Raw genomic sequence first — 48,180 nt, 5'->3', positions numbered from 1 at the left:
CCTGGACGCTCAAAAAGGGTCGACAGCCCCTCCATGGCCACCTTCTTCCACTGGCTGATCTGCGCCGGGTGGATTTGGTGTTCACTGGCCAACTCGCTTGTGGTTTTGACCCCCTTCAGGGCCTCCAGCGCCACCTTCGCCTTGAACTGCGCACTGTGTCGTTTGTGTTTTCCGGGCATCGCTTGGCTCCTCGCTCTCGCCAATCATGCCCCCTCGGTCTTAACAAAACCTACTGTCCAGTTTTTGGGGTCCACTTCACCCTTCACATTCACCCCCGCCCGCCACCGCAGCGCCTGCTGCAAGAAGGGGTTGCTGCGCCGTTCGTCGGCCAGAGTGGTGTTGGGGCCGTGGCCGGGGATGAGGATTTCGTCTTCATTCAGCCATGCGTCAAGGCGACGCAAGGAGTCCTGCATGGCGGCGGGGTCGGAGGCGGGGAAGTCGGTGCGGCCCACCGAACCCTTAAAAAGGGTGTCGCCGGTGGCGACCACACCGCTGGGCAGGCGGATCAGCAGTGAACCGGGGGTGTGGCCTGGGGTGTGGAGGATGTCGACGTCGAGTTCGGCGAAGGTTTCTTCCCCCTCGCTCCAGGCATGATCGATCTCGAAGGGATCGACCGGGGGCAAGCCATAGCTCTGCGCCTGGGCGCTGGCCCGTTCGACCATGAAATGGTCGCCCCCATGCAGCGCCACCGGGGCTCCCCAGCGCTTTTTCAGCTCGGCGACCGCGCCGATGTGATCGAAGTGGCCATGGGTGAGCAGGATACCAGCGGGGGTCACCCCTTGGGCGGTCATCCACTCATCGATGCGGTCGGGGTCGCCGCCGGGATCGATCACCCAGCCCCGCTTGGCGCGGGGATCGGCAATCAGGGTGGTGTTGACCTGAAGGGGTCCCGTGGGCAGGACCGCCAAAATTAGTTCACGGCTCTGCGCCACGGGAGTCTCCTTCAATCCAGATCAGTGCTTGGTCACAGGCTCGGCTTCGGCGGCAGCCGCCTGCTCGCGGGCGAGGTTTTGCTGGTAGATCGCCTCGAAGTTGACCGGGGCGAGCAGCAGGGGCTGAAAACCGCCGCGGATGATCGCGCTGGAGATCGATTCGCGCAGGTAGGGAAAGAGGATGGTGGGGCTGTTGACGTTGAGCACCACGTTGCCCGCCTCGGGGGGGATGTTCTTGAGCATGAAGGCGCCCCCCTGATGAACCTCGACGATGTAGAGGGTCTTGTCGTCGGCCTTGGCGGTCACGGTGGCGATCAGGGTGACCTCGTGGTGATCGGCGTCGAGCTGGCGCATCTCGTTGCGCAGGTTGACCTCGATCTTGGGCTCGGCCTGGTTGAAAAAAATCTCGGGGGTGTTGGGGGCCTCGAACGACAGATCCTTCACGTAAACGCTCTTGAGCTGAAAAATCGGAGCGTTCTCGGGGGTAGCCGGTGCGGCGTTATTGTCTTGGCTCATTGCTTCCTCAAAAGGTGGTTCGACCCCAAGGCCGAAAAGGTATGGGTGGGTATTTCGGTTGGTGAATTAAAGAAACGCTGAAAAAACGCAGCCTGCCTATGAATCGGCCCGCTACGAAAAAAACGTGGTTTTTTCTTCGCTTGCAAAATCAGCAGAGTTTCGGCGACTTAGGTCGCCTCCTACGACAGCGCTATTTTGGCAGCCCATCCCTGGGCTGCTCGGAATCGCTGAATAAATCGGCGCTTCCTTAAGGCTTCCGGATGACGGTGCCCACCCCGGAGCGGGTGAAAATCTCAAGCAGTAGGGCGTGGGGCACCCGGCCGTCGATGATGTGGGCCTTGGCAACCCCCGCCTCGATGGCGCGCACGCAGCAGGTCACCTTGGGAATCATCCCCCCGGCGATCACCCCCTCTTGAATCAAGGGTTCAACATCGACGGTGGGCAGGGTGGCAATCAGTTTTTTATCGCCGTCGAGCACACCCACCACATCGGTCAGCAGAATCAGCTTTTCGGCTTTCAGCTCAGAGGCGAGCGCACCGGCCACCAAGTCGGCGTTGATGTTGAACGCCTCCCCGTCTGCCCCCACCCCGACCGGGGCGACCACCGGGATGAAATCGTCGCGGTCGAGCACCTCAAGCACCCGGGGGTTGATCGTCTCGACCTCCCCCACCCGACCTAGATCGATGATCTCGGGCACCTGGTTTTCGGGCACGTCGCGGCGCACCTTGTGCAGCTTGCGCGCCTTAATGAGCCCACCATCCTTGCCGGAGAGTCCCACCGCCTTGCCGCCGTGGTGGTTGATCCGCCCGACGATCTCTTTGTTGACCTTGCCGACCAGCACCATCTCGACGATGTCCATCGTCTCGGCGTCGGTCACCCGCATGCCGTCGATAAAATTGGTCTGTTTACCCATGCGGGCCAGGATTTTGCCGATCTGGGGGCCACCACCATGGACAACGATCACATTAAAACCGATCAGCTTGAGCAGGATGATGTCTTGGGCAAAGGAGTGTTTGAGCTCCTCCTCCACCATGGCGTTGCCGCCATACTTAATGACGATGGTTTTACCTGAAAACTGCTGGATGTAGGGCAGCGCCTCGATCAGAGTCGAGGCAATTTGGGAGGCGTCTCGGGCCTGCATGGCATCCCTCGGAGCGGGTGAGGAGGGGTCGACGGCGAATTGGGGTGAAAAATGCTGTTTTTTCTTGCAGGGAATCTGCAATTCGGTGTTTACATTAGCATCCGACCTTGGGGTTGGCATCCTTCCTCCGGGAGGATGGCTTGGGTCGTTGTCTATCAAATCACAAAGGGGGTCACATGCCGGGGATCAAAGGGGGAAGCCACGGCTTAGAGCGGATCAGCGATCCGGTCGTCAGTCTCGACCGCGATTTTCGTATTCAATGGATCAACGCCGCCGCCGGTCGCCTGCTGGGGCTCGATCCCCGCAGCGTCGCCCAAACGCCCCTGACCTCCTCGGCGCCCAAGCTGTTTCAAGAGGTGCTTGGCCCCCTGCTGCTGCAAGCCCTACAAGAAAACCGCCCCGTCCGCGAAAGCACGACCCATCCCGAAGACCACCAACCTCTCGATGTTTGCCTCTACCCCGACGCCACCGGGGTCACCCTGATTCTACACCGGGAAGACAACCTTTCGGATCAAGAGCGGGACGAGGCTGAGATCGTGCGCATGGTGGCGCCGCAGTCGGGCGATTTGCTGGCGGTGGTCGACGCCCAGGGGGCGATCGTGCACCAGTCGGCCCCGTTCTCCACCCGTTTGGGATTCCCCCCCACCGCCCTCAAGGGGCAGAGGCTGGCCGATCTGGTGGTGCCCGAAGATCGGGACGGTTTTGCCCTGCGTTTGAAGGAGACCCTCGCGGAGGGCAACGGTCACCTGATCGAATTTAGAATGCGCCGCAAAGACGGCACCCGGCGGATGTTCGAAGGGACGTTGGACCTGGTGCACGGCAGCCGTTCGGGGCGGGGTTTTGTGGTGCTGGTGGCCCGCGACATCACCGAGCAAAAAGAGATGGAGCAGACCCTGCGGCGCAACCGGGAGCTTCTGGCCCAACACAGCGCCATGCTGGAGCGGCTGTCGTTCCTCGATGCTGAAACCGGAATCGCCAACCGGCGCGGTTTCGATGAGGCCTTTGAAAAAGAATGGGCCCGTGCCCGGCGCAATCAAGACCACGTTTCGCTGATCCTGGCCGAGATCGATTATTTCGACGCCTATCGCCAAAGCCAGGGGCTGCCGACCGCCGAGCTGACCCTGCGCAAGCTGACCCGCATCCTGCAAGAGAGCATCAACCGCCCCTGCGATCTGGTCGCCCGTTTCAGCGCCAATACCTTCGTCCTCATTCTGCCCGACACCAAACTTGAGGGGGCCAAAGAGGTCGCCACCCGCATCGAAAGGGGGTTGGCCGACCAGGCGATCCATCACCCCTCCCGCCCCGGTACCGCCAAGGTCATCACCCTGAGTCTGGGGGTCGCCTCAATGACCGCCAAGCCGGGCATTCGCACCGAATCACTGCTTGGCGGCGTTGACCGCGCCCTCTATCTGGCCAAGAGCCAGGGGGGGCATCAGATCGTGGCGTTAATGGGTTAGGCCTACTCCACCCCCAGCAACCGCAGCCGCATCCCTACCTCGCTGCTGTACCCCACCGAGCGAAACACCACCCGCCCCTGAGCATCGAGCAGGTAGTAGGTCGGGAAGGCCTCGATTTTGAGCGCCCGAGCCGTTGCCGGGTCGCCCAGCGCCACCGGCACGGTCAATTTTTGGTCACGGATAAACCGCGCCACCTCATCCCCGGTTTGATACGCCAGCCCCACCATCAGCAGGTTGAGCCTCCCCGACGTGACCTCCCCCTTGAGCGATTCCAAATTACCCGCCGACAGGCGACAGATGGAGCACCAGGGGGCAAAGGCGTAAATCAGGGTGGGACGACCGCGCAGATCGGCGGTGCGCAGGATCTGACCGTCGAGGGTGGTGAGGGTGAGATGGGGAAGGGGTTCGCCGGTTGAGACGAGATTGCGGGTTTGCCACCAGGTGACGGCGGCGAACACGGCGAGGAAGAGCAGCAGGTTGGTAAGCCAGGAGCGCCGGCTGGGGGGAGGATGGGGCATAGCTCGGACCTTGGGGGGGTGGGAGAGGGTGGGGGGAGTGGGAAATCCCCCCACCACCCCCCGCTCAGTCCTCAGCCCGCTCCGGCACCGGCTTGCCCTCCAGCTGCGCCTTGGCGATCAAAACATCCTCGGCATTGAGGGCAAAGGGGAAGGAGGCGATGTCGGAGACCGGGGAATCGCCGTAGGGGCGGTTGCAGGCCGAAACGTCGTGGGACTTGCCGGGGCAGCCCGAGGTCTGGAAGGCGCGCCCCTGGTTGACGAAGTAGTCGTAATCTTCGGCCGACAGGCCGTAGTCGGTGACCACACCGTCCGCGTCGAAGCTGAATTGCTCGATACGGGCGTGATCGAAGTCGATCAGGTAGCGGCCCAATTGCACCCGACGGTACTGGGCGCGGTCGACGGCGGGACGGTCGTCCATCAGGGAGCCCTCTTCGGGGAAGAAGGCGAACAGGTGGCTGTGCCCCCCCATGTCACGCACCTTCTGGATGGTCTCAAGCGCCTCCTGCTCACTTTCCCCCATGCCGATGATGATGTGGGCGCCGATGCGCTCGCGGCCGAAGATCTCGCGGGCCATCCCCAGCACCTCCCAGTATTTGCTCCAGGTATGCGGCCCCTGCACCCCCTTGCCCCGGGTCGCCTCGAAGACCGCCTCGCTGGCTCCGTCGAGCGCCACGGTGAAGATGTCGGCCCCCGCCTCCTTGAGTGCCACCAAGTCGGCACGGTTCATGGTGGTAGGGTTGGAGAGGATCGAGGTGGGGATCTCGGGCAGCTCGGCCCGCCACTTTTTGAGGATCGCCAAGGTATCTTCTTCGGAGCGGGGGTGGGTAATCATCGAGATGCACATCCGCTCGACTTTGCCGCCGTCTTTCCCCTCTTTAATCGTCTGGATCACGTCGTCGAGCGGGGCCGAGGGCCAATCGACCCGGATGAAATTGCGGTCGGCGTAGTTGCGCTCCTCGTCGCGGTGGCGAGCCAGGCCGCAATAGGCGCAGTTGGCGCGGCACCCCTCGGGGTAGGTGAGCAGCAGGTTCAGGCAGTGGGTGCAATCGGTACGGTGCATCCAGCCCGGCATGATCCCCAAGGTGATCGCCGCTGCGGTGCTCATCTGCACCCACTGGGGGGAGCGCATCTCGGGGGTGAGCACATTGTTGTTGGGGCGATAGAAGTTCAACGGCGCGGCTTCGGCTTTGGGGGCGGTCGCGGTCATGGGCAGGCTCCTCTTGGTGACTCGTTATGTCGTGGCCCAAATGCGGGGCCGTGTTGTTGAATGGAACAAAGCAAAAGCCATCGCCCGCAGGCCAGGCTCCTACCCTCGGATCAGCCGTTCGTCTTCGCGGTAGGAGCGCCGCCCCGGCGCGATGCCTTTCGGTTGTTGCAAAGGTCGTTACAGGCCATCGCGCCGAGGCGGCGCTCTTACAATTTTCGGGATGCGCGGATGCAGGGTGGGTCAGCGCAGCGCCTCCACCATTCACGCCGTCATGTATTGCGGGTAAGCAATCCAACTACGCCGCAGCGCGTCGGCCCAATCGACCTCAGGGTTGGCCATCTCTTGCTCAATGACGCGGCGGCGGCGGACCGCCCGTTCCAGGGCGGGACCGAAGTGGTCCTGCATCTCTTGCGCGTACTCGGTGAAGGCTTCGCCGTCACCCGATAGCCAAGCGGCGGCCGCCTCCCCCGCCGCCTGCCCCGAAATCAACGCCGCCGGAATCCCCCCCCCGGTGATCGGATGGGTGAAACCCCCCGCGTCGCCCGCCAGCAGCACATGGCCGTGCACCAAAGGACGCACCCCCCCCACCGGGATGTCGCCGCCGGTGGTGCTGAGAATTTCGGGGGCGATCAGACCCCGCGCCACGTTGCGTTCGATCAAACGGCTCAGCTTGGCTTTGAAGTCGCTGCCGACCCGAAAGCCGCCGAACCCGAGGTTGGCGATGGTTCCACGTGGAAAGAGCCAGCCGTACCCCCCGGCAAATTCGGGATCGAGGAAGATGTCGGTGGAGCCGTACTCCTTGAGCAGCCTGACGGTCACCTGCCGGGTCGGGATGGTCGGTTGCAGCGGCAGCCCCAGCGCCTTGGCAACCGCCGACTTGGGGCCGTCGGCGGCGATCACCACCTTGGCCCGCACCGTCCGGCGGATGCCCCTTTGCTCCAACACCACCCCCTCCTCGTCGAACCCCTCGAACCGGGTGTGGACGACAAGCTGCGCCCCGGCGGCAACCGCCGCCGCGACCCGCCCGGCATCGAGGGCGTGGCGGTCGATCATCAGGCCAGGGAAGGGATCCCAGCGGTCCTCTTGTCCGAAGAGAAAGGTGCGCATTCCCTCGATTTCTTGGACCAAGACCCCCTCGGGGGCGTAGCGGCGCATCATCAGCGGGATGAATTCGGCGCACTGAATCGGCAGACCGGGCTCGGCCCGCTTGTCGACCAACAGCACCGTGAGCCCCCGGCACGCCGCCGCTTGGGCGGCGTTGCCCCCGGCGGGACCGGCGCCGATCACCACCACATCGACCTGAGCGGGTAAGTCCGTACTCACCCAGAAACCTTTTTCTGCTTTAAAAAACTGCGGCGTGGGAAGGCGTCGCTCTGTTCCTCGACCGGCAAGCCGAGGGGGGGCACAAAGGCCATCACCTTTTCGACGATGGGCAATTTCAAACCCGCAAAGGCCTCGAAGGTTCCGGCGTAGGCCTTGTCCTCCTCGCGCAGCTCGTAGCAGGTCGCCCCCTCGATATCGAGCAGCACGGCGGGCAGGTCGGCATCGCGGAACGCCTTCTGACGCTTAATGAAGAAGGCCTCGCAGCACATCCCTACATAACCCGGCACCTGCTCTTGCTTCATGCGATCCAGAGTGTCGCCCAGCTGCTCGTAATTGATGACGGTGATGACCTTCATCCCCCGTTCGCGCCCCATCCGGTAGGCGTCGCCGACCGCGCAGCGACCGCATTCGTCGCAACCATCCTTGTGGCGCCACTCGCAATCGGTCGGCTTGGCGCAGTAGGGGACCAGCATGACGGTCGCCTCGCGCAGGGTCTGCTCCATCGGCTGGTTGCCCCAGAGCATGACATCACGGGTCTCCTCGACGCTCAGGCCGAATCGGTCGGCGATCTTGAGTTTATCGAGCGCCTTGAGGATCACCTCGCGGAATTCCCGGTGGGAGAGCAGCAGCATCTCCACCTTCTGCCCAGCGAAGAAGAGGTCGAGCCTCACCTCGACCTGGTCGAGAGGGCAGTCGCGCAGCGCCGCCTCTAGGTCGAAAACAAACCGTTTGGGGTGGATGAAGAAATCGCCCGAGATCATGGCGCTGCGCACGGTGCGCCGCTTGAGATCGAGCGCCAGGCGCGCCCGCAGCAAACCGCCCCGCACCTTGTGCACCCCGTAGACGACCGGGATGTCGGCTTGCTCCTCGGGGGTGGTGACCAGCTCGACCCACTCGGTCTCTTCGATTTCAGGCAGCACCTCTTTGAACCGCTCCCGCTCGGCGGCGGTGAGCTCGCCGGGGGTAAAATCGATCCCAAAGTGGCGGCGAAAACCGTCGCGCATCACCTCCTTCACCGTTTCGAAGTCGGGGATGTGGCCGAGCAGATCCTTGACCGAGACGACCCGCTCCCGGGCCGAGGTGATCTCCCGCTTGTTGAGCTTTTCGGTGGGAACCCGCAACGCCTTGAGCAGCGCCTCGACGTCGAAATCGATCAGGAGTGTGCCCTGAAAAAGGACCGCGTCGCCGTCGAAGGCGCCGCCGGTGCCGGAGATCTTGCGTCCCTCCACCTCGATGTCGTTGCGGGGGCGGAAGGCCGCCTCGATCCCCAAACCGCGCAGTCCCTCGGCCGCCGCCTCGCAAATGCGCTGCGAGATCGTCGCCATGTCGGTGGTGGCGCCGAAAAGGCGACGGTCGAAGATCAGCTCCCAACCGAGCTGCGGTTCGTCGAAGTAGATGGCGCCGCCGCCGGTCACCCGGCGGTTGATCTCGATTCCCTGCTTGCGGCAGTAGTCGAGCCGCAGCTCCTCGTTGAGCGATTGGTGGTAGCCGACCAGCGCGGTGGGGGTGTACCGCAGGAAACGCAGCGTGTTGGGGATGACCCCCTCGGAGCGCAGTTCGAGCAGGGTCCGATCCCAGGCGATGTTGGTCGCGGCGGACTGGAGTCCGGTGTCGATCTCTCTCCAGGGTTGGTGCCCACTCACGCCGCCACCTCCTCCTTGCCCTCAAAAAGCTGGGGATCGACCGCCATCGAGCAGCAGGAGGGGTGCACCCCGACCTGGCGCCCCAGTTGTTCTGCAATCCCGACCAGCCCCTCGCTGGGGAAGGCAATGCCGTTCAGCCCCGAGAGCATGGCGTAGGCGTCGGTCATCAAGCGGTGCTCGCCGGGGGGGCGGGCGCAGCCGAGCAGAATCGGGATGTCGGGCAGCGCCTTGCGGCACGCCATGAAGAAGCGGCCGATTTGATGCACGTTGGGGGTCATGAAGATCTTGTTGGCCGGGGCGTAGAAGGGCATGACCACCACCAGCACCAGCGCCGAGGGTTTCTGCCGGGCGATCATCTCCAGCGCCTTGTATTCCCCCAGGAACTTGCCGTAGTGCAGCCCGATGACGATGTGAGGGACCGTCTTGAGCCCCGCCTCGTTGAGCCGCTTGAGGCTGAGCTCGAACTCCTCGACCGGACGCTTGAGGTGGTAGACCTCGGTGATGGTCTCTTGCGCCCCGATGATGTCGAGCATCGCCACGTCGACCTTGGCCTGGGCGAACCCGGCCGCCTGCTCCTCGTCGACCAATCCGGTGTGGACCGCGAGCTTCAAGCCCAGCTCTTCGCGGATTCGGCTCATGGTGGGGAAGAAGGGGGCGAAGGGAACCTCGTTGCGCACGTTCGAACCGCCCGAGATCAGCAATCCGTTGGCCCCCTGACCTGCCGCCTTGGTCGCCTCGTGCCACAGCGCCTCGGGGGTCCGGGCCGGGATCATCGGGGCGAGAATCTTGGCTTTGCAGTGGTCGCATTGCAGATCGCAATCGCCGCCGGTGATCGAGATGCCGGGAAAGTCGTTCTTGCCGCAGGAGGAGACCTCGCTGGTCTCGAACTGCTTGAAGGTCGGAACGTAAAAATTGATGCGGTTGCCCGCCCCGGCGGTCACGGTCGGCTGCAACGCCTCAAGCTGGGCCATCAGGTCGGCGTCGAAGGGGAGATCTTCGTACATCTCGTGTTGCAACAGGGGTTGGGGCCAGATGCTCATGCCGCCTCCGGGGAGGGATAAACAAACGAAAAACCAAGGCATCGCGGCGGGGCGCCGCTCCTACAAAAGCTTAAGGAAGCGCCGATTGATTCGCGCTTCCGAGCGGGGCCCACGGATGGGCCGCCCAAATAGCGCGGTCGTAGGAGGCGATCTAAGTCGCCGAAGCCCTGCTGAAAAAGGCAGGAGCCTTTAATCAGCGTTTCTTTAAGAAACAGACAAAAAAGGGGGAGGCCAACCGCGCCTCCCCCCTTGATTGATCCGTTGAAACCACCGCCTTGGGTTGCTTACTTGCAGCCGCCGAAGCCGTCGGCCGCCAGTTTGGTCTCGTAGGCGGAGGCGACGTCGCCGCCGGTGAGCAGGGCGCCCTTGGCGGCGGCCCAATCGGCGGGTTGCACCTTCACCAGCCAGCCCGCGCCGTAGGGGTCTTCGTTGATGATGCCGGGGTTGCCCTTGGCATCTTCGTTGATGGCAATCACTTCGCCGCCGACCGGGTTCTTCACAGGTCCCACCCACTTGCCCGACTCGACGGTGGCAATCGATTTACCGGCCTCGACCCCTTTACCCGCCTTCTTGGGGGTGAAGGCGACGATGGCGCCGGCCAGAGTGGTGGCCACAGCGGTCATGCCGACGGTGATGGTGCCGTCACCCTCTTCGCGGGCCCAGACGTTGTCACCTACGTTGTAGAACAGATCCTCGGGAACGTTGCAGCCCATCACGGTTGCCATGAAACACCTCCAGGTTGTTGTTGCGCGGGGATGAGTCCCCATCAAGGTTTGGTAGGACAGCAGATGAATTCGTCGTTGCCGGATCGGGGGGATTCACAGACGCTCGCCAAGCGACCTGTCGCACCACCCGTCAAGCCATCAAAAAGAGATGACCTTGTCGTAGCTCAAGATCAAATCGGCCAATGTCCCCCCCGAGGCGATCTCGTCGATCTCCTCGATCAGATTGTCGGCATCCATCTCGTACCCCGGCAGGGCGGGGCGGCAGCAGTAGAGCTTGATCCCCGCCTGTTTGGCCTCGCGGATGAACTGAAGGATCGGCTTGCCCCCCTCCAGCGCCGCCATGTTTTCAGCCACTCCGGGCTGAGCCAACTTGACCCCCTCCATGGTCAAAAAGACCGCCACCTCGTTGTCCATCGCCGCCAGGATCGAGGCGATGAAGAAGGGGGTGGCGCAGCGGTGAGGGGTGGAGGGACCGCTGGTGACGATCACCACCACCTTCTGTTCTTCGGGAAAATCGTCGGTCATTTGCGCAGCTCCCTGAGATTGGGGTCACGGGTCGATGAGCAGACGATCTTCTCTCTTTCCATCCGGGCCTTGTAGCCCTCCGCCGCCGTCTCACCGGTCACGAGGTTCAGGATCTCCTCCTCCAGGCGTTCGGGCTGCATCCGCACGATCCACCCCTCCCCCACTGGGTCGCGGTTGAGAAGCCCAGGATCGTTCAACACCACCTCGTTGCGGGCGACGATGGTGCCGGTGAGCGGGTTGGGAACGGGACCGGCCCACTTACCCGATTCAAGGGTCGCGGCCGGACGCCCCAGCTCGCGCAGGGTGCCAACCTTGCGGATGCGGCAGTGAAGGATCCGCCCGGCGATGGCTTGGGAAAGATCGGTCATGCCGATCGTCACCGTACCATCACCCTCACGCCGGACCCAGACCTGATACTGGTCGTCGTAGTAGAGGCTGGGGTCGAAGCAGCAATCACCAATCATCGTTTGGGCGCAGTCCCGTGGGGTTGAAGAACGAAGGCATTGCGGCCTGCCATTCTGCCCCCCCGACCCTCGGGGTCAAATCAGACCCTTGGCCTTCAAGAGGGGAATCGCATCCGAGATGTTGTCGTGGATGTGCAGCTTGCGGGCCGGAATCCCCAAAGCCAAACCCAGAAGCTGGGTGAAGTAGACGATCCGCGCCTCGGTTTTACGGCCCAGAACATCCTCACCCCGAATCTGGTGCAGCTCCAACCCCGAATGGCAGGTGGGGCACTCGGTGGCAATGATGTCGGCCCCGATCTCGTCGGCGGCGTCGATCAGCTTGAGCACCAACTGGGTCGAGGTGTCGCTGTCCGACAAGGTGTGGGCGCCGCCGCAGCAATGGGTCTTCAGGGGGTAGTCGACGATCTGCGCCCCCGCCGCCCGCAGCAGCTCGTCCATGTAGTAGGGCTTGTAGGTCGATTCCGAGCCGGGCCCCTTGTCTTTCTCGGGGTAGATCTGCCGAGGACGGGTGTACATGCAGCCGTAGTAGCAGGCGATCTTCAGCCCGGCCAGCTTGTTCTTGACCCGCGCTTTGATCCCCTCGGGACCGATCTCTTGCATCAGCCATTCGAGCAGGTGCAGGGTGGTGACGTTGCCCTTGTATTCGGGATCGCCCGCCTCGGCCGCCAGCTCGTTGACCGTCTTGAGGGAGCTCGGCTCATGGGAGAGCTCGTACTCCGCCTTTTTCAGGTTGTGGTAGCAACCGTTGCAGGGGGCCATGACGGTATCGAAACCCATTTTCTCGCCCGCGATGGCAAGGTTTCGGGCCGACATATAGGTTTGCAGCATGGGATGGATGTTCTTGGCCTCCATCGCCCCGCAGCAGTTGTAGTCCTTGATGTTGACCATCTCTAGGCCGAGGTGACCGACCAGCTCCTTAGTGGAGTGATCGTAGGGGGAACCGCTCCCCTCCAGGGCACAACCGGGGTAGTAGGCAACCTTCTTAGCCATGGGACACCGCCCCTTTCTGCTTTTCGACATAACGGCGCAACACCGCGCCGGTCTTCTTCCACTGGCGGGTTTTGGGCGGTATCAGGAAGTGGAGCCCCATGTGGACCAGATGCCCGACGGGCAGGTGGCGCATGGTCGCTTTCATCAACTTCACCAGCCACGTTTGGTTGAGCGACTGACCACTCTTTTGCATGTACTGCACCAGCACCTGCCCGTCCTCGATGCGGCCCCGTTGCAGAATCTGCTCGGTGAACTCCTCGTCGAAGATGGTCGATTGGGTGGTCGGGGTGAGTCCGACATGCTCCATATGGTGCGACAACGCTTTCATCACCGCCTCGGGGCGGACATCTTTGGGGCAGATGTGGGTGCACTTGTTGCACGACACGCACTGCCAAATGATCTCTTTGTTCTTAGCGATCTCGTCCATCAAACCCAGCCGGATCAGGTAGATCCAGTAGCGAGGATTGAAGTCGGGATTCAGGGCGTTCATGGTGCAGGCGTTGGTGCACGAACCGCACTGCCAGCAGCGATGCAGCCGCTCCCCACCGGGGATCGCCTCGATGGTTTTTTCGAGTTCGGGGTCGTAAGCCTTGATCGTCCGGGGCTGGATCATGGTGTTCCAGTGGCCGGAGACATCGACCCCGTCGACGATCAGGTTGTCGTTTTCGAGCAGACGTTCGGGCTCGATGAGATGTTTTTCATGAATGGGCATGGGTCCTCCTCAAGGGACCGGGTTCAATGAACCTGGTCGCGTACCAGCCTGCTTTTATCCTGACGTCGGGACTCGTCGATCCCCAGGAGCTTCTTGGTGTGCTCCATCGGGTCGTGTTTGCCGCCGAAATCGCTCTTCAGATACCCCTCGGCCAGAGACCGTAGGTAGTCGGCGTACACATGGGCGATCAAGAGATCGGCGGTGAGCGTCAGATCTTTCAACACCCCCTGCTCGCCCAAAAACCGCTGCAACCGCTCGAACGTTTCTTGAAAGACCGGCAGATCGTCCCCCACCGCCATCGGCTCACCCCGGGGACCCTCTGCGGTCAGCTCCCGCAACGCCCCGGTGTTGACCTTGGCATCCCAGACCCAGCGGGCCATCAGGGGGTAGCGCTCGGGCTGGCGAAAGTGCAACAGCTCGGCGGCCAGATCGCGGGCGCCCCGGGCCCTTTTGTCGCTGGGGAAGGCTGCCACAAAGGTGGTGATCCGCTCCTCCACCGGCTTGCCCTCGGCGAAGAGCTCGCCAATCAACTCCCTCACCCGGGGCCAACCCAGGTTTTCGAGGTAGCACCACAGGCGACGGCGGGCCGGGAAGACCGACTCGACAATCAAAGCCAGGTTTTCGGGGTCGAGCTGGGGCAGCGCCTCATCGGCCAACACGTTGACGAAGAGCTGCTGCTTGGCCTTTAACCCCGCCACGAAGAACTCCAGCCCCCCTTGGGTCTCGGCGGCATTGCCCAGGGACTTCCAGTGGGCGAGCAGCCGCACCTCGTCGAAGCGAGGCAGGGGGGGGGCGCTCATCAGGCGTTGTTGATCAGTTGCAGCGCCCGCAGAGCCGCCGCCTGCCCCTCGTTGATCGACGAATCGATATCGAGAGGGCCGGTGGCCGAACCGGCCACGAAGACGCCGGGACGGGTGGTGCCGCAGGAATCGGAATAAGAATCGGACTTATCGAGGTAGCCGTGGCTCTCCAGCCCCACCCCGAAGGTCTTGGCGACCTGGGGGTTGAGTTCGTTGGGATCCATGCCGATGGCCTGGATGACCAGGTCGAATGGGATCTCGATGGGGCGCTTGACCAGGGTGTCTTCGCCCTTGACCACCATCTGACCGGCCCGCTTGGTGATCTCGGCGATCCGGGCCTTCACGAACTTGACGTGGTAGTCCTCCTGGCTTTTCCAGTAGAACTTGTCCTCGTAGAGCCCGAAGGTACGGATGTCCATGTAGTAGATGTACACCTCGGTCTCGGGGTGCAGCTCTTTGATCTCCATCGCCAGATTGGTGGAGACGGTGCAACAGATGCGCGAGCAGTACTCGCGGCCAATCTGGCGATCACGCGAACCGACGCAAAGCAGGATGCAAACCCGCTTGGGGATCGCGCCGTCGGAAGGACGGGTCACCTTGTGGCTGGAGGAGATCATCGCCTCCACCTCGGTGGTGGTGACCACGTCGGGGAAGGTGCCGTAACCCCACTCCGGCTTGTTGATCGGGTCGAAGTGGGTGAAGCCGGTGGCCAGCACCGTCGCCCCCACTTTGAGCTCTTCGCCGGAGCTGGTCTTCGCTGTGAAGGCGCCGGGGGTGCCGTCGAATTCGGTGATCGTGGTGCCGGTCAGAACCCGAATCTTCTCGTTGTCTTGAACCCGCTCCACCATTCCGCCGATGGCATCCTTGGCCCATTGACCACTCGGGACCAGCTTGGCGTATTTGTCGCGCACAGGGGCGCCGCCGAGCACTTCGTCTTTTTCAACCAGGATCGCCTGAACCCCAACGCTGGCCAGGGCGTGCGCCGCCGAAAGGCCCGCAGGCCCGCCACCTACCACCAATACCGATTGACTCATGCCTTTAGGCCTCCGTAGGCAAGCTGCGGGTTGTAGAGATATTCGATGTTGCCCTTCTTAACCTCGGTCAGATACGCCTCGAACTCCGCCTTGGAGCGGGCCCAGTTCAGCCCCATCTTGTCGACCAGCTCCTCCACCGGAGAGGCGTGCCATTGCAGCTGAACCACCTTGAGGGGGTGGGCGCCGCAGGCCAGGGCGGCAAACTGAATGTCGGCGATGACCGGCACCGGGTAGTGCATGTCGTGGGCTTTGCCGACCCACTGGTTCTTGTCCATGGTGGTGATGCAGCCGGTATCGAAGCCGATCATCACGTCGGACTGCGCCTCTTCGGTCACCACCTTGAGCTTCTTGTTGATGGTGAAAGAGCGGGTGAACTCACGCTCGGAGATGATGTGGCGAAAGCCGAAGCCGCAGCAGTCGTACCAGGTGGAGTAATCGCGCACGTCGGCGCCCAGCGCCTGCAGGATGCCGGTCCCGACCGCAACCCGGTTGCCGCCCAGGACCTCGGGGTCGTAGATCGCATCCTCGTGCACCATCTTGTAGACGTGGCAGGAGGGGTGAACGGTGGCGCGGATGTTCGAGACGTCGACGGTTTGCAGGTCGCTCGCGATCCGTTTACGCATGACGTGCAGCCACTCGGAGTAATGGACGACCTCCTCGGGGATGAGGAGCTTGCCATCGACCAGACGACCGAGCTTGCCCAGGATCTTCTTAACCTTCTCGCGCAGTTCGGGCGACTCGATGAGGTACTTGCGCACCTCTTTGTAGTTGCCAAACGAGGTGCCGCAGTGAACCAAGGGGTAGTAATACCCCTCGGGCAGGCCGTGGGCCTTGGCCGAAACGTAGGCTTGATGGAAGTTGCGCAGGAACACCGCAGCCAGCGATTCGACGTTGCCAATTCCGGAGCCGTGGTAGTTCCAGGCGGTGCAGGAGGTCTGGTCGGTTTCGTCCAGGTACTCCATGCCGAACTTGTTCATGAACCACAGCAAGGATGCGGGGTAGCCGGGGATGTTGCCGCACTGGCCGCAACTCTTGTGGTGCCAGAGACGGTTGGTGGGGATCTTCTTCTTCCAGCCGAAGATGGTCTCGACCTCGACCGGCTCATGCTGCTCGGTGATGCGGTGGACGAGAATCTCCCCCTCTTTTTCGAGATGCCACATGTGGTCGCGGACATCGTCGATCCGCTCCCCGGTCAGGTGGCGCTTGTCGATCTTGGCCCCGACCCAGCGCGACGCCTCGACGGCATCCTCTTTCGAAAGGTTGGTGGGTTGCCAGGCGGTACCGTGACCGGCCTGACCTTGCCCTTGTTGTTCGCTCATTTGTTTCTGACCTCCTCAAAGCCTCGTACCGACAGCGTTAACCCCAGACCGACCGCAACGACCCAAGAATCAGTCGTCATCGTCCTCTTCTTGCTCCTCCAGCCAGTCCTCGTAGTCCTCTTTCTTCTCGTCGATGAAGTCGACGATCACGTCGTAGAGGTTCTCGTCCATGGTCTCCAGGGAGCTGAGCACCCCGGTCATCTCCCAGATGGTGTACATCTCGACCGAGGTCTTCAGGGCGACCTCCCAGGCGGTGCTGGTGGTCTGCAAGGTTTTCATCGGAATCGCCTTGCGCAGCACCGTCAGGTCGCCGTGGACCTTTTGGATGTTCGGACCCCAGTCGGGGAAGTGGTCGGGCTGGATCATGTCGGGGGAAAGCTGGTTGCCGGTGGTAATCAGCTTGAGCATCACCCGCCCGAAGGGGCGCAGCACACTCTTGGCCGACTCCATCCCGTGCTTGATCGATACCTCGCGCATGATCATCACCAGGCCGCCGGGGGAGTTGCGGAAGGGGCAACGGGCGGCGCAGGTGTAGCACTGGGCGCAGGCCCACATCTTCTCTTGCATGGCGTCGTAGATTTGCTCGACGTTCTCGGTCCAGAGCAGCTGCACCATCTCGCGGGGCGAGTAGTCGTAGAAGTGGGCCGACGGGCAGGTCGCCGTGCAGACGCCGCAATTCAGGCAGCCGTTGAGCTCGTGGTGAAAGCGAAAGTCGCTTTTGATGTCCGAGAAGATCTGCTGCATTTCCTGGTGGGTGGCCATCGAAAGACCTCCTCTGGTATCGCGCGGGGCGAAAGCCGCCCCTCAAACTGCCCTGTCCCCCCGCCTGTGATGGCAAAAGAACCGGGGCAGCCTCCCCCTAACGAAGCGTGGGTCCTAGGACAAGCACCCCCGGACCCCCCCCGAAATTTGATTTAGAAGGTCAACACCATGTCGGACTCGTAACCCTCTTCAATGACCCAGGCACCGCCAACCACTTCGTCGACTTCGTCGATTAGATCGGCCTTGGTCATGTGGTAGAGGTCGAGGGCGGGGGCACAGGCGTAGATCGAAACGCCCGCCTCTTTGGCTTGGCGCAAAAACTCCAGCGCACTCATGCCACCCTCAAGGGCGTAGACGTTCTCGGCCACACCCTTTTTCAGCAGGGAGATCCCGTCCATGTTGAAGACCATGGCGACTTCGGAGTCCATCACCGCCGCCACGGTGGCCATGGCGAAGGGGGCGGCGCAGCGGGTCGGGGTGTTGGCGCCGGAGGTCATAATCATCAACAGCTTTTGCTCATCCATCGAAACGTACCTCTTGGAAGTGAGCCTGGAGCTGCCGCCCCATGGGGGGCGCCCCAGGGATAGGATCAGATGAAGAGGTTGATGTCGGCCTCGCCGCCGACCTCAAAATAGGTCGCCGCGCCGGCGTATTCCAGACCGTCGATCAGATCGCTGGTCTTGAAGCCGAACAGGTCGACCGTCATTTGGCAGGCGATCATGCGCACGTCGGCCTCGATGCACAGATCACGCAGCTCCTCGATGGAGGCGACCCCGTGTTGTTTGGTCAGACCCTTCATCATGCCGGTGGCGAATTTGGTCATGCCGGGCAGCGAACGAACCATGTCGGGCATCCAACCGAAATCCATCCCCCCCATGTTCATGGGCATGGCGGGGTTGGCGGTGGGGCTGACCTCAAGGTTGAGGTTCTTCTTGAGGATTTGCAGGCCGTAGAAGGTGAAGAAGATGGTAACTTCGTAACCCAGGGCGGCGGCGGTGGAGGCGAGGATCAGTGGCGGGTAGGCCATGTCCAGCGTCCCCTTGGTGGCGATGATGGCCAGCCGCTTTTCGTCGCGGAAAACCCGGCCTTCAAGAGCCTCGACTCGGGCGATGAGACCTTGCAGATCGACCTCGGACATGACTTCCCCCTCTTTGAGTATGTATGTCGCGTGGGTAATTCGCCCCGAAGGCCGCTCCCCATGCGGCTCTTCGGGGCGATGTTGATTACTTGAGCTTCTTCATGAAGAAGGTGTAGACACCACCGCCCTCTTCGGCCGAGAGCAGCTCGTTGCCGGTCTGCTTGGCAAACGCCTCGAAGTCCTTCACCGCACCGGGATCGGTGGCGATGATCTTCAGAACGTCGCCCACCGCCATATCCTTCAGCGCCTTCTTGGTGCGCAGGATCGGCAGGGGGCAGTTCAAACCTTTGGCGTCGAGTTCTTGTTGGGCGGTAATGCTCATCGGTCTTCTCCTCTTAGTATCGATTCGTTGGCGAGTTCGAGGATAAGGCCCCGAATCTAGCGCGGTCGCATTCTGTCCCCCCAATAAACCAAGGGACAAACAAGTAATCATGAAACTCTAATAAAGAAATTTTTCCCGGTCTTGCTGCTGAAAACCCGATTTACGCGCTCAGGGAAACCGAATTTTCGCCCCGCTCGATCTCGAAGGGCCAGGCCATGATCCCCCCCGCCAGATTCGAAACGTTGTCGAACCCCTGGGCATTGAGCCATGCGGTGGCCTGGGCGCTGCGAGCGCCGCTGCGGCAATAGAGCACCACCTCTTTATCGCGGGGGATCTCTTGAAAACGCATCGGCAACAGATGCATGGGGATCAAGGCGGTATTGGGGATGTGGGCCTGGCGGTGCTCGCCAACCTCACGGACATCGATCACCACCAGATTGGCATCGCCCTGCTGCAAACGGGGGGCGATCTGCTGAGCCGTTACATTTTGAATGGAGGGGGTGAAGAACATGTTGGGACTCCTTATGGGGGCATCACGGGCCGGTAGGATGGTTAATCTAGAACATCCGAATATTAGTAAATACTAAACTAGATGTCTTTTCAAGCCCCTGAGTGTGTCGGCTCACCTTGGCGCCGCAGCCCCCTTCGCCGACCCATCACCATGGTTACGGTTTCGTCCCCTGAGCCCCCTTACCCCAGTGGGCCCGCACCAGGGAAAGCCAGCGATCTTCGTAAAGATTGTCCTGTGGCACGGGGCGATCGCTGGCGTCGACCTGATGGCAGCCGCCGCACCTGGGTCCCTGTTGATCCTTTTCATGACCCACCAGTTGGGGATTGGGCTGGCCATGACCGCCGTGAACCCCGCCGTGACAATCGAGGCATTGCAGACCCCCGTGCCCCTGGCGGTGCATTCCTGTGAAGGGATCCGGGTGGCACTGGGCGCAGTTTTTGGCCCCGGTCTCTTGAAGGGTCCGCCCCTTTTCGGGGATCTGGTGGCAAAACAGGCACCCCTGCTGCTTGCCAAGGGCGACGGGCTCATCACCCCCCTCATGACACGAGGCGCACCCTCCCATCTGCCGTCCCATGTCGTGGCTGCGGTGAATCAAAGGGGCCAACGCATCGTGGCACGAAGCGCAGCGGACCGGGGCTTTGAGGGTGACCGGTTCCCCCTTGGGGTAGCGCAGCCCCAGGGTTAACTGAGTGCGATGGCGATCATCGTGGATTTCGAGCATCGAGAGCACCGCCGCGGTTTGCGGGGTTGCCCCCAGCTTGTACAAAGGGTAGCGCCCCCCGTTGGCCGATTCCTGGTGGCAGGCGACGCACCCTTGTACCCGTGATTCTGCGTTCGCATACGGCACGGGGCTGTTGCCGGGGGTCCAAGCGACCTGCTCTAGCTGCTCCTGCCCCCGGTGGGGCGCCCCATGCTCATCGATGTCGACCCGCCACAGGATTCGCTCCCAGTGGACCTCGGGCAGCAACACCCACCCCCCCAAGTCGCCCCAAGCGGTAGCGGGTGGCAGCCACTGCCGCACCCCCTCGACCTGCCGCGACAGCGGCATCCACCACTCGGGGGTCACGATGATGGGAGCGGGAGGCGGAGAGGGGAGATCGATGGTCACCTCGACACTTGCCTGTTGCTGCGAGGTGGTGCAACCCAGCAGAGCCAACGTCAGCAGCGCAAGCAGGGAGGCCCGCACTGTCGCGCCTAAATTGAGTTGGATTCTCATGTCGATAAGGATATTTTTGGTCGGGCAAGGAGGATTTCGGACAAAAACAACAAGGAATTGCCTCCACTGGCTGGATTTTTAGGGAAGCGCTGATTTATTAGCGCTTCCGAGCGGCCCATGGATGGGCCGCCAAAATCAGGAACGTAAGTGACTGATTTTGCAAGCGAAGCAAAAACGGCGCTTTTTGCGTAGCGTGCTGATTCAAGGCAGGATGCCTTGAATCAGCGTTTCCTTAGAGGAGTACATGCGATGTCCGACACCCGACTGAGGGTCTTCTTCGCGGTCGCCAAACATCTGAGCTTCACCCGCGCCGCCGAAGAACTCAACCTCACCCAGCCGGCGATCACCTTCCAGATCAAGCAACTCGAAGAGCAATTCAACACCCGCCTCTTCGATCGCCACCACAATCGCATCACCTTGACCGAAGCGGGCAAGGTGGTGCTCGATCATGTCGAACAGATCCTGCTGCTCTACCAACGTATGGAAAAAGCGGTCGACGAGATGACCGGCAAAATCGCCGGTAGCCTGCTGCTCGGGGCCTCGACCACCATCGGCCACTACCTACTGCCCCAGATGTTGGGCCGTTTCACCCGCAATTTTGGGGACGTACGCCCCCAGGTCACGGTCGGCAACACCGAGCGGATCGTCCACCTGGTCGAGGACAACACCATCGACCTCGGGATCGTCGAAGGGCCTGTGCAGAATCGCAACCTGCTGATCGAACCCTGTATGACCGACGAGATGGTGGTGATCTTCCCCCCCGACTACCCTTGGGCAGGGCTCCACGAGATTCCGGTCGAGGAGCTGACCCGCCACCCCTTTGTCAGCCGCGAAGAGGGATCGGGCAGCCGCCGGGTGATCGAAAATTACCTGGCGACCATCGGCATCCAATACAAGAAGGATCTCGATGTGGTGCTGGAGTTGGGATCGAGCGAGGCGATCAAAAGCGCGGTGGAGGGGGGGCTTGGGTTCTCGATTGTGTCGCGAGCGACAATTCTCAAAGAGATTGACCTGGGGACCCTGCTCGAAGGGCGGATCGAGGGCTGCCGCTTGCTGCGCAAATTCAGCTTCGTCTACCAAAAGCAAAAATTCAAAAGCCGGGCCGCCGAGCTCTTTTTAACCTTCTGCAAAAAGCAGTGCGGCGAGCAGGACAACCCGGACGGTATCCCGGCCCAGATGATGGGGTGAGAGGCTTACCCTTTCACCCGCACCAGCAGGCGGTGCACCCCTTCCCCTTCAGCCACCTCTTCGTTGATTAATACCGTATGCCCCTCGTCGGTCAGGGAGCGGGGGACGTTTTCAAGCGGCTCTTTGCCCTTGAGTCGGACCTCCAGCACCTGACCCTGCCCCATCCGCTCGATTTTGAGCTTGGTGCGCACGAAGGTCATGGGGCAGATCTCGCGGGTGATGTCGATGGTGTCGTCGGGCACGATGTGATCGTTGGGTTGTTGCACGCTGGGAATCCTCGCGTCGAAAGCCGCTGATGCGGCGCTTTTGAGCATTGGGTTGTAGGAAGAGTATCCTGTGGGGGGGCGCGAACCAATGTTTCGCAGTATTCGGGCCCCCATTGGACCATCCCTTGAATACCCGTTCCCTCGTCCTGCAAAGGTCGGCATGAATCGTCACCTCCCCTCCCCCGCCGAGGTGGTCGCCCACTGCGACACCCTGCTGCAAGCCGCCCGCTTTCGGGATTACACCCCCAACGGCCTACAGGTCGAGGGGGTACGCTCGGTGCGCCGTTTGGTCACCGGGGTGAGCGCCAACCTGACATTGATCGAGGCAGCCATCACCCTCCAGGCCGATTTGATCCTCGTCCACCATGGCCTGTTCTGGGGGGGGGATCCCCGCCCCCTGACCGGCGTTCTGGGCCGCCGGGTGCGTGCCTTGATGCAAAGCGGCACGGCTCTGGCCGCCTATCACCTCCCCCTCGATGCCCACCCCACCCTGGGCAACAACGCCGCCCTGGCCGACCTGCTTCAATTGAACGAACGCACCCCTTTTGGTCGGGTTGGCGATCTGTTTTTGGGGGTTGGCGGTCTGCTCCCCATTGCATTGGGGCCCCAAGCACTTGGGGAGGCTCTCGGTGAGCGGCTCGATACCCAAACCCAGGTTTTTGCCCCCATTCCCGAACGCCCCATCCATCGCGTCGCCCTGATGTCGGGGGGGGGAGGCAAGGCGGCCCATGAGGCCATCGCCCAAGGGTACGACGCCTTTGTGACCGGCGAGGGTGAGGAGTGGGCCCAGGCGCTGGCTCTTGAGAGTGGCGTCGCCTGGATCGCGGCGGGCCATCACGCCACCGAGCGCGGTGGGGTTGCCCGTCTGGGCGACCAGCTGGCCGGTCACTTCGGCCTGACCCACGACTTTATCGATATTCCCAACCCCCTATGAGCCTGCGCCCCCCCTTCACCACCCCGGCAGGCCAAGATCCCTGGCCCGAAATCCTTTGGACCCTACCGCTGGCCGAACGGCCGATTCCCTCCGGGATGGCGGGGGTATGGCTGACCGACGAGGGGGTGCTGACCCACCGTTTGGCCGACCGCTTTGGCGCCCGCGCCCGCCTTGAGGTGCTTTGGCAGGGGGAGGCCGAGGGGGATCCGGTGCGACTGGCGCTGCTCGGGGTGAGCGAGGGCTCACGTTTGTTCGGTCGCACCGGTTTGTTGGTGGTTCAAGGGCGCCCCAAGGTGCTCACCCGGATGGGGCTGCCCCGGGACGGTTGGCGTCCCGAGGTCTGGGCCGGCATCGTCGCTGGGGATCAACCCATCGGGGAGTGGCTCTCAAGTCTGGGGCTTCCCCCCCACCGCCGTTCGCTGGCGATTGGTGAAGCCGAGGTTCCTGGCATCGACACCCCCTGCCCGGGGCGACGCCATATTCTCGAAACCGGCCGTCCCGGTTTAAACATCGTGGTCGAAGAGATCTTCTTGCCCGGCACCATCCCCGAAAGCCTTGAACTGCCATGAGTATTGAACACCGTCTCTCCGTTCCGCTGCTCAGCCACCCGATTGCCCGGTTGATGCGACTCGACCGCCCGGTCGGCACTTGGTTGGTCCTCTGGCCCGCCATGTGGGCCTTGATCTGGGCCACTGAGGGTTTGCCCCCCTGGTGGGCGGTGGTGGTGGTAGCGCTGGGGAGTTTTCTGATGCGCTCGGCAGGCTGTGTGGTCAATGATCTAGCCGACCGCGACTTCGATGCACAGGTGGAGCGCACCCGCGCGCGCCCTCTGGCGGCGGGTGAGCTGAGTCCCAAGCAGGGACTGGCGGTGTTCTTGATCCTCCTTGCCGCAGCCGCCTCTCTGTTGTTTTTGCTCCCCAGCCGGGTGTGGTTGTGGGCGCTGGGGGGGGCTGCCATCGCCATCCTCTACCCCTTCAGCAAAAGGATCACCCACCTGCCCCAACTGGTGATGGGGCTGGCCTTTTCATGGGGGGTGGTGGTGGCTTGGTTGATTGGGGCCGAGTCGCTTTCGCCGGTCCCCTGGCTGCTGCTGCTGACCACCCTACTGTGGTCGGCGGGTTACGACACCCTTTATGCCATTGTCGACCGCGACGATGATCGGCAGGCAGGGGTACGCTCCACCGCCCTCTATTTTGATCAACACGATTTGTTGGCAGTGGGGCTGCTCTACGGGGGGGCGCTGCTGGCGTGGATGGGAGCCGGTTGGATCGATGGTCGCATCTCCATCGCCCTGGTCGGCGCGGTAGGAGCCGGGGCCATGCTGGGGCGCCAACTATGGATGAGCCGCGCCCGCGACCGGGGTGCCTGTTTTGCCGCCTTTCGCGAAAACCGCTGGGTCGGCGCCTACCTGGCTGCCGTGGTCTGGTTGGGAATGCTGCTAAACCTACCTTAAGGAGACGCTGATTAAAGGCATCCTGTCTTGGATCAGCACAAAAAAAGCGGGGCTTCGGCGACGGGGTCGCCTCCTACGACGGCACCCATCCCTAAGTCGCTCGGAAGCGCTATTCAATCAGCGCTTCCTTAAGGGGCCGCCTCCTGCGGCTCCATCTGCAAAGTTCCCACCGGTCGGGGGGTCAGATTTTTGAAGCGGAAGATCTGATAGGGCAACCGCACCCCACCGCCGCTGATTTCGATCTTGCCCTGGCCGGGGACCTCCCACTCTTGCCAACCCGCCTCCTCCGGTTGCCACCCCTGAATCAAGGCCCCCACCACCGCCCGGCGCACCACCTGGGCCACCGACCCGCTGAGCGCCTCTTGGGGATCGCGGCCCGGCAGCAAAAAGGCGACCCCCTCGAAGGCGTCACGGTCGCTGGGATCGAGCACGAGCTGGTCCCAATCGCCGATCCCCAGCACCGGCAAATCGATGCTCGAAAACCGCAATTTCGGCACCAGCAACTTGGCCACCTCGCTGGAGGCCATCAAGACGATGCCGGCCCCCTCGACCAGGGGATAGCGGGTACGAAAGCGCTCCTCGACCTCACGATCCGGAAAACGGGGCACCGCGATGGGGATGTCGTCAACCACCTTGCCCGGATCCTGATCCTTGCCTTCGAAGCGGTACCATCCCTCGACCGGAATATGGGCCTCACGCAGTTCCGCCAGCAGGGGCACTAAACCCTCAACCCCCTCTTGCCCAGCGGCGGGCAGCATCAATACCACCCCGTCGCCGGGGTGATCGCCGCTCAGGCGGCGGGCGGCAGCGACCCACGGTTCGTCCACTGCCTGCGCCAGTTGGTCCAGGTTCACTACATCACCCTGAGCATCCTGACAGAGCGTCCCTGCACACAGGGTACGGTCGGGAAAATGGCGCTCCCCCCCCCACTCCAACGCCGCACCGCCAGGTCGACTCATCCCCTTGGCCTCAATGGCGGCAGCCTCCCACTGCGATTGGGGGGGGAGCCATAGCGCCAACACGGTCGGGCGAGCCAAAGCCAGCGCCTGGGTCGCCTGCCGGTATTCCTCGGAGTTCGCCACCGGCTCCCCCCGCTTCCAGATCTTGCCCAGCTGTCCCAGAGCCATTCGGTCCCCCAAGGCAACGCTTCGGCTGAGCAGTGCCGGGGCCAGTAATGCCACCTCTTCGGCGCTGCCGTTTTGATCCAAGGTTTTAATCCAGGGGTGGAGCCGGTCGGCACTCGGCCACTCGCCCCCCAATGGGGTGAGGGTTTCTTGAATCACGGGCGCGAGGTGAAGCAGCACCACTTCGGGGACCGCCTCCTGTCGCTGCCACAACCACCGCGCCAAAAGCTTTCGATCCCCCAACTCTTGGTCGTTCCACTGCGGGTCGCCGCTCAGGTCGATGGCCTCGGCCAGATCAAACTCCCCCTGCTCCCGGGCCAGCCACAGGCGGTCGAACCGGCTCAACCACGAGGAGGCAAGGTTCTCGATCCAGCGGGCCGCCTCAGTCAGGTGGCCACCGCTTAAAGCGATGCGAGCCACCCAGCCGTTTTCCCATTGGGATGCATCTTCGGGGCTTAGCCGCTCCAATACCGGCGCCAGGATCTCCCAGGCTTGATCGACCCCCCCTTCAAGGTAAGTTTGGCGGGCCTGCTCCAGGTCGCGGTCACTGGCGATGGCCACCGGTTTGAGCTGTACCGGAGGCGCCACCTCTTCCAGCGCGCTTGGCTGCACCGGCGCTTTAGGTCCGCCACACGAGGCCAATACCAAGGCGAACGCCAATCCCCACCCGGTTCGCCGGGCTGCGCGCAGGGTGGCGGTGTCGCGTTGTGCATCCATCAGGCAAAATGGGGTCATGAATCCAGCCTCCGACACATCTCAAGCCACGTTGCACCCCTCTGCCGGGGAGCCGGTGGCCGGTCATCTCTACGTGGTTTCGACCCCCATCGGCAACCTGGGGGATATCTCGGCCCGCGCCCGCCACATTCTGGAGGGGGTCGATTTGGTGGCGGCAGAGGATACCCGAAGGGCGGGAGAACTCTTCCACCATTTGGGGCTGCGTCGTCCGGCGATGGCCCCCTACTACGACGAGGTGGAGCAAAAAACTGCCCCCCAGATCGTGGCTCGACTGCAAGAGGGGCAAAGTGTCGCCCTTATTTCGGATGCTGGAACCCCGACCTTGGCCGATCCGGGCTACCGGCTGGTCCGGGCCGCTCGTGCGGCGGGAATCGAGGTTCATCCGATTCCGGGCGCCTCCAGTCTGCTTGCTTTGCTGGCGGTAGCGGGGCTACCGACCGACCGGTTTTCGTTTCTCGGTTTCCTCCCCTCCAAAGGCAAAAAGCGGCAAGAGGCGCTGGAGGAGGCCCTGGCGCGGCCCGAAACCACGGTGCTGCTCGAAGCACCCCATCGGTTGCACGACCTGCTCGACCTCCTGGCCGCCCACGCCCCCGAGCGTGAGGTGGTGGTGGGTCGGGAGCTGACCAAACGGTTCGAAACCCTCTACAACGGTACCGCCGCCGCCCTGGCCGCCGATCCTCCCAATCCCCGCGGCGAGATTGTGGTGGCGCTGGCGCCCGCTCCGGTTGCCGCAAGTGAAAACTCGGATGAAGTCGATCACATCTTGACCCTGCTGCTTGCCGAGGGACTTTCCGTCAGCGCCGCCAGCCGGGTAACCCAGCAGTTGACCGGCGCCCCCAAAAAAAGGGTCTACCCCCTCGCTTTGGCGCTGGCTGGGCAGCTCCTGACCGAGAATCCCTGATGGGACTGCTCTCCCACCTGCGCGGAAGACGGGGGGAGGATCAGGTTGCCCAACACTGCCAAACCCTGGGATGGACGATTTTGGGGCGCAACCTGCGGGGTCGGCGGGGAGAGATCGATCTGTTGGCCCTGGACGGCGAGATTGTTGTCTCGGTCGAGGTCCGTTTGCGCGGTACCCTCGACCAGGCGCTGGAATCGCTTACCCCCACCAAGGTGAGGCGCTGGATTCAGACCACCGAAGAGATGCAAGCCCGGTTTTCTGAATTGTGGGATCGCTCTATCCGTTTGGACCTGCTGATTCTTGACCGGCATGGGCGATTGGAACATCTTCGTAACGTAGTCCAAAACGACCCTTCCCATCCTTTTTGAAAAAAGAAGGTTTTTTCGATGCTTCACATCGTGCAACGCCGTTATGAGGAGAGCATTCAGGCCAAGTCGGTCGCGCTTCCCGCCGTTCAAGACGACATCATCAAGGCGGTCGACCTGCTCACCGACACGCTGGTCCACGAAGGCAAGATTCTCATTTGCGGCAATGGTGGCAGCGCCGCCGACGCGCAGCATTTTTCGGGCGAGCTGCTCAATCGCTTTCAAATCGAGCGCCCCCCCCTGCCCGGCATCGCCCTGACCACCGACAGCTCCACCTTGACCGCCATCGGCAACGACTACTCCTTCGACGAGATCTTCAGCAAGCAGGTCGAGGCGTTGGGACGGCGGGGTGATGTGCTGTTTGGGATTTCGACCTCGGGCAATTCCGGCAACGTGCTACGCGCCATTGAGCGGGGGCGGGAGCTGGGCATGAAAATCATCGGTCTGTTGGGGCGCGACGGGGGTAAGATCGCCCCTCTGTGCGACGTGGCGATTGTCGTCCCCTCCAACTCAACCCCCCGCGTCCAAGAAAATCACATCTTGATCGTGCACATTTTGTGCGAACTGATCGACGAACGTCTGTTCGGCAGATCCTAAGGAAGTGCAGATTCAAGGCATCCTGCCTTGAATCTGCACGCTCCGCAAAAAGCGCCGTTTTTGCTTCACTTTCAAAATCAGTCACTGACGTTCCTGATTTTGGCAGCCCATCCCTGGGCCGCTCGGAAGCGCCATTAAATCAGCGCTTCCCTAACTCCCAAGCAGTTGGAGGAACCCTTGTCCGAACCCCGTCCCCCCCGCGTGATCTCCATCGACGATTTTGCCGGGATCCATCGTCCCCATTCGTCGTTTCTCGATTTCCTGATCAATCTGCCCAGCTTGGGCGAGGCGCAAAAGATCTTTGATGTTCGTGACGGTTGGCTTGCCCGCCGCCAGCAACAACAAAGCTTCGTTCTGCTCGTTGGTAGTGAAGCGGTATCCCTAGGACTTTCCCCTCTGGTGATTGATCTGGTTCAGCGTGGCTTCATCCAGGCGGTCGCCTTTTCGGGCAACGCTATGATGTCCGACTTGCATGTTGCCATGACCGGCAGCGCCACCCCGCCCCTGGATCGTTACCACCAAGAGGGGGGGCTGCCTTTAGCCCCCGAGGTGCTGCCGGTGTTGCAAGCGGCCACCGATCTGGTCCGCGATCAACGCTCCGGATTGGGGGCCGCCATCGCGAGCGTCTTGGCAGAACTCGCCCCCCGCCATGAGGGGGACAGCATCCTGATGGCGGCCCGCCGCTTTAGTCTGCCTATCACGGTGCACATTTCATTGGGGGACGATCCGGTCCACCTGCTTGAGGATCTTCGCGTTGAAGATCTGGCGTTGGGCAGTCTGCTCGATCTGTCGGAATTGCCCGCCTGGCTCGACCGCCAGCGCAAAATCTCCTGGATCAACCTTGGTTCGGCCCGTTTGCTGCCGGAGGTACTCAACAACACCTCTTCGCTGCTTGAGGCCTCCGGCAAAGCGATTGAGTGGGACATGGGGATCTCCCTGCTTCCCGGTACTCAGGGGCGCGGGCAACGGCTGGGTTGGTTGCTCGATGCGGCGGGGGAATCGTTCGACTTCGTTGGCGCCCTGGAGCTGACTTGGCCCCTGCTGTGCGCCGCCTTGCTCGAAGAGGCTTGAGGCCTTTGAAACCCTGGGGGGGGTGATATGTTTGGTCGTCCGCAGCAAAAAGAACCGTCAGAGCGCTGGAATCAACGGTCGAAGGGCAGCCCACGCTGGATCATCCTCGCCATCTGTTTGGTGGGGGCGATCCTGGCCTACCTGCTGACCAAGATGATGCTCAAGGGTTAAGGTTTTCAATCCAAAAGGTTTTCGACACTCCACCATCGCGGGTAGACTTGCCGCCCTTTGAATCAAGCGACGGATCGCATCGATTCCCCCCTGTTTCGATCCGAACCCCCGGTATGCGCTGAATGAAGGTCATCACCGTCGGTGTGAATCACCGAACTGCTCCCGTCGAAGTCCGCGAGCGTCTGGCTTTTGCCCCCAATTCCTTCGTCGAGGATCTTCGGTCCCTGCGGCAGCTGCCCGGTATCCTGGAGATCAGCGCCCTTTCGACCTGCAACCGGGTCGAACTGACCGCCGCCACCCGCGATGTCGAGCGGGCGCAGGCGCACCTGTGTGAAGAGCTGGCGGCTCGCTCCGGCATCGGGTTCGAATCCTTGCGCGAACACCTGATCGTCCTGTCTGAAAAAGATGCGGTGGCCCATACCTTTAAGGTCGCCGCCAGCCTCGATTCTCTGGTGCTGGGTGAGCCTCAGATTTTGGGTCAGGTTAAGGATGCCTACCGGCTCTCGATGGAATCCGACACCTTAGGTCCGATCCTAAAACGGCTTTATCATCAAGCATTTGGATGCGCCAAACGGGTCCGGACCGACACTGGCATCGGCAGCCAATCGGTCAGCGTTGCCTCGATAGCGGTCGATCTGGCCAAGCGGATTTTCGGCGATCTTGCCGGGCGCACCATTTTGGTCGTCGGGGCTGGCGTGATGTGCGAAACCGCCATCACGCATCTTAAAGCCTCGGGCGCCACCCGTTTTCTCATCACCAACCGTACATTGGCCCGCGCCCGCGATTTGGCCGAACGCTTCGGTGGCGAACCCTTTGCGTTGGATCAAATCGGCGCGCGGCTTCACGAGGCCGATATTGTCATCACCTCGACCGGCTCGCCGGTGCCGATCATCTACCCCACGATGGTGCAGCGTTCCCTCAAACAGCGCCGATTTAAACCGATGTTTTTTATCGATATTGCGGTCCCGCGCGACATCGACCCGGCGGTTAGCGACATCGACGGGGTCTTCCGTTACGACATGGACGATCTGTCTTCGGTGGTGGCCGATCACCTCAAGGCGCGCGAGGACGAGGCCCGCAAGGCGATGGAGATCGTCGAGGAGGAGGTTGGCAATTTCCTGCACTGGATCGACTCCCTGGAGTTCACCCCGATGTTGGCCGCCCTGCGCGAGCGGTTTCATCAGGATGCCCTTGATGCTCTGACCGCCGACAAGGGGTTTGCCAAGCTCGACGAGGCACAACAAGAGGCGATGAGAGGGATGACCCGCCGCGTGGTGAATAAACTGCTGCACAAGCCGACCATCGCCCTGCGCGAGGGGGCCAAAAGAGACGATGGGGAGCTGCTGCTCGACAGCGTGAGAACCCTTTTTGATCTCCATCCCCAATTGCAATCCACCGCCGAAGATCTGCAGGAACAACCTTAAAGGGGCTTTTCATGACCACGCTGCCCCTTGGCCGCCTGGAAGAGATGGCCCAGCGCCTGGCCGAGCTTGAGGCGGCCTTGGTCGATCCCATCATCGCCGCCGATCCCCCCAAACTCACCGCATTAAGCCGTGAACATGCCCAACTGGAACCCCTCGTGGCACAGTTCCGACAGTGGCAGTCGCTCGGTGCCCAAATGGCCGACCTCGAAGAATTGATCGCAAGCGAATCGGGGGAGATGGTCGAACTTGCCGAGTTCGAGCTTGGGGAACTAAGCCAAAAGCGCCGGGCACTGGCCAGCGATCTGATACGCAGCATGCGCCCGCGTCACCCTTTCGCCGACCGCCCCGCCATTCTTGAAATCAGAGCCGGGACCGGGGGGGACGAGGCCTCCCTGTTTGCTGTCGATCTGCTCAAAATGTACGTGCGCGATGCCCAAGTACACGGCTTGAAGGTTGAGGAATTGGAGATGGCTCCGACCGAGGTGGGGGGGCTGCGCGAAGCGGTGATCCAGATTCAGGGCAGTGGATCCTTCGAACGTTATCAGTTCGAAAGTGGGGTTCATCGTGTGCAGCGCGTTCCCGAGACCGAAAACCAAGGACGGATCCATACCAGCGCCTGCACCGTGGCGGTGCTTCCCGAACCGGAAGAGGTCGAGGTCGAACTCAATCCCAACGAGCTGCGCATCGACGTTTATCGCTCCTCAGGGCCCGGGGGGCAGAGCGTCAACACCACTGATTCGGCTGTGCGCATCACCCACATTCCCACTGGGGTGGTGGTCATTTGCCAAGACGAAAAGTCGCAGCACAAGAACAAAGCCAAAGCGATGAAGATCCTGCGCGCCCGTTTGTTCGACCGGGCCGCCGAGCAGGCCCATTCGTCGCGGGCCGAAATGCGCCGTCTTCAGGTCGGCTCGGGGGATCGCTCCGAGCGGATTCGTACCTACAACTTCCCGCAAAACCGTGTCACCGACCACCGTATCAACGTCACCATCTACCGGCTCGACGAGGTCATTTCAGGGCTACTTGACCCCTTGATTGAACCTCTCCTCGACGCCCAGGAGGCGCTGGCCGAGGGTTCTCGTTCTTGAATCCCCCCCTTTGGACCATCCGAACGATTTTGTTGGAGGCTGCCCGACTGTTCGAAAAGAGCGGCTCCGACACCCCCCGCCTCGACGGTGAGTTGTTACTCGCCCACACCCTAAGATTGCGTCGACTCGATCTCTACCTCGACCGTGATCGCCCCTTGTCATCCGAAGAACGTGAGGCGTATCGCCTGCTGGTTCGTCGCCGCATGAAGGGGGAGCCGGTCGCCTATCTGATCGGGGAGCGAGAGTTTTTCGGCCGTTCCTTTCATGTTTCGCCCGCCGTGTTGATTCCCCGCCCCGATACCGAGGTGGTGGTGGAACTGGCTTTGGGTTTGATGCGCAGCCATGACCTGCACCGGGTGGTTGACGTCGGGACCGGTTCGGGAATTATCGCCGCCACCCTAGCCTTGGAGCGGCCCGATGCCTGGGTGGTCGGCAGCGACATCAGTTCGGCAGCGATTGCCGTGGCCTGCGCCAACGGGGCTGCTTTGCAGGCACCTTGTTGCTGGCTTCAAGGATCGCTGCTCGATTGGGCAGGTGATCAAGCCTTTTCACTGGTGGTCTCCAACCCCCCCTACATCGCCCATGACGATGCGCGGGTGCAAAAAGAGGTGGCCGCTTTCGAACCCCATCTGGCCCTGTTTTCCTCAAACGAGGGGTGGCATCACCTGGATTGTTTGCTGCGTGAGGGGATTCGGGTGTTGCAGCCACAAGGGTGGCTGGCGTTGGAGTGCGGCGACGGTCAAGGAGAGGAACTCATCGTCCGGGGGGGATCCTATGGCTACGCCCGCTTCGAAAGGGGATTCGACATCGAGGGGCGTTTACGCGCCGTGGCAATGCAGCGCCCATGAACTTCTCATTGGATGCATCCGAGGTGTTGCCATGAAACCCGAATATTTTTGTGACTTGCAGTATCAACCGGTCGTCGACTGCTCCCAGCGCCGTCGCGCCTCTCGCGACGACGTGGAGCAGGACACTGGCTGGCCTTGCGACTGCGGTCATACTACGACCCCCCCATACTGCGACGGTTTCAGCCACGCTGAGTAACACCGGGGGCAGCCATTAACAACAAAAAGGGGCGCCATCGGGCGCCCCTTTTTGTTGTTAATGGCTGCCGGCCCGTTCGATCCAGGCCATCAACGCTTCAAGTTCTTGGTCCGATGGGATCTTCAGCACCACCTCCCGCACACCCCCCTTTTTGGCCTTGTGGGCCACCTCAATCCCCTTGTGGGCCATCACTTGACCCAAACGGTGCATCCAGGGTTCGTGATGCTGGGTCGCGTTCATCCCCGAATCGGGGCGATCTGCTGAGGTCTCATCCCCAAGTGTTTTTCGATATTGCTGAATCTTGCGTTCAAGAACACGCACGTTCCAATTCTGGTCAATGCAGACTCGCGCCATCTCTTTTTGGTCTTCGGGCGACTCGATGCCGAGCAGTGCCCGCGCATGACCCTGACTCAGCGAACCATCCCGAACCAGGTTTTGAATCGCCTCGGGTAGAGTCAGCAGACGCATCAGGTTGCTGATGGCCGGTCGGCTCATCCCTAACTGTTTACCAACCTGCTCCTGGGTCAACTGAAACTCCATAATCAGTCTGCGAATGCCTACCCCCCGTTCCACCGGATTAAGCTCTTGCCGTTGCAGGTTCTCGATCAAACCGATGGCCAGCGCCATCTGATCGGTCATCTCCCGGATGATGACCGGAACCGTCAATAGCCCGATTTTTTGGGCCGCCCGCCAACGCCGTTCACCGGCAACAATCTCATATCCCCCATTCATTGCTTCACGCACAACAATGGGTTGGACGATGCCGTGTTCCTCAATCGACTGCGCCAAAGCATCCAATTCGGCTTCGTCAAAGTAAGAACGGGGTTGAAAACGACCGGGGGCAATGTCGCTTACAGGCAGTTCCGACACGGCCCGATGGTTGGTTTCAACCGTAGGGCCCAGCAATGCATCCAAACCGCGGCCTAGACCACGTCGCGGCATTGGCCCCTTGTTTTTGGTTGAACTCACTTGGATTTCCTCTTGAACAGTCGCGCGACGATCTCTTCAACCAGCGCCTCATAGGCGATCGAACCGCTCGATTTTGGGTCGTATTCGTGAATCGGCATTCCAAACGAGGGGGCTTCGCTCAGCCGGACGTTGCGAGGAATCAGGGTTTCGAACACCTTGGATGAGAAGAACCGGGCCACCTCATCGCGTACCTGGCCCGCTAAATTGTTTCGGGCATCAAACATGGTCATCACCACCCCCAACAATTCGAGTTGGGGATTAAAACGCTCCTGAACCTTCAGAACCGTTTTCATCAGCTGACCCAAGCCCTCCAAGGCAAAAAACTCGCTTTGTACTGGGACCAGGATGCTGTGGCTGGCGACAAAGGCGTTGAGGGTGAGCAGATTCAACGCGGGGGGGCAATCGATGATGACGGCATCGCCGCTGTATTCGGCCAACACCGTTTTGAGCCGTCGCTCCCGCCCCTGCTGGCCGGCCATCATGGTCTCAAACCCCGAAAGGTCGACCCTGCCACGCAGCAGTTCCAATTTGGGTCGTACCTCCATCAAACCCTTGGACAGAGGAACCTCGCCAATCAGGGTTTCAAAGGTGCCGGGGTGGTCATTCTCTTTCGAAACCCCCAATCCAGTGGTGGCATTCCCCTGGGGATCCAAGTCGACCAGGGCAACGCGATAACCGGCACGGGCCAAACCGTCGGCCACGTTGATGGCGCTGGTGGTCTTTCCCACCCCACCCTTTTGATTGGCAACACTAATGATCTTCATGAACCCCCCGTTTCACGTGAAACATGAATGAATCATAGCAATGAATCCAAATATTGCTTAACGATACATGGCTCGGGTGGGGTTGGTGTAGTCCGACGATGTTTGTGTGGGACCGCCTAAAACGATACTTTTTATAAAGCTTGAATCTCTATGGAGGATCAGTAAGATCCGCCCCCTTTTTCTATGCGACATCCTACAAAGCCTCTCGAAAGGAGGATCTATCCATGAAGTCGGATATTCATCCCAACTATCAAGACATCACGGTTACCTGTTCCTGCGGCTCCGTGATTGAGACCCGCTCAACCCGCGGCGACGATTTCATCGTTGACGTCTGTTCCTCTTGCCACCCCTTCTATACCGGCAAAGAGAAACTGATTGATACCGCTGGCCGTGTGGACCGTTTCAATCGCAAGTATGGTCGCTCCAACTAAGCAAGCGCTGGTTGTGGATTAAAAAAGGGGCCTGTTGGCCCCTTTTTTTTTGGACGTATCTTGTGATGAGTAGCCATTGGCGGGAGGCTAGGAGTCTGTCGGACTTGAGATCGTCCTACTGCGCCGGCGGGTAATCGGTCCAAATTCCCCCGGTTTTTCGTCACATAGCCACCACTATGATCCTCAAAACCGTGAAAATTTGGCCTCGATTCCCCACTCGGCTCGCTACGGACGCTCAAGCCCGACAGACTCCTAGGCATCTATCCCTAACCACCAGTGAAGACGCATGAAGTCAAAACCGAAATCGACCCGTCGGGGACTTCAACCTATTGGGGGGCTTTTGACCTCAAGCGGTGAGGGTGCGCTCGGCACCGTGGGTGCTCTGTTAAAGGCCAAACGGCAACTTAACCCTCTCCTCCCCCCTTCAGTACAACCTCATGTTCGCTTCCTTCAGATTGATCGCGGCACCCTGACCTTATTGGTCGATCACCCTGCTTGGAGAACCCAATTACAACCCCTTGAAGGGATGTTTCGGCAGGTGTTGGGCTTGCCGGAATTGCGGTTTCGCTACCGGGTAGCACGACTGGGCCAAACCGGTTCGAGCCAAAACGCTCAATCGGGACCAGCCCCTGCGTCGCTGCATCACCGTTCCTACCGCGATGCATCTGAACCTGTTGAAGTCAAAATTGCCCGTTGGAAAACCCTCTTGGCATCCATTCCACGGGGGAAGAAATCTTGAATTTCGACTTGGTGGGATTACCCCTTTTGTTGATTCCCGCTCTTGCCGGGTTCTTTGAGATCTTCTGGCTCGATCACCGCGTGCGGTGGATGGGGCATGGCTTGGCGGTTGCCTTATGGTGGATCACCTGGAGCTTTTGTGATCCCCAACTAACCCTGGCCTCTTGGACCATCCACCCCGAATCGTTCTGGTTTCTAACCACATTGGGTTTGGTTTGGAGTCTGACCATACCAGTGCTTGAGGGAATTCGGTTTTGCGGCCTGAGTCACCCAATGACCAGTGTTGCGGGTAACTGGGCCTTTGCCATCGCGATGGTTGCTTTAGGGATTCAACAACCGCTTTGGCTCACCGTCTCTGTTTTGGCACTGGCCATCGTGTTTGACTGGAATCTCGGGACGCGTACCCCAACCCACGACTTTTTTTCGTGGGGCATTCAGGTGGTGGTGTTGATCTTGTTGGGTCGTGTTTTTGAAGAGGACGAGGTGGGTGCGTTCATCTTGGCATTGGCCTGGTGGCGATTGATGAACCTTCCACCCTTTCATGGCTTTTGGAAGCGCTTTCAGAGTCAGCCTGTTGCGGGGGTGGTGGTTGTAGCCATGGGGGTGACCCCCATTGTGGGTTGCCACGAACTTATCGAAATGGGGACGCCCGCGCAGTGGATGAGTTTATTCGGGTTACTCTCAAGTTTTTGGATGGGCCGGGAGATTTTGTCCAAGGGCCTATTCAGAGCTTGGTGGGCATGGCACCCCCTGCTCATCAGTGTGTGGATCACCTTGTGGGGCATTCTTGAAATACCGACATCAGTGTTGCTGCAGGCTCATCTAGGGACCATGTTGGCACTGACATGGTGGGTCGGCATCATGGCCGTGATGAAACTTGAGGTGAGACCCGGGGCGAGTGTCCCCTCTGCTGCACGCTCATCTTTGATGATTCCTCTGGTTCTTTTAGTACCCGGTCCATGGACTGCGTTGGGATTTGCCGCATTGGCCCCATTGAGTTTTTTTTGGAACAGCTGGCAGGATGATCGACTCGTGCAGATCCCTGGGATTTCATTGGTGATTGAGGGTGGTGTTGCATTCGTCGCGTTGGTCGCAACTGCTTTACTGATGTGGCTGACGCTCGTTTTGGTCAGTCTCTATCGGGGCTATAAGGAATTGATCCAACCTGGGAACCCCTACCTGAGGTTTTTCTTTAATCCCGCGTTGGCTGTCGCTCAGTTTTTGATCGGCATGACCCTGCTGATGGTGACTTGGGGCGATTTAGGGTTTGTCGATATGGCGAGGGACTGGGCGGTGCGTTGGTTGGAGTCTTGAGGCTACCTCTTCAATCCGGGAGGAAAATGGTTGTGCGCGGAGTTGGTCAAAGGGTTTTCGTCTATAAAGAAGGTTTTAAAGAAATAGGAATAGTAGTTAGGCATGGAAAGGGCTGTTGAAAGAGCATCCAAGTTACTGAAAACCAAACCGAACTCATCCATGTACACCCAAGAGATCGGGAGTTGATGACATGGTTGGTTGGGTGTACAGGCTGTTTCAAACCGACTTATCAAAAGTTTTCACGTGAAACATCGAGGTTGATTGTGGGAAAACAGGACGCGGCGGATCGGCGCAATCCGCGCTGGCACGCATTCCAGGTATTGCAAGAGGTTGATCGGGGTCGCCGCTTGGGGGTGCTTCCTCCTGCGGGATTGTCTTCAAAAGATCAAGGGCTCTTCCGGGAACTGGTCAGTGGCGTGGTCCGTTGGCGTAGTTGGATCGATTGGCAGATCGACCGCTTGCTCAGCAAGCCTTTGCATGATGACGAGGTGGGTTATGCCCTGCGTCAGGTGCTGCGTATCGGGATATACCAGATGGCCTTCACCGACCGCATCCCTCCTCACGCCGCAGTGTCGACTGCAGTCGATTTGGCCAGTGGGTTGCGGTTGCCCCATAACCTGGTCAATGCGCTGCTACGCCGGTTTGCCGCCGAAGAGCGCCACCCAGAACCGCCTCGCCTGGCAGAACGTTTCAGCGTTCCCGATTGGTTTGTGCGGCGGATCAAACGTCAGGCAACGGGACGCCATCCCGAAGACTTAGAGGCGACGTTACGCTGGATGCAAACCCGAGCCCCCCTCACCCTGCGATGGGATACCCGAAAGGTCGAGGGTCCGTTTGTGCGGGAGCAGTTGGCGGCCAAAGGGATTAAATCGGTGTTCAGCCCTTGGGCGCCTTTTGCTTTGATCCTTCCCGAGTTTCGCGGGGCGGTACAGGAGATCCCCGGTTTTGAAGAGGGGTGGTGGCGCATTCAGGACGAGGCGGCTCAGATCGTCACCACCTTTCTCGATCCGCAACCGGGGGAGCGGGTGCTGGATGCCTGCGCCGCGCCTGGGGGAAAAACCGAAGATATGGTGCAGCGTATGGGGGGTCAGGGGAGCGTGGTGGCGATGGAATTTAAACGCGAGCGGATGCAAAGCCTTGAAGAGCTGGCCGCACGAGAAAAAATCGTCCGGGTGGTTAGGGGCGATGCCCGCCACCCCTTGCTGCCCGAGGCGACCTTCGACCGGATTTTGGTGGACGCCCCCTGCTCCGGTTCAGGAACCTGGCGGCGCCATCCCGATGGCAAGTGGCTCAAGAAAGATGAGGACATCCCCGCCTACCTTGAGCGGAACCTGCACATTATCAAAGGGCTGACACCATTGCTTAAACCGGGAGGGGTTCTGGTCTATTGCACCTGCTCAATCCTTGAAGAGGAGGACGAAGAGGTGGTGCGGACCGCATTGCACGAAATCCCCGATCTGAAGCTCGACCCCTTGCCCGATTTATTGGGGTTGCCCATGCGCAGCGGCATGTTCCGTTCGCCTTTGGTCGAGGGGGGGATGGACGGCTTCTTCTCGGCCCGCTTTCGTAAGGTGGGTTAATCCCCGCGCTCAAGAGGCGCAAGTAGAGCGCATAGGGTTTGATTGACCGGGGTGGGGATTCCGGCGGCACGCCCCAGTCGGACCACCTCCCGGTTCATGGCATCGAGTTCCAACGGTTTGCCCCCCTCCCTGTCTTGCAACATCGATGTTTTCACGTGGGCGCCCCCGGTGCGGGTGGACTCCAGGGTTTGATCGGCAAAGGTATCCTCAATCCGAACCCCTTGGGCACGGGCCACTGCAATGGTCTCAATCATGGCGCTGCGAACCGTGTCGACCTGCTCGGGGTGAATCAGCAGTTCGTGGACCCACTGCCCGGTTAAACAGGTAAAGGCGTTGAAGCCGCAGTTCCAGACCATCTTTTTCCAGGCAGCCTGCTGGATGTTGCGGCTGCGATGGGCCGCAATCCCCGCCTGTTGCATCAGGGTTAGCCAGCGTTCGACCGAAGACCCCTCCCCCGCCGGCCAAACCCCCAGGGTGAGGCTTCCAGCGGCGGTGTGGCCAATGACCCCAGGTTGTTCCACCCGCGAGCCAATGAATGCGATGCCGCCCAAAACCGTGGCATGAGGAAAACGGCGTTGTAGGGTTGGGGTGGCGGTGATGCCGTTGAGCAGCGGAATCACCACCGTCTGAGCGCCGATGGCGGGGGCGATGCGCTGAAGGGCCGAAGGTAAGTGGTGGTGTTTAACCGCAACGACCACCGCATCGAACGGGGGGAGATCGTCGATGTTCTCCCTGGCATCGACCGGGATGTGTGCGTCACCGTCGATGCTGTGCAGGGTTAATCCCCCCGTTTTCAGCGCTTGCAGGTGTGCCCCCCGGGCCAAAAAGGTGACCGCGGCTGTACCGTGTTGGGCCAAACGTCCGCCGAAGTAGCCACCAACGCCACCAGCCCCGACAATCAAGATGCGGGGTCGATTCGAATGTATGGGGTCCATCGGCTTACCTCACGATTTATGAGCTACCGGAGCAATCCGGATTGAACGAAGAAGGTTTTATATGAACGACGTCATCACCCACCAGGGGCAGCGCCCCATTCGAGCCCTGGGGATGCTATCCGGGGGGCTCGATTCGATCTTGGCGGTGCGTATGCTGCAAAATCAAGGGATCGAGGTCGAATGTGTCAACTTCTACACCGGATTTTGCGTCACCGGCCACACCCAGGCGTTGCGCAGCAACAAAGATGGGACGATGAAGCAGCACGACGCCTTGGCGGCCGCCGAACAGCTAGGAGTGAAGCTGCACATCGAGGATATCTCAGAGGACTACGTTGAGATCGTTACCAACCCTCGCTACGGCTACGGCAAGAACGTTAATCCCTGCTTAGACTGCAAAATTTTTATGGTGCAGAAGGCCAAACAGATGATGGAGACGATGGGGTTCGATTTTGTCTTCACCGGTGAGGTGCTGGGGGAGCGCCCCATGAGTCAGCGTCGGGATACCTTCCCGGTGATCGAGCGAGACGCCGAAATGAGGGGGTGGCTGCTGCGTCCCCTTTCGGCGCAGCTGCTGCCCGAAACCGAGCCCGAAAAAAAAGGGTGGGTCGACCGGAGCAAACTGGGCCGTATCGGTGGAAGATCGCGCAAGCCTCAACTGGCGCTGGTCCGCCAGTTCGACATCAAGGAGTTCCCCCAACCGGCAGGGGGATGCTGTTTTCTGACCGATGAAAATTATGCCCGGCGGTTGAAAGACATGTGGCAGGTGCGCGGTTCGCGCCGCTACACCATGGACGACATTGTGTTGCTGAAGGTGGGGCGCCACCTGCGCATCAACCCCCAATACAAGCTGATCGTGGGACGCGAAGAGGGGGAAAACCACTATCTGCAAGGCTACAGCGACCGCTTCGATACCCTGCGCGCCGAGGTGGTCCCCGGCCCGGTGGTGCTGGTGGACGGCAATTTAGAAAGTGAGGAAGAGGCTGAACGTGCCATGCGTATCACCGCCCGCTTCGGCAAGGGGCGCGGGGATGCCACAGTGGCCATCGTCCTACGCCGAAAAACGGGGGAGCAGATTGTCCGCGAGGTCGCCCCTTTGCCCGCTGAGGAGGTCGACCATGACTGGTACCTCTGAGCTGGAGCAGCTCGACTGCCGGGGTTTGCTCTGCCCACTACCGGTCATTCGCACCCAGAAGAGGGTCAAAGAGATGCAGCCGGGCAGCCGCTTGCAGATTCTCGCCAGCGATCCGGGCGCCGCCGTCGACATTCCCGCCTGGTGTCGGATTCATGGCCATGAGGTGATTGAACAGCAGGTTGATGGGCGTTCGGTGCGCATCGTGGTTCAGATTGGAGGGGCGGGTTGAGCAGCCATCGCCACCAGGTAGATCTCGCCGAGCGCGCCCTGATGGGGACACAGCGGCAGGAGCGGGCCCGTGAAATCGCCAGAGTGACCTGGGTCGGCGCGGGGCTGAACACCCTGCTCGCCTTGGGAAAAACCGTCGGCGGTGTCATGGGCCACTCCACCGCGCTGGTCGCCGACGGGCTGCACTCGCTATCGGATCTGCTTTCGGACGGGGTCATCCTGGTCACCAACAAAATCGGTGGGGCCGAGGCGGATGAAAACCATCCCTATGGCCACGGCAAATTCGAAACCGTAGGTCAGGTGGTGCTCGCCCTGATTCTGGTCGGGGTAGGCATCGGTTTGATCGCCGACGCCCTGACCCACATCGGTCGGGGCGATCTGGTCCAGCCCCACACCCTCACCCTGTGGATTGTCCTCGTTTCAATCGTGAGCAAGGAATGGCTCTACCACTACACGGTGCGGGTGGCCCGAAAGCTTCATTCCAAAAGCCTGGAAGCCAACGCCTGGCACCACCGCTCCGACGCCCTGTCGTCGGTGGGGGCCATGGCTGGGATCGTAGGGGGGCTGTTTGGGTACCCGGTCTTTGACGCCATCGCCGGTGTGGTGGTGGGGGGGATTGTGGTTCACGTTGGGGGATCCATCGGACTTCAGGGGTTTCGCGATCTGACCGACGCCAGCGTCGAGAAGGGGCTACGCCAAGAGATCAAACGTGAGATCGCCGAGGTTGCTGGGGTGGTCGACTTGCACATGTTCAAGGCCCGCCGCTTGGGCAGCGAGGTGTTGGTCGATGTGCATGTTCAAGTGCCGGACCGCATCAGCGTTTCGGAGGGGCATCAGATCGCCGAGCGGGTGCGACGGACCATCGTGCAGAAGGTCCCCACTGTGAGCGACGTGATGGTCCACATCGATCCTGAAGAAGATGTGGTCGGGGTGGCGATCCTCCCCAGCCGCGAGGAATACAAAAGCCGGTTTGCCGCCATGGTATCGATCGACGGTCTTGAGGTGGTGGATGTGACGCTGCACTACCTCGGGGGAGAGGTGGAGATCGATCTGCACCTGAGGGTCAACCCGACTTGGACCATCGAACAGGCCCAAACCCAGGCCCAACATCTGGTAGAGCATTCTCGGCAGTGGGAGCGGGTTTCTCGGGTCAAGGCGGTCCTGGAACTACCCCCTATCGGCTCGATTGGACCGAGCTGACCCCTTCAGAAAAGATTTTGAGCCCCTCAAAACGCGACGATTCTAATATTTTCTTTATTTTACAATGGTTTGAAAACAATCCAAACACGTCGAAAGTTAGCGATTGCTCACGACCCAAGCAACATCGTCTGGGCCAGTCCCAAAAAGGCGAAGAACCCGATGACGTCGGTCAGGGTCGTGAGCAGAATGCCCGAAGCAAGTGCCGGGTCGATGTTCATCTTTTTCAGCGCCAGCGGGATCAGACTTCCGGCCAGCCCAGCGACCAACAGATTGATCATCATCGCAAGTCCAATCACCACCCCCAAGCGGCTGCCCAGGTCGGGGAACCACCAGCTGGCCACCACACCCAGCACCAGGGCAAAGGCCAGCCCGTTGACCATCCCCACTCCCACCTGTTTGACGACCAACGGCATGGCATTGCGGGGGGTGATCCTGCCCAGCGCCAAGCCGCGCACAATGACGGTCAGGGTTTGAGTCCCGGCGTTGCCCCCCATCGAGGCGACAATCGGCATCAAGATCGCCAGCGCCACCACCTGGGCCAAGGTCGCCTCGAACAGAGAAATGACGTATGAGGCGCTGATCGCGGTAATCAGGTTCAGAAAAAGCCAGGCACCGCGTCGGGCCGCCGTCGGCAACACCGCGTCTTCAAGATCGTCCCCCTCGACGCCGCCCAGACGGTAGATGTCTTCGCTCGCCTCCTCGGTGATGACGTCGAAGATGTCGTCCGAGGTGATCCGTCCAATCAGGTGACCCGTCGCGTCGACCACCGGGAGACTGACCAAATCGTATTTCTCGAACAGGCGGGCGACCTCCTCCTGGTCAACCTCGGGCAGAACCCGCACCGGGTCGACATCGGCGAATTCGAGAACGGGTCGTCCCGGTTCGGCCAGAATCAATTGTCGAAACGACAGCTTGCCCTTCAGGTGGTTATCGTCGTCGACCAAAAAGATGGTGTGGATGCGGTCGACCTGACGACCAAAGCGGCGAAAGACCTCCATCACCTTTTCGGGGGGCCAGTCCTCGCGCACCTTGAACAGTTCGACCTGCATCAATCCGCCCGCAGTGTCTTCGGCGTAGCCGAGCAGATGCTCGACCTCGCGCCGGTCGGCGGCATCCATCTCAGAGACAATCTTCTGGGCAAGATCGTCGTCGAGTTCTTGAAGAAGGTCGGCGGCGTCGTCCGAATCCAGGTGGACCAAGGCGCCCGAAATCGAAGCCTCGCTCATATCTTCGAGCAGGTCTTCCCGTTGCCCCTCGGCCAGCTCCAGCAGCACCTCGCCCCGGGTTTCGTCGGGCAGAATCTCGACGACCCAGGCCCGGTCATCGGCGTCGAGGTCGGCGATGATCCGAGCGATGTCGGCTGGATGCAGGGGGGAGAGCAGGGCCATCACCGAGAAGGGATGACGGCGCTGCACCCGTTCAGAGATTTGAGGCAAAAGATCGAAGGGGTCCTTGGGGGTAAAGGGCATCACGATCAGGATTCCTCAGGCAGTCGTTCGATGCGCAGGCGGTCGACCCGGAGGTGATCCATCCGCAAGACGGTGAAACGATACGGGGCAAATTCGACCACATCCCCAGCCAGGGGAATCCGGCCAAGCCGCTCCATGATCGCCCCCCCCACGGTGTTGGCCTGTAGGGCCTCAACCTCCCAATCGAGTGCCCGCTCCACATCCCGAAGAGCCACCCATCCGGCCGCCTCCCACACCCCCTGTCCCAGCTCGGTGAGGGAGGGCCCCTCCTCCTCCTCCTCGTCGGCCTGGACCCCAGTGAAGTATTCGAACAGGTCGCGCCAGGTGACCAAGCCGGTCCAATCGCCATATTCGTCGATGACAATCGCCATCGTGGCGCTGGCCTTTTGCATGGTGCGCATCACCTCGTCGACCGGCAGGGTTTCAGGGATCAACAAAGGGGCCTGGTCGATCAAGGCGGCCAGATCCTCCCCCTGCTCCCCCCCTTTGATCCAATCGCGGGTGGCGACTACCCCAACCGCCCGTTCCTCAAGGTCGAACAGGGGATAGCGGGCATGCCAATGGGTGCGGATGGTTTTTGAAACCGCCTCGCAGCTCATGTCGGTGGTCAGGTAGGTGACATCGGGGCGGGCGACCATGATCTCTTGAACCGTGATCGAGCCCATTTCGAGGGCGCCTGCGATCACCCGGTGTTCCTCTTGGGGCAGGTGGCCGATGTCGGCGCTTTGTTCAATCAACAGCTGCAATTCATCGGTGGAATGGATGTGGGCCGAGTGAACCCCCGGCTTAAACCCAAACGGGCGCAGGACCAGGGTGGTGGTGATGCTGAGCAGCCGAATGAAGGGGTAAATCAGGTAAATGAAGGCCAACAGAGGCAGGGCGACGATCTCGGCGGTACGGGCGGCAAAGCGGATCGAAAAAACCTTGGGTGCCTGTTCTCCCACCACGATGTGCACCCCAGAAATCAGGCCGAAGGCGAGTAAAAAACCGATGGTGTGGGTGGTCGATTCTGCGTAGCCCAAGCGCTGAAGCGGTTCGGCCAGCAGATGCCCCATCGCCGGTTCCCCCACCCAGCCCAGCCCCAACGAGGCAAAGGTGATCCCCAGTTGGCAGGCGGCCAACGCCTCATCAAGCCTGAATTTGAGGTACTGCACCACCCGAGCCAGACGCACCCCATCGGCAATCCGGGTTTCAATGGTGGCAAGACCGGTGGAGACCATGGCGAACTCAGCCGCCACAAAAAAGGCGTTGGCCGCTACAAGCGCCAAAGCCAGGGTCAGGTAAAGCCAATCACTCATGAAGATTCCGCCGGGTGGGATGGGCTAAAACGATGGGGAAAATGACGGCGCAGCAATCGGCCGACCGGTTGTGGCAGCCCGAGGGACAATACCTCCCCCCAAGGGATGAGGGTACCGGGGGCATCCTCGACCCGATAGGGGATTAGCGTGAGCAGACGATGGGTCAGGCGATGGGAGATGGTTCCGAGAATCTCGAAAGGGGGAAGGGGCGGATCGTTTTGCACCGGCAGCGACCAGAGGCTACCCCAGATACCATGAGCCGGTCGTTTGGTCAGAATCACCCCCTCATCGCGTTCGGCAAGGAGCAGATGCCAAACCTCCTCTTGCACCTTTTGGGCGCTGCCACGTACTGGACGTTGAAGGATGGTTTGGCGCAGCAGCGCCAGGCAACTGGAACACCAGGGGCAATCGATGCAGCGGGGCTGGCGGGGCAAACAGAGGGTGGCTCCCAACTCCATAATCGCCTGGGTGTAATCGCCTGGTCTCTCCACCGAGGTTCGGGCCTGCGCCTCACGCCACAGCAGGTCGAGCCCACGCCCTCGGTCGGCAGGAAGATCGAGATCAAGCTGCCGGGTCAGTACCCGGCGCACGTTTCCGTCGAGAATTGGGGCCGGCAGAGCGAAGGCGATGGCGGCAATGGCGCCCGCCGTCGAACGCCCCACTCCGGGGAGCGAAGAAAGTGCTGCCACCGAGTCTGGGAACGAACCGCCCCAGGTGCGGACGATCTCCCCAGCCGCCCGGTGGAGCAGTCGCGCTCGGCGGTAATACCCCAGACCCGCCCACTCGTGCAAAACCGCATCCTCGTCGGCTGCGGCCAAGGCATTCACGATGGGAAACCGGGCCATAAAACGGGGAAATCGATCCAGGACCGTGGCAACCTGGGTCTGCTGCAACATGATTTCTGAAACCCAGATGGCATAGGGGTCGCGTGTATGCCGCCATGGCAGATCGCGGTGACCCCGGTCGTACCAAGCCAGTAAGGCAGAGGCCGCATCGAACGCTTGTGGGGGATGGTTATGCTGGGTCATGAAATCGGTCTGGTGGCAGGCTGGCTGGCCTTTGGGTTGTCCCATTCCTGGGCGGCCGGAAACGGTCCCAAACGGTGGATGGTGCTCCATGCACCGCGCTGGGCGCCGGCCTATCGCTTGATTTTCAATGGGGTTTCGACCGTGGCGGTGGCGGCCCTGTTGGGGCTGGAATACTTCACCCCGACCCCGAGGGCTTGGGATCCCTGGTCCCCCCCCTGGGGTTGGGCGGTGATGATCGCCGATGTGGCCGCCCTCGTCTTGTTCCTCGATACCTTGAGACGTTACGACCTGAGCCACTTTGCCGGAACCAAGCAGTGGCGGGCCCGCAATCTGAATGTACCTGATCGGTTTGTTGAAGAGGGGGCGCTACGCTGGATTCGTCACCCCCTGTACACCGCCGGTTTGGTTCTGGTTTGGGGCCGACCTCTGGAGGCCGATCAGCTGGTTTCGGCCACCATGATTTCCCTCTATCTCGTGGTTGGGGCCCTCTTCGAGGAGCGCCGCCTGATGCAGCGGTTCGGGCAAACCTATGGCCCCTATCGCGAGCGTACCGGGATGTTCCTACCCCGGTGGTCCGCCGTGAAATTCGGGGCCCGATGATACCCGAGTGTTGTGATCGGATTTTAGCCTGCGTATCCTCCCCGCCCCTCCCCCGCCAAACAGCGGAGTATTGAATGAAACGCAAAGCAAGTTTGGGCATCGTGTTTGTCACCGTGATGCTCGATCTGATCGGTTTCGGCATGGTGCTGCCCCTCATGCCGCTGTATGCAAGCGACCCTCGCTTCTTGGCCACTCCCGTCCAGATCGGTTGGTTGATGGGGATTTACTCCCTGATGCAGTTTTTGTTCATGCCGCTCTGGGGGCGGATGTCGGATCGGTGGGGGCGGCGACCGGTGTTGTTGATCGGCCTGGCAGGATCGGCGATTTCGTATGCCGTCTACGGCTGGGCCGAATCGTTGATGGTGCTCTTTGTGAGCCGGGCAGTGGCCGGCGTGATGGGGGCCAACATCGCCACCGCCCAGGCCATCGTGGCCGACATTACCCCCCCCGAAAAACGGGCTGCGGGGATGGGAATGATCGGCGCGGCCTTCGGCCTCGGTTTTGTCATGGGTCCGGCACTGGGTGGGGTACTTTCCCAGTGGGGCGGCATTGCCGCCGCGCCGTTGACCGCCGCAGTGTTAAGCGCTGTGAACCTGATTTTTGCCCTGTTCTTCTTGGCAGAAACCCGAGTACATGGTTTGCCGACCGCCAAGGCGTGGATCCACCCCCTAAGTTTGGCCCCTTGGAAAGAGGCGATGCGATATCCGGCGGTGTTGGCCTTGAGCGGCATGATCTTCCTGGTGATCGCCGCTTTTGCCGCCTTCGAGGTGGTTTTGCCGCTCTGGGGCGAGGCGAAGTTCGGTTGGACCATGGCGGACGCCGGGTGGGTGTTTGCCTACGTCGGTGTGTTGATTGTGCTGGTTCAGGGGGGGATGGTGCGGCGGGTGGTCCCCAAATGGGGTGAAAAAAAGGCGGCGCGGATTGGGTTGGCACTGATGACTGCGGGTCTGAGCTTGTTGTCGCTGTGGCATAACCAAACGGCGCTGTACCTGCTTTTGATCCCCATCGCTTTTGGCATGGGCCTGGTGAATCCAACCTTTTCGGCCCTGGTTTCGCTCAACAGCGATCCCGACCATCAGGGGACGATGCTGGGGCTGTTTCAGTCTCTCAGCGCTTTGGGTCGCGTGGTTGGGCCGGTCTTGGGGGGGATGATGTTCGCAGGGTTGGGGGAACGTACGTTTGTGATGTCGGGGGCGGTGATGGCGGTAGTGCTGATGGTGTTCGTCCAGCGGCAAACCATCATGCGCGATCATCGCCAGATGGCGGCAACCTCAGCAGGCGTCGGCGGCTGAGGAGCCCTCAAGGGCGTCGACCTGGGCCATCAACCAATCCCACCCCTGCTGCAAACGCAAAGCGTCGGTGGCGCTAACCCGAATCAAGGTTCCCTTTACCCCCTTGGTCTGCGGGTAGGATCCCAAATCGAGTTCGGGGTAGCTCGCGACAAAGTCTTCGAATGCGGGGGTCAACACCGATTCAAACAGGCGGGTCAGCCGTTCTTGGGTGTGGATCGTCGGTGCCTGAATGCTGTCGAGAACAGGCTGAACAATGGCCTCCATCGCCTGGGGAATGCCAGGGAGGACCACCACCCGCTCGATTTGAAATCCCGGCGCCCCGCCGGTGGGGTTGGCCAGAAGCAGGCTCCCCTCGGGTAGATCGGCCATCTTCTGGGCCATCTCAGAGACCGGTCCCCCGCGATACATCTCCATCATCCGTACCGCTTCGGCAAAGCGCACCAGCGGTCGCCCAAAAGCCTCGGCCACCGACTGACGAGTCAGGTCGTCGGGGGTCGGGCCGATGCCGCCGCAGGTGAAAACCCACCCCCCCTCCCCCACCCGCGC

51 protein-coding genes and 1 pseudogene are annotated in these 48,180 nt (G+C 61.2%); 20 read left to right on the top strand and 32 right to left on the bottom strand.

The features are described 5' to 3' along the window. The 4 genes and pseudogenes from AUJ55_10850 to AUJ55_10835 form a co-directional block, all read right to left on the bottom strand. Positions 1-179 (bottom strand): annotated as a pseudogene (locus tag AUJ55_10850) (transposase). A 24-nt stretch (positions 180-203) separates the two neighbouring features. After that, complete coding sequence (locus tag AUJ55_10845; GenBank protein ID OIO55223.1) at positions 204-932, bottom strand: hypothetical protein; 729 nt, start codon at positions 930-932, stop codon at positions 204-206. 21 nt (positions 933-953) lie between these two features. Further along, positions 954-1,448, bottom strand: coding sequence for a protein-export chaperone SecB (locus tag AUJ55_10840; GenBank protein OIO55222.1), 495 nt, complete (start codon positions 1,446-1,448; stop codon positions 954-956). A gap of 247 nt (positions 1,449-1,695) precedes the next feature. Further along, positions 1,696-2,589, bottom strand: coding sequence for an acetylglutamate kinase (locus AUJ55_10835; GenBank protein OIO55221.1), 894 nt, complete (start codon positions 2,587-2,589; stop codon positions 1,696-1,698). 176 nt (positions 2,590-2,765) lie between these two features. Here AUJ55_10835 and AUJ55_10830 point away from each other — a divergent pair, with 176 nt between their 5' ends. Further along, a complete protein-coding gene (locus AUJ55_10830; GenBank protein OIO55220.1) occupies positions 2,766-4,046 on the top strand; it encodes a hypothetical protein in 1,281 nt (426 codons plus the stop codon). Positions 4,047-4,048: 2 nt separating this feature from the next. Here AUJ55_10830 and AUJ55_10825 read toward each other — a convergent pair whose 3' ends face one another. From AUJ55_10825 to AUJ55_10735, 19 genes are all read right to left on the bottom strand, one after another. Beyond that, on the bottom strand, positions 4,049-4,564 hold the full coding sequence (locus AUJ55_10825) for a hypothetical protein (GenBank protein OIO55219.1): 516 nt from the start codon (positions 4,562-4,564) through the stop codon (positions 4,049-4,051). A gap of 64 nt (positions 4,565-4,628) precedes the next feature. Further along, positions 4,629-5,771, bottom strand: coding sequence for a radical SAM protein (locus AUJ55_10820; protein ID OIO55218.1), 1,143 nt, complete (start codon positions 5,769-5,771; stop codon positions 4,629-4,631). Positions 5,772-6,032: 261 nt separating this feature from the next. Beyond that, the gene (locus tag AUJ55_10815; protein OIO55217.1) at positions 6,033-7,094 is read right to left on the bottom strand and encodes a hypothetical protein; all 1,062 of its coding nucleotides are present in this window, start codon (positions 7,092-7,094) and stop codon (positions 6,033-6,035) included. Next, entirely contained in the window at positions 7,091-8,737 is a 1,647-nt protein-coding gene (locus tag AUJ55_10810) for a hypothetical protein (GenBank protein OIO55216.1), read from the bottom strand. Before AUJ55_10810 ends, AUJ55_10815 begins: the two co-directional genes overlap by 4 nt. Then, complete coding sequence (locus tag AUJ55_10805; GenBank protein OIO55215.1) at positions 8,734-9,777, bottom strand: hypothetical protein; 1,044 nt, start codon at positions 9,775-9,777, stop codon at positions 8,734-8,736. The genes AUJ55_10810 and AUJ55_10805 overlap by 4 nt, the downstream gene beginning before the upstream one ends. 284 nt (positions 9,778-10,061) lie before the next feature. Beyond that, entirely contained in the window at positions 10,062-10,502 is a 441-nt protein-coding gene (locus AUJ55_10800; GenBank protein OIO55214.1) for a glycine cleavage system protein H, read from the bottom strand. A gap of 138 nt (positions 10,503-10,640) precedes the next feature. Next, positions 10,641-11,027 (bottom strand): sulfur reduction protein DsrE, encoded by a 387-nt coding sequence (locus AUJ55_10795; GenBank protein OIO55213.1) that lies wholly within the window; start codon positions 11,025-11,027, stop codon positions 10,641-10,643. Continuing rightward, positions 11,024-11,491 (bottom strand): glycine cleavage system protein H, encoded by a 468-nt coding sequence (locus tag AUJ55_10790; protein OIO55212.1) that lies wholly within the window; start codon positions 11,489-11,491, stop codon positions 11,024-11,026. Before AUJ55_10790 ends, AUJ55_10795 begins: the two co-directional genes overlap by 4 nt. Before the next feature lie 75 nt (positions 11,492-11,566). Further along, a complete protein-coding gene (locus AUJ55_10785; GenBank protein ID OIO55211.1) occupies positions 11,567-12,481 on the bottom strand; it encodes a disulfide reductase in 915 nt (304 codons plus the stop codon). Continuing rightward, positions 12,474-13,193 carry a heterodisulfide reductase subunit C gene (locus AUJ55_10780; protein OIO55210.1) on the bottom strand — a complete coding sequence of 240 codons (720 nt, stop codon included), beginning with the start codon at positions 13,191-13,193 and terminating at the stop codon, positions 12,474-12,476. Before AUJ55_10780 ends, AUJ55_10785 begins: the two co-directional genes overlap by 8 nt. A gap of 23 nt (positions 13,194-13,216) precedes the next feature. Further along, the gene (locus AUJ55_10775; protein OIO55209.1) at positions 13,217-13,993 is read right to left on the bottom strand and encodes a hypothetical protein; all 777 of its coding nucleotides are present in this window, start codon (positions 13,991-13,993) and stop codon (positions 13,217-13,219) included. Next, complete coding sequence (locus tag AUJ55_10770) at positions 13,993-15,027, bottom strand: pyridine nucleotide-disulfide oxidoreductase (protein OIO55208.1); 1,035 nt, start codon at positions 15,025-15,027, stop codon at positions 13,993-13,995. Before AUJ55_10770 ends, AUJ55_10775 begins: the two co-directional genes overlap by 1 nt. Continuing rightward, positions 15,024-16,346, bottom strand: a complete 1,323-nt coding sequence (locus AUJ55_10765) for a heterodisulfide reductase subunit B (protein ID OIO55207.1) — start codon at positions 16,344-16,346, stop codon at positions 15,024-15,026. Before AUJ55_10765 ends, AUJ55_10770 begins: the two co-directional genes overlap by 4 nt. 69 nt (positions 16,347-16,415) lie before the next feature. Next, the gene (locus AUJ55_10760) at positions 16,416-17,090 is read right to left on the bottom strand and encodes a heterodisulfide reductase subunit C (GenBank protein ID OIO55231.1); all 675 of its coding nucleotides are present in this window, start codon (positions 17,088-17,090) and stop codon (positions 16,416-16,418) included. Positions 17,091-17,260: 170 nt separating this feature from the next. After that, positions 17,261-17,632 (bottom strand): sulfur reduction protein DsrE, encoded by a 372-nt coding sequence (locus AUJ55_10755; GenBank protein OIO55206.1) that lies wholly within the window; start codon positions 17,630-17,632, stop codon positions 17,261-17,263. A 65-nt stretch (positions 17,633-17,697) separates the two neighbouring features. Next, complete coding sequence (locus AUJ55_10750) at positions 17,698-18,135, bottom strand: NADH dehydrogenase (GenBank protein ID OIO55230.1); 438 nt, start codon at positions 18,133-18,135, stop codon at positions 17,698-17,700. Positions 18,136-18,331: 196 nt separating this feature from the next. Beyond that, positions 18,332-18,568 (bottom strand): hypothetical protein, encoded by a 237-nt coding sequence (locus AUJ55_10745; GenBank protein ID OIO55205.1) that lies wholly within the window; start codon positions 18,566-18,568, stop codon positions 18,332-18,334. 160 nt (positions 18,569-18,728) lie between these two features. Beyond that, the gene (locus AUJ55_10740; GenBank protein ID OIO55204.1) at positions 18,729-19,079 is read right to left on the bottom strand and encodes a hypothetical protein; all 351 of its coding nucleotides are present in this window, start codon (positions 19,077-19,079) and stop codon (positions 18,729-18,731) included. Between the two features lie 154 nt (positions 19,080-19,233). After that, the gene (locus tag AUJ55_10735) at positions 19,234-20,265 is read right to left on the bottom strand and encodes a hypothetical protein (protein ID OIO55203.1); all 1,032 of its coding nucleotides are present in this window, start codon (positions 20,263-20,265) and stop codon (positions 19,234-19,236) included. A 279-nt stretch (positions 20,266-20,544) separates the two neighbouring features. Between AUJ55_10735 and AUJ55_10730 the strand changes: the two genes are divergently transcribed. Further along, the gene (locus AUJ55_10730) at positions 20,545-21,483 is read left to right on the top strand and encodes a LysR family transcriptional regulator (GenBank protein OIO55202.1); all 939 of its coding nucleotides are present in this window, start codon (positions 20,545-20,547) and stop codon (positions 21,481-21,483) included. Between the two features lie 5 nt (positions 21,484-21,488). Here AUJ55_10730 and AUJ55_10725 read toward each other — a convergent pair whose 3' ends face one another. Then, positions 21,489-21,683 carry a hypothetical protein gene (locus AUJ55_10725; protein ID OIO55229.1) on the bottom strand — a complete coding sequence of 65 codons (195 nt, stop codon included), beginning with the start codon at positions 21,681-21,683 and terminating at the stop codon, positions 21,489-21,491. Positions 21,684-21,909: 226 nt separating this feature from the next. On the opposite strand from AUJ55_10725, the gene AUJ55_10720 reads away from it, so the two are divergent. The 3 genes from AUJ55_10720 to AUJ55_10710 are packed head-to-tail and all read left to right on the top strand — an operon-like array spanning position 21,910 to position 24,136. Then, entirely contained in the window at positions 21,910-22,683 is a 774-nt protein-coding gene (locus tag AUJ55_10720) for a Nif3-like dinuclear metal center hexameric protein (protein ID OIO55201.1), read from the top strand. Next, positions 22,680-23,252, top strand: coding sequence for a hypothetical protein (locus tag AUJ55_10715; protein OIO55200.1), 573 nt, complete (start codon positions 22,680-22,682; stop codon positions 23,250-23,252). Before AUJ55_10720 ends, AUJ55_10715 begins: the two co-directional genes overlap by 4 nt. Next, positions 23,249-24,136, top strand: coding sequence for a hypothetical protein (locus tag AUJ55_10710; protein ID OIO55199.1), 888 nt, complete (start codon positions 23,249-23,251; stop codon positions 24,134-24,136). Before AUJ55_10715 ends, AUJ55_10710 begins: the two co-directional genes overlap by 4 nt. A gap of 128 nt (positions 24,137-24,264) precedes the next feature. On the opposite strand, the gene AUJ55_10705 is transcribed toward AUJ55_10710, so the two are convergent. Further along, entirely contained in the window at positions 24,265-25,995 is a 1,731-nt protein-coding gene (locus AUJ55_10705) for a hypothetical protein (GenBank protein OIO55198.1), read from the bottom strand. A 73-nt stretch (positions 25,996-26,068) separates the two neighbouring features. On the opposite strand from AUJ55_10705, the gene AUJ55_10700 reads away from it, so the two are divergent. The 7 genes from AUJ55_10700 (at position 26,069) to AUJ55_10670 (ending at position 32,460) form a co-directional block, all read left to right on the top strand. Further along, positions 26,069-26,896, top strand: coding sequence for a 16S rRNA (cytidine(1402)-2'-O)-methyltransferase (locus AUJ55_10700; GenBank protein OIO55228.1), 828 nt, complete (start codon positions 26,069-26,071; stop codon positions 26,894-26,896). Next, the gene (locus tag AUJ55_10695) at positions 26,896-27,264 is read left to right on the top strand and encodes a hypothetical protein (GenBank protein ID OIO55197.1); all 369 of its coding nucleotides are present in this window, start codon (positions 26,896-26,898) and stop codon (positions 27,262-27,264) included. Before AUJ55_10700 ends, AUJ55_10695 begins: the two co-directional genes overlap by 1 nt. 30 nt (positions 27,265-27,294) lie before the next feature. Beyond that, positions 27,295-27,858: a phosphoheptose isomerase gene (locus AUJ55_10690; protein ID OIO55227.1), complete on the top strand. Its 564-nt coding sequence runs from the start codon at positions 27,295-27,297 to the stop codon at positions 27,856-27,858. A 177-nt stretch (positions 27,859-28,035) separates the two neighbouring features. Continuing rightward, positions 28,036-28,929 carry a hypothetical protein gene (locus tag AUJ55_10685; protein ID OIO55196.1) on the top strand — a complete coding sequence of 298 codons (894 nt, stop codon included), beginning with the start codon at positions 28,036-28,038 and terminating at the stop codon, positions 28,927-28,929. A 293-nt stretch (positions 28,930-29,222) separates the two neighbouring features. After that, positions 29,223-30,524, top strand: coding sequence for a glutamyl-tRNA reductase (locus AUJ55_10680; GenBank protein OIO55195.1), 1,302 nt, complete (start codon positions 29,223-29,225; stop codon positions 30,522-30,524). Positions 30,525-30,535: 11 nt separating this feature from the next. Beyond that, the gene (locus AUJ55_10675) at positions 30,536-31,612 is read left to right on the top strand and encodes a peptide chain release factor 1 (GenBank protein OIO55194.1); all 1,077 of its coding nucleotides are present in this window, start codon (positions 30,536-30,538) and stop codon (positions 31,610-31,612) included. After that, on the top strand, positions 31,609-32,460 hold the full coding sequence (locus AUJ55_10670; GenBank protein OIO55193.1) for a protein-(glutamine-N5) methyltransferase, release factor-specific: 852 nt from the start codon (positions 31,609-31,611) through the stop codon (positions 32,458-32,460). Before AUJ55_10675 ends, AUJ55_10670 begins: the two co-directional genes overlap by 4 nt. Before the next feature lie 253 nt (positions 32,461-32,713). Here AUJ55_10670 and AUJ55_10665 read toward each other — a convergent pair whose 3' ends face one another. Further along, the gene (locus AUJ55_10665; GenBank protein ID OIO55226.1) at positions 32,714-33,598 is read right to left on the bottom strand and encodes a hypothetical protein; all 885 of its coding nucleotides are present in this window, start codon (positions 33,596-33,598) and stop codon (positions 32,714-32,716) included. 23 nt (positions 33,599-33,621) lie between these two features. Then, the gene (locus AUJ55_10660; protein ID OIO55192.1) at positions 33,622-34,389 is read right to left on the bottom strand and encodes a hypothetical protein; all 768 of its coding nucleotides are present in this window, start codon (positions 34,387-34,389) and stop codon (positions 33,622-33,624) included. A gap of 224 nt (positions 34,390-34,613) precedes the next feature. Between AUJ55_10660 and AUJ55_10655 the strand changes: the two genes are divergently transcribed. The 3 genes from AUJ55_10655 (at position 34,614) to AUJ55_10645 (ending at position 38,452) form a co-directional block, all read left to right on the top strand. Further along, a complete protein-coding gene (locus AUJ55_10655) occupies positions 34,614-34,820 on the top strand; it encodes a 50S ribosomal protein L31 (protein ID OIO55191.1) in 207 nt (68 codons plus the stop codon). Between the two features lie 735 nt (positions 34,821-35,555). Further along, positions 35,556-36,872 carry a hypothetical protein gene (locus AUJ55_10650; protein OIO55190.1) on the top strand — a complete coding sequence of 439 codons (1,317 nt, stop codon included), beginning with the start codon at positions 35,556-35,558 and terminating at the stop codon, positions 36,870-36,872. Positions 36,873-37,135: 263 nt separating this feature from the next. Further along, positions 37,136-38,452, top strand: a complete 1,317-nt coding sequence (locus AUJ55_10645) for a 16S rRNA (cytosine(967)-C(5))-methyltransferase (GenBank protein OIO55189.1) — start codon at positions 37,136-37,138, stop codon at positions 38,450-38,452. Here AUJ55_10645 and AUJ55_10640 read toward each other — a convergent pair. Continuing rightward, entirely contained in the window at positions 38,449-39,387 is a 939-nt protein-coding gene (locus tag AUJ55_10640; protein ID OIO55188.1) for a hypothetical protein, read from the bottom strand. The genes AUJ55_10645 and AUJ55_10640 overlap by 4 nt on opposite strands. A gap of 61 nt (positions 39,388-39,448) precedes the next feature. On the opposite strand from AUJ55_10640, the gene AUJ55_10635 reads away from it, so the two are divergent. The 3 genes from AUJ55_10635 to AUJ55_10625 are packed head-to-tail and all read left to right on the top strand — an operon-like array spanning position 39,449 to position 41,947. Next, entirely contained in the window at positions 39,449-40,519 is a 1,071-nt protein-coding gene (locus tag AUJ55_10635) for a tRNA (5-methylaminomethyl-2-thiouridylate)-methyltransferase (protein ID OIO55187.1), read from the top strand. After that, positions 40,503-40,748: a SirA family protein gene (locus AUJ55_10630; protein OIO55186.1), complete on the top strand. Its 246-nt coding sequence runs from the start codon at positions 40,503-40,505 to the stop codon at positions 40,746-40,748. Before AUJ55_10635 ends, AUJ55_10630 begins: the two co-directional genes overlap by 17 nt. A gap of 41 nt (positions 40,749-40,789) precedes the next feature. Beyond that, complete coding sequence (locus AUJ55_10625) at positions 40,790-41,947, top strand: hypothetical protein (protein ID OIO55225.1); 1,158 nt, start codon at positions 40,790-40,792, stop codon at positions 41,945-41,947. 107 nt (positions 41,948-42,054) lie between these two features. On the opposite strand, the gene AUJ55_10620 is transcribed toward AUJ55_10625, so the two are convergent. The 3 genes from AUJ55_10620 to AUJ55_10610 are packed head-to-tail and all read right to left on the bottom strand — an operon-like array spanning position 42,055 to position 45,742. Continuing rightward, a complete protein-coding gene (locus tag AUJ55_10620) occupies positions 42,055-43,416 on the bottom strand; it encodes a magnesium transporter (protein OIO55224.1) in 1,362 nt (453 codons plus the stop codon). A 5-nt stretch (positions 43,417-43,421) separates the two neighbouring features. Further along, positions 43,422-44,714 carry a hypothetical protein gene (locus AUJ55_10615; GenBank protein ID OIO55185.1) on the bottom strand — a complete coding sequence of 431 codons (1,293 nt, stop codon included), beginning with the start codon at positions 44,712-44,714 and terminating at the stop codon, positions 43,422-43,424. Beyond that, positions 44,711-45,742: an A/G-specific adenine glycosylase gene (locus AUJ55_10610; protein OIO55184.1), complete on the bottom strand. Its 1,032-nt coding sequence runs from the start codon at positions 45,740-45,742 to the stop codon at positions 44,711-44,713. Before AUJ55_10610 ends, AUJ55_10615 begins: the two co-directional genes overlap by 4 nt. Before the next feature lie 12 nt (positions 45,743-45,754). Here AUJ55_10610 and AUJ55_10605 point away from each other — a divergent pair, with 12 nt between their 5' ends. Together AUJ55_10605 and AUJ55_10600 are read left to right on the top strand one after the other, a co-directional pair. Further along, positions 45,755-46,342 carry a hypothetical protein gene (locus tag AUJ55_10605; GenBank protein OIO55183.1) on the top strand — a complete coding sequence of 196 codons (588 nt, stop codon included), beginning with the start codon at positions 45,755-45,757 and terminating at the stop codon, positions 46,340-46,342. Positions 46,343-46,416: 74 nt separating this feature from the next. Next, entirely contained in the window at positions 46,417-47,634 is a 1,218-nt protein-coding gene (locus AUJ55_10600) for a hypothetical protein (GenBank protein ID OIO55182.1), read from the top strand. Here AUJ55_10600 and AUJ55_10595 read toward each other — a convergent pair. Beyond that, positions 47,614-48,180, bottom strand: a 567-nt coding sequence (locus AUJ55_10595; GenBank protein ID OIO55181.1) for a hypothetical protein, incomplete at its 5' end; no start/stop codon positions are given. The genes AUJ55_10600 and AUJ55_10595 overlap by 21 nt on opposite strands.

Source organism: Proteobacteria bacterium CG1_02_64_396 (assembly GCA_001872725.1).
Lineage (GTDB): Bacteria > Pseudomonadota > MNWR01 > CG1-02-64-396 > CG1-02-64-396 > CG1-02-64-396.
This window is presented reverse-complemented; position numbering and strand designations above follow the sequence as displayed.

Bases quoted from the DNA above. Each gene is read 5' to 3' on its own strand.
- AUJ55_10840 (OIO55222.1), bottom strand. From the start codon at position 1,448: ATGAGCCAAGACAATAACGCCGCACCGGCTACCCCCGAGAACGCTCCG.
- AUJ55_10835 (OIO55221.1), bottom strand. From the start codon at position 2,589: ATGCAGGCCCGAGACGCCTCCCAAATTGCCTCGACTCTGATCGAGGCG.
- AUJ55_10830 (OIO55220.1), top strand. From the start codon at position 2,766: ATGCCGGGGATCAAAGGGGGAAGCCACGGCTTAGAGCGGATCAGCGAT.
- AUJ55_10825 (OIO55219.1), bottom strand. From the start codon at position 4,564: ATGCCCCATCCTCCCCCCAGCCGGCGCTCCTGGCTTACCAACCTGCTG.
- AUJ55_10820 (OIO55218.1), bottom strand. From the start codon at position 5,771: ATGACCGCGACCGCCCCCAAAGCCGAAGCCGCGCCGTTGAACTTCTAT.
- AUJ55_10805 (OIO55215.1), bottom strand. From the start codon at position 9,777: ATGAGCATCTGGCCCCAACCCCTGTTGCAACACGAGATGTACGAAGAT.
- AUJ55_10800 (OIO55214.1), bottom strand. From the start codon at position 10,502: ATGGCAACCGTGATGGGCTGCAACGTTCCCGAGGATCTGTTCTACAAC.
- AUJ55_10795 (OIO55213.1), bottom strand. From the start codon at position 11,027: ATGACCGACGATTTTCCCGAAGAACAGAAGGTGGTGGTGATCGTCACC.
- AUJ55_10790 (OIO55212.1), bottom strand. From the start codon at position 11,491: ATGATTGGTGATTGCTGCTTCGACCCCAGCCTCTACTACGACGACCAG.
- AUJ55_10785 (OIO55211.1), bottom strand. From the start codon at position 12,481: ATGGCTAAGAAGGTTGCCTACTACCCCGGTTGTGCCCTGGAGGGGAGC.
- AUJ55_10780 (OIO55210.1), bottom strand. From the start codon at position 13,193: ATGCCCATTCATGAAAAACATCTCATCGAGCCCGAACGTCTGCTCGAA.
- AUJ55_10775 (OIO55209.1), bottom strand. From the start codon at position 13,993: ATGAGCGCCCCCCCCCTGCCTCGCTTCGACGAGGTGCGGCTGCTCGCC.
- AUJ55_10770 (OIO55208.1), bottom strand. From the start codon at position 15,027: ATGAGTCAATCGGTATTGGTGGTAGGTGGCGGGCCTGCGGGCCTTTCG.
- AUJ55_10765 (OIO55207.1), bottom strand. From the start codon at position 16,346: ATGAGCGAACAACAAGGGCAAGGTCAGGCCGGTCACGGTACCGCCTGG.
- AUJ55_10760 (OIO55231.1), bottom strand. From the start codon at position 17,090: ATGCAGCAGATCTTCTCGGACATCAAAAGCGACTTTCGCTTTCACCAC.
- AUJ55_10755 (OIO55206.1), bottom strand. From the start codon at position 17,632: ATGGATGAGCAAAAGCTGTTGATGATTATGACCTCCGGCGCCAACACC.
- AUJ55_10750 (OIO55230.1), bottom strand. From the start codon at position 18,135: ATGGCCTACCCGCCACTGATCCTCGCCTCCACCGCCGCCGCCCTGGGT.
- AUJ55_10745 (OIO55205.1), bottom strand. From the start codon at position 18,568: ATGAGCATTACCGCCCAACAAGAACTCGACGCCAAAGGTTTGAACTGC.
- AUJ55_10740 (OIO55204.1), bottom strand. From the start codon at position 19,079: ATGTTCTTCACCCCCTCCATTCAAAATGTAACGGCTCAGCAGATCGCC.
- AUJ55_10730 (OIO55202.1), top strand. From the start codon at position 20,545: ATGTCCGACACCCGACTGAGGGTCTTCTTCGCGGTCGCCAAACATCTG.
- AUJ55_10725 (OIO55229.1), bottom strand. From the start codon at position 21,683: ATGACCTTCGTGCGCACCAAGCTCAAAATCGAGCGGATGGGGCAGGGT.
- AUJ55_10720 (OIO55201.1), top strand. From the start codon at position 21,910: ATGAATCGTCACCTCCCCTCCCCCGCCGAGGTGGTCGCCCACTGCGAC.
- AUJ55_10715 (OIO55200.1), top strand. From the start codon at position 22,680: ATGAGCCTGCGCCCCCCCTTCACCACCCCGGCAGGCCAAGATCCCTGG.
- AUJ55_10710 (OIO55199.1), top strand. From the start codon at position 23,249: ATGAGTATTGAACACCGTCTCTCCGTTCCGCTGCTCAGCCACCCGATT.
- AUJ55_10705 (OIO55198.1), bottom strand. From the start codon at position 25,995: ATGACCCCATTTTGCCTGATGGATGCACAACGCGACACCGCCACCCTG.
- AUJ55_10695 (OIO55197.1), top strand. From the start codon at position 26,896: ATGGGACTGCTCTCCCACCTGCGCGGAAGACGGGGGGAGGATCAGGTT.
- AUJ55_10680 (OIO55195.1), top strand. From the start codon at position 29,223: ATGAAGGTCATCACCGTCGGTGTGAATCACCGAACTGCTCCCGTCGAA.
- AUJ55_10675 (OIO55194.1), top strand. From the start codon at position 30,536: ATGACCACGCTGCCCCTTGGCCGCCTGGAAGAGATGGCCCAGCGCCTG.
- AUJ55_10665 (OIO55226.1), bottom strand. From the start codon at position 33,598: ATGCCGCGACGTGGTCTAGGCCGCGGTTTGGATGCATTGCTGGGCCCT.
- AUJ55_10660 (OIO55192.1), bottom strand. From the start codon at position 34,389: ATGAAGATCATTAGTGTTGCCAATCAAAAGGGTGGGGTGGGAAAGACC.
- AUJ55_10655 (OIO55191.1), top strand. From the start codon at position 34,614: ATGAAGTCGGATATTCATCCCAACTATCAAGACATCACGGTTACCTGT.
- AUJ55_10640 (OIO55188.1), bottom strand. From the start codon at position 39,387: ATGGACCCCATACATTCGAATCGACCCCGCATCTTGATTGTCGGGGCT.
- AUJ55_10635 (OIO55187.1), top strand. From the start codon at position 39,449: ATGAACGACGTCATCACCCACCAGGGGCAGCGCCCCATTCGAGCCCTG.
- AUJ55_10630 (OIO55186.1), top strand. From the start codon at position 40,503: ATGACTGGTACCTCTGAGCTGGAGCAGCTCGACTGCCGGGGTTTGCTC.
- AUJ55_10625 (OIO55225.1), top strand. From the start codon at position 40,790: ATGGGGACACAGCGGCAGGAGCGGGCCCGTGAAATCGCCAGAGTGACC.
- AUJ55_10620 (OIO55224.1), bottom strand. From the start codon at position 43,416: ATGCCCTTTACCCCCAAGGACCCCTTCGATCTTTTGCCTCAAATCTCT.
- AUJ55_10615 (OIO55185.1), bottom strand. From the start codon at position 44,714: ATGAGTGATTGGCTTTACCTGACCCTGGCTTTGGCGCTTGTAGCGGCC.
- AUJ55_10610 (OIO55184.1), bottom strand. From the start codon at position 45,742: ATGACCCAGCATAACCATCCCCCACAAGCGTTCGATGCGGCCTCTGCC.
- AUJ55_10600 (OIO55182.1), top strand. From the start codon at position 46,417: ATGAAACGCAAAGCAAGTTTGGGCATCGTGTTTGTCACCGTGATGCTC.